At 72.9% G+C, this 57,360-nt stretch carries 46 protein-coding genes (2 of these 46 only partly in view); 13 read left to right on the plus strand and 33 right to left on the minus strand.

Features of this window, described 5'->3' with window-relative positions; genetic code table 11:
• The 7 genes in view from WME83_RS25475 to nuoE are tightly spaced (at most 4 nt apart) and all read right to left on the minus strand, a layout consistent with a single transcriptional unit that may run on beyond the window.
• Positions 1 to 182, minus strand: partial view of an NADH-quinone oxidoreductase subunit N gene (locus WME83_RS25475; protein WP_437321885.1) — the beginning only. 1,345 nt of this gene lie to the left of the window's left edge; the window shows 182 of its 1,527 coding nt (coding positions 1-182); its start codon is at positions 180 to 182; its stop codon lies off the left edge, out of view.
• Entirely contained in the window at positions 179 to 2,200 is a 2,022-nt protein-coding gene (locus tag WME83_RS25480) for a complex I subunit 4 family protein (protein ID WP_437321886.1), read from the minus strand. The genes WME83_RS25475 and WME83_RS25480 overlap by 4 nt, the downstream gene beginning before the upstream one ends.
• Positions 2,197 to 4,761 (minus strand): NADH-quinone oxidoreductase subunit L, encoded by a 2,565-nt coding sequence (nuoL, locus tag WME83_RS25485; RefSeq protein ID WP_437321887.1) that lies wholly within the window; start codon positions 4,759 to 4,761, stop codon positions 2,197 to 2,199. Before nuoL ends, WME83_RS25480 begins: the two co-directional genes overlap by 4 nt.
• A 1-nt stretch (position 4,762) precedes the next feature.
• Positions 4,763 to 5,074: an NADH-quinone oxidoreductase subunit NuoK gene (gene nuoK / locus WME83_RS25490; protein WP_061622757.1), complete on the minus strand. Its 312-nt coding sequence runs from the start codon at positions 5,072 to 5,074 to the stop codon at positions 4,763 to 4,765.
• Complete coding sequence (locus tag WME83_RS25495; RefSeq protein ID WP_437321888.1) at positions 5,071 to 5,724, minus strand: NADH-quinone oxidoreductase subunit J family protein; 654 nt, start codon at positions 5,722 to 5,724, stop codon at positions 5,071 to 5,073. The genes nuoK and WME83_RS25495 overlap by 4 nt, the downstream gene beginning before the upstream one ends.
• Positions 5,721 to 7,073: an NADH-quinone oxidoreductase subunit NuoF gene (gene nuoF / locus WME83_RS25500; RefSeq protein ID WP_020737043.1), complete on the minus strand. Its 1,353-nt coding sequence runs from the start codon at positions 7,071 to 7,073 to the stop codon at positions 5,721 to 5,723. Before nuoF ends, WME83_RS25495 begins: the two co-directional genes overlap by 4 nt.
• 4 nt (positions 7,074 to 7,077) lie before the next feature.
• Positions 7,078 to 7,560: an NADH-quinone oxidoreductase subunit NuoE gene (gene nuoE, locus WME83_RS25505; protein ID WP_437321889.1), complete on the minus strand. Its 483-nt coding sequence runs from the start codon at positions 7,558 to 7,560 to the stop codon at positions 7,078 to 7,080.
• A 668-nt stretch (positions 7,561 to 8,228) separates the two neighbouring features.
• On the opposite strand from nuoE, the gene WME83_RS25510 reads away from it, so the two are divergent.
• Complete coding sequence (locus tag WME83_RS25510) at positions 8,229 to 9,662, plus strand: zinc ribbon domain-containing protein (RefSeq protein ID WP_437321890.1); 1,434 nt, start codon at positions 8,229 to 8,231, stop codon at positions 9,660 to 9,662.
• Positions 9,663 to 9,681: 19 nt separating this feature from the next.
• Positions 9,682 to 10,137 (plus strand): DUF2752 domain-containing protein, encoded by a 456-nt coding sequence (locus WME83_RS25515; protein ID WP_437321891.1) that lies wholly within the window; start codon positions 9,682 to 9,684, stop codon positions 10,135 to 10,137.
• Between the two features lie 42 nt (positions 10,138 to 10,179).
• Here WME83_RS25515 and WME83_RS25520 read toward each other — a convergent pair whose 3' ends face one another.
• Entirely contained in the window at positions 10,180 to 10,746 is a 567-nt protein-coding gene (locus tag WME83_RS25520) for a hemerythrin domain-containing protein (RefSeq protein WP_437321892.1), read from the minus strand.
• Positions 10,747 to 10,899: 153 nt separating this feature from the next.
• Entirely contained in the window at positions 10,900 to 12,045 is a 1,146-nt protein-coding gene (locus tag WME83_RS25525; protein WP_437321893.1) for a serine/threonine-protein kinase, read from the minus strand.
• Positions 12,046 to 12,300: 255 nt separating this feature from the next.
• Between WME83_RS25525 and WME83_RS25530 the strand changes: the two genes are divergently transcribed.
• Positions 12,301 to 12,855, plus strand: a complete 555-nt coding sequence (locus WME83_RS25530; RefSeq protein WP_437321894.1) for an exonuclease domain-containing protein — start codon at positions 12,301 to 12,303, stop codon at positions 12,853 to 12,855.
• Positions 12,856 to 12,874: 19 nt separating this feature from the next.
• On the opposite strand, the gene WME83_RS25535 is transcribed toward WME83_RS25530, so the two are convergent.
• Complete coding sequence (locus WME83_RS25535; RefSeq protein WP_437321895.1) at positions 12,875 to 15,316, minus strand: hypothetical protein; 2,442 nt, start codon at positions 15,314 to 15,316, stop codon at positions 12,875 to 12,877.
• 33 nt (positions 15,317 to 15,349) lie between these two features.
• On the minus strand, positions 15,350 to 17,359 hold the full coding sequence (locus tag WME83_RS25540) for a hypothetical protein (RefSeq protein ID WP_437321896.1): 2,010 nt from the start codon (positions 17,357 to 17,359) through the stop codon (positions 15,350 to 15,352).
• A 132-nt stretch (positions 17,360 to 17,491) separates the two neighbouring features.
• Here WME83_RS25540 and WME83_RS25545 point away from each other — a divergent pair, with 132 nt between their 5' ends.
• Positions 17,492 to 18,184, plus strand: coding sequence for an HAD family hydrolase (locus tag WME83_RS25545; RefSeq protein ID WP_437321897.1), 693 nt, complete (start codon positions 17,492 to 17,494; stop codon positions 18,182 to 18,184).
• 7 nt (positions 18,185 to 18,191) lie between these two features.
• Here the strand turns inward: WME83_RS25545 and WME83_RS25550 are convergent, their stop codons facing one another.
• The 4 genes from WME83_RS25550 to ileS all read right to left on the minus strand — a co-directional run bounded on the left by WME83_RS25550 (position 18,192) and on the right by ileS (position 25,860).
• Complete coding sequence (locus WME83_RS25550; RefSeq protein ID WP_437321898.1) at positions 18,192 to 19,412, minus strand: AAA family ATPase; 1,221 nt, start codon at positions 19,410 to 19,412, stop codon at positions 18,192 to 18,194.
• Positions 19,413 to 20,083: 671 nt separating this feature from the next.
• Complete coding sequence (locus WME83_RS25555) at positions 20,084 to 20,710, minus strand: DUF4276 family protein (protein ID WP_437321899.1); 627 nt, start codon at positions 20,708 to 20,710, stop codon at positions 20,084 to 20,086.
• Positions 20,703 to 21,962, minus strand: coding sequence for an AAA family ATPase (locus tag WME83_RS25560; protein WP_437321900.1), 1,260 nt, complete (start codon positions 21,960 to 21,962; stop codon positions 20,703 to 20,705). The genes WME83_RS25555 and WME83_RS25560 overlap by 8 nt, the downstream gene beginning before the upstream one ends.
• Before the next feature lie 28 nt (positions 21,963 to 21,990).
• Positions 21,991 to 25,860 carry an isoleucine--tRNA ligase gene (gene ileS / locus WME83_RS25565; RefSeq protein WP_437321901.1) on the minus strand — a complete coding sequence of 1,290 codons (3,870 nt, stop codon included), beginning with the start codon at positions 25,858 to 25,860 and terminating at the stop codon, positions 21,991 to 21,993.
• Positions 25,861 to 25,957: 97 nt separating this feature from the next.
• On the opposite strand from ileS, the gene WME83_RS25570 reads away from it, so the two are divergent.
• Together WME83_RS25570 and WME83_RS25575 are read left to right on the plus strand one after the other, a co-directional pair.
• Positions 25,958 to 26,551 (plus strand): Uma2 family endonuclease, encoded by a 594-nt coding sequence (locus WME83_RS25570; RefSeq protein ID WP_437321902.1) that lies wholly within the window; start codon positions 25,958 to 25,960, stop codon positions 26,549 to 26,551.
• Positions 26,552 to 26,649: 98 nt separating this feature from the next.
• On the plus strand, positions 26,650 to 27,243 hold the full coding sequence (locus WME83_RS25575; protein ID WP_437321903.1) for a Uma2 family endonuclease: 594 nt from the start codon (positions 26,650 to 26,652) through the stop codon (positions 27,241 to 27,243).
• A 54-nt stretch (positions 27,244 to 27,297) separates the two neighbouring features.
• Here WME83_RS25575 and WME83_RS25580 read toward each other — a convergent pair whose 3' ends face one another.
• From WME83_RS25580 to WME83_RS25600, 5 genes are all read right to left on the minus strand, one after another.
• Positions 27,298 to 27,915, minus strand: a complete 618-nt coding sequence (locus tag WME83_RS25580; protein WP_437321904.1) for a thiamine phosphate synthase — start codon at positions 27,913 to 27,915, stop codon at positions 27,298 to 27,300.
• A 30-nt stretch (positions 27,916 to 27,945) separates the two neighbouring features.
• Positions 27,946 to 28,266 (minus strand): tetratricopeptide repeat protein, encoded by a 321-nt coding sequence (locus WME83_RS25585; protein WP_437321905.1) that lies wholly within the window; start codon positions 28,264 to 28,266, stop codon positions 27,946 to 27,948.
• 122 nt (positions 28,267 to 28,388) lie between these two features.
• On the minus strand, positions 28,389 to 29,663 hold the full coding sequence (locus WME83_RS25590; RefSeq protein WP_437321906.1) for a glycosyltransferase family 4 protein: 1,275 nt from the start codon (positions 29,661 to 29,663) through the stop codon (positions 28,389 to 28,391).
• A gap of 173 nt (positions 29,664 to 29,836) precedes the next feature.
• Positions 29,837 to 31,075: a glycosyltransferase gene (locus WME83_RS25595; protein WP_437321907.1), complete on the minus strand. Its 1,239-nt coding sequence runs from the start codon at positions 31,073 to 31,075 to the stop codon at positions 29,837 to 29,839.
• Between the two features lie 388 nt (positions 31,076 to 31,463).
• Positions 31,464 to 32,246: a thiazole synthase gene (locus WME83_RS25600; protein ID WP_437321908.1), complete on the minus strand. Its 783-nt coding sequence runs from the start codon at positions 32,244 to 32,246 to the stop codon at positions 31,464 to 31,466.
• A 135-nt stretch (positions 32,247 to 32,381) separates the two neighbouring features.
• On the opposite strand from WME83_RS25600, the gene WME83_RS25605 reads away from it, so the two are divergent.
• The 4 genes from WME83_RS25605 to WME83_RS25620 all read left to right on the plus strand — a co-directional run bounded on the left by WME83_RS25605 (position 32,382) and on the right by WME83_RS25620 (position 37,057).
• Positions 32,382 to 33,035, plus strand: a complete 654-nt coding sequence (locus WME83_RS25605) for a hypothetical protein (protein ID WP_437321909.1) — start codon at positions 32,382 to 32,384, stop codon at positions 33,033 to 33,035.
• Complete coding sequence (locus tag WME83_RS25610; protein WP_437321910.1) at positions 33,022 to 33,987, plus strand: matrixin family metalloprotease; 966 nt, start codon at positions 33,022 to 33,024, stop codon at positions 33,985 to 33,987. The genes WME83_RS25605 and WME83_RS25610 overlap by 14 nt, the downstream gene beginning before the upstream one ends.
• A complete protein-coding gene (locus WME83_RS25615) occupies positions 33,984 to 35,195 on the plus strand; it encodes an HRDC domain-containing protein (RefSeq protein ID WP_437322042.1) in 1,212 nt (403 codons plus the stop codon). The genes WME83_RS25610 and WME83_RS25615 overlap by 4 nt, the downstream gene beginning before the upstream one ends.
• Before the next feature lie 101 nt (positions 35,196 to 35,296).
• The gene (locus WME83_RS25620) at positions 35,297 to 37,057 is read left to right on the plus strand and encodes a mechanosensitive ion channel family protein (protein WP_437321911.1); all 1,761 of its coding nucleotides are present in this window, start codon (positions 35,297 to 35,299) and stop codon (positions 37,055 to 37,057) included.
• On the opposite strand, the gene bioB is transcribed toward WME83_RS25620, so the two are convergent.
• The 8 genes from bioB to WME83_RS25660 form a co-directional block, all read right to left on the minus strand.
• Positions 36,999 to 38,048 carry a biotin synthase BioB gene (gene bioB / locus WME83_RS25625; protein WP_437321912.1) on the minus strand — a complete coding sequence of 350 codons (1,050 nt, stop codon included), beginning with the start codon at positions 38,046 to 38,048 and terminating at the stop codon, positions 36,999 to 37,001. The two genes, WME83_RS25620 and bioB, sit on opposite strands and share 59 nt — an antisense overlap.
• A gap of 937 nt (positions 38,049 to 38,985) precedes the next feature.
• Entirely contained in the window at positions 38,986 to 40,038 is a 1,053-nt protein-coding gene (locus WME83_RS25630; RefSeq protein ID WP_437321913.1) for a type IV pilus twitching motility protein PilT, read from the minus strand.
• A gap of 240 nt (positions 40,039 to 40,278) precedes the next feature.
• Positions 40,279 to 40,974 (minus strand): thiamine biosynthesis protein, encoded by a 696-nt coding sequence (locus WME83_RS25635; RefSeq protein ID WP_437321914.1) that lies wholly within the window; start codon positions 40,972 to 40,974, stop codon positions 40,279 to 40,281.
• Positions 40,971 to 42,368 carry a phosphomethylpyrimidine synthase ThiC gene (thiC, locus tag WME83_RS25640; protein WP_437321915.1) on the minus strand — a complete coding sequence of 466 codons (1,398 nt, stop codon included), beginning with the start codon at positions 42,366 to 42,368 and terminating at the stop codon, positions 40,971 to 40,973. Before thiC ends, WME83_RS25635 begins: the two co-directional genes overlap by 4 nt.
• Before the next feature lie 111 nt (positions 42,369 to 42,479).
• Positions 42,480 to 42,938: an ExbD/TolR family protein gene (locus tag WME83_RS25645; RefSeq protein WP_437321916.1), complete on the minus strand. Its 459-nt coding sequence runs from the start codon at positions 42,936 to 42,938 to the stop codon at positions 42,480 to 42,482.
• Positions 42,939 to 42,943: 5 nt separating this feature from the next.
• On the minus strand, positions 42,944 to 43,360 hold the full coding sequence (locus WME83_RS25650; RefSeq protein ID WP_020737071.1) for an ExbD/TolR family protein: 417 nt from the start codon (positions 43,358 to 43,360) through the stop codon (positions 42,944 to 42,946).
• Positions 43,361 to 43,471: 111 nt separating this feature from the next.
• Positions 43,472 to 44,188, minus strand: a complete 717-nt coding sequence (locus tag WME83_RS25655) for a MotA/TolQ/ExbB proton channel family protein (RefSeq protein ID WP_437321917.1) — start codon at positions 44,186 to 44,188, stop codon at positions 43,472 to 43,474.
• A 168-nt stretch (positions 44,189 to 44,356) separates the two neighbouring features.
• Positions 44,357 to 45,139, minus strand: a complete 783-nt coding sequence (locus tag WME83_RS25660; RefSeq protein ID WP_437321918.1) for an energy transducer TonB — start codon at positions 45,137 to 45,139, stop codon at positions 44,357 to 44,359.
• 242 nt (positions 45,140 to 45,381) lie between these two features.
• On the opposite strand from WME83_RS25660, the gene WME83_RS25665 reads away from it, so the two are divergent.
• Together WME83_RS25665 and WME83_RS25670 are read left to right on the plus strand one after the other, a co-directional pair.
• Positions 45,382 to 48,591: a TonB-dependent receptor gene (locus tag WME83_RS25665; protein ID WP_437321919.1), complete on the plus strand. Its 3,210-nt coding sequence runs from the start codon at positions 45,382 to 45,384 to the stop codon at positions 48,589 to 48,591.
• A gap of 30 nt (positions 48,592 to 48,621) precedes the next feature.
• Complete coding sequence (locus WME83_RS25670; protein ID WP_437321920.1) at positions 48,622 to 49,659, plus strand: hypothetical protein; 1,038 nt, start codon at positions 48,622 to 48,624, stop codon at positions 49,657 to 49,659.
• 176 nt (positions 49,660 to 49,835) lie between these two features.
• Here WME83_RS25670 and WME83_RS25675 read toward each other — a convergent pair whose 3' ends face one another.
• The 3 genes from WME83_RS25675 to WME83_RS25685 all read right to left on the minus strand — a co-directional run bounded on the left by WME83_RS25675 (position 49,836) and on the right by WME83_RS25685 (position 52,854).
• Entirely contained in the window at positions 49,836 to 51,137 is a 1,302-nt protein-coding gene (locus tag WME83_RS25675; protein WP_437321921.1) for a hypothetical protein, read from the minus strand.
• A 75-nt stretch (positions 51,138 to 51,212) separates the two neighbouring features.
• Entirely contained in the window at positions 51,213 to 51,878 is a 666-nt protein-coding gene (locus WME83_RS25680; RefSeq protein ID WP_437321922.1) for a class I SAM-dependent methyltransferase, read from the minus strand.
• Between the two features lie 10 nt (positions 51,879 to 51,888).
• The gene (locus WME83_RS25685) at positions 51,889 to 52,854 is read right to left on the minus strand and encodes an NAD-dependent epimerase/dehydratase family protein (RefSeq protein WP_437321923.1); all 966 of its coding nucleotides are present in this window, start codon (positions 52,852 to 52,854) and stop codon (positions 51,889 to 51,891) included.
• Positions 52,855 to 52,953: 99 nt separating this feature from the next.
• Between WME83_RS25685 and WME83_RS25690 the strand changes: the two genes are divergently transcribed.
• Positions 52,954 to 53,880 carry a lysophospholipid acyltransferase family protein gene (locus tag WME83_RS25690; RefSeq protein ID WP_437321924.1) on the plus strand — a complete coding sequence of 309 codons (927 nt, stop codon included), beginning with the start codon at positions 52,954 to 52,956 and terminating at the stop codon, positions 53,878 to 53,880.
• A 37-nt stretch (positions 53,881 to 53,917) separates the two neighbouring features.
• On the opposite strand, the gene WME83_RS25695 is transcribed toward WME83_RS25690, so the two are convergent.
• Positions 53,918 to 54,892, minus strand: a complete 975-nt coding sequence (locus WME83_RS25695; RefSeq protein WP_437321925.1) for a S66 peptidase family protein — start codon at positions 54,890 to 54,892, stop codon at positions 53,918 to 53,920.
• A gap of 44 nt (positions 54,893 to 54,936) precedes the next feature.
• Positions 54,937 to 57,360, minus strand: the end of a protein-coding gene (locus WME83_RS25700) for a hypothetical protein (RefSeq protein WP_437321926.1). Its footprint extends 3,030 nt past the window's final position; only the last 2,424 of its 5,454 coding nucleotides appear in the window; its start codon lies beyond the right edge, outside the window; its stop codon occupies positions 54,937 to 54,939.

Genomic DNA, 57,360 nt, shown 5'->3' on the forward strand with positions numbered 1-57,360 from the left:
GAGAACACCGCCCCGGCGAGGAGCGTGATCGCGGTCCCGAGCGCGATGTCGGACGACGGGCCGGAGCGGCGGTCGTGCGACTCCTCGCGGCGGTGCGAGAACGCCTCCGCGACCATCAGCAGCGCGCCGCCGAGCGAGACGACGAGCAGCGGCGACACCGCGATGAAGGGTCCGAGGTTCATCGCGCCGCCTCCCCCGCGCGCGCCGCGAGCTTGCCGCCCGCCGAGGGCTCGCGCCGCGCCTCCTCGTCACCCCCCGCCGCGCCCGCGCCGGAGCCCAGCACGGGCGCCCCCTTCAGGAAGGCGGGGGAGAACGTGTCCTCGGGCAGGAGCTTCGCGTTGCGTTCGTCCGCGAAGAGGATCGCCTGTCCGGAGACGACCTTGAACTGGTTGTACGTAGACAGGACCGACTCCTTCATCCGATCGAGGAAGATGTCAGGGAACAGGCCGATCACGAAGATCATCAGGATGAGCGGCGCGAGCGCCAGGCCCTCGCGGGGCGTGATGTCGGGCAGGTGCTTGTTCTTCGGGTTCGTGAGCGGCCCGAAGAACATCTTCTGCACGACGCTCAGCATGTAGACGGCCGCGAGGATGACGCCCGCGGCGGCGCCCACGGTGTGGATCCCGCTGAAGACCCCGAGGCGCTCGGACACGTAGGTCGCGGTGATGATCATGAACTCGCCGATGAACCCGTTCGTGCCGGGCACGCCCACGGAGGCGAACGTCACGATGAGGAACAGCGTCGCGTAGACCGGCATCACCTTGGCGAGGCCGCCGAACTCGGAGACCTGGCGGGTGTGGCGGCGGTCGTAAATCACGCCGACGAGGAGGAAGAGCGCGCCGGTGGAGACGCCGTGGTTCACCATCTGGAGCACCGCGCCCTGGATCCCGCTCGGCGTGACGCCGAACAGCCCGAGCATCACGTAGCCGAGGTGGGCGACCGACGAGTACGCCACGAGGCGCTTCACGTCCGCCTGCTTCCAGGCGACGAGCGCGCCGTAGATCACGCCGCCGAGGATCGCGATGCCGGCCAGGTTGGCCGCGAGGCTGGAGGCCGGGCCGGGGAAGAGGCCCATCGAGAAGCGCAGGTACGCGTACGTCCCGATCTTCAGCATGACCGCGGCCAGGATGACCGAGCCGCCGGTCGGCGCCTGCACGTGGGCGTCCGGCAGCCACGTGTGCACCGGCCACATCGGCACCTTGATGAAGAACGCGATCGAGAACGCCCAGAAGCAGAGCATCTGGGTGCCGCGCGGCAGCACCACGCGCGAGAGCGCGAGGTAGTCGAAGGTGTACGCGCCCGTGAGCTTCTGGTTCGCCCACACGAGGTACACGATGCCCGCGAGCATCAGCATCGAGCCCGCCATCGTGTAGACGAACAGCTTGATCGCCGCCTTGATCTTCTCGACGCCGCCCCAGATGCCGATCATCACGAACATCGGCACCAGCATCAGCTCCCAGAAGAGGAAGAACAGGAACAGGTCGAGCGCGACGAACGCGCCGAGCATCGCGCCCTGCAGGAGCAGGAGGCAGAAGCAGAGCTCCTTGATCCGGCTCTTGATCGACCCGAACGACGCGTACGCCGCGATGGGCGCGATGAACGTCGTGAGCAGGACGAGCCAGAGGCTGATGCCGTCGATCGCGACGTGCCACCGGATGCCGAGCGACGGGATCCACTCCTTGATCGACTGGAAGTGCCAGCCCACCGTCATCGGCACGCTGAGCAGCCAGAGCGACGCGAGGAAGCCCGCGCCGAGCACGGCCAGCGTGAAGCCGCGGAGCAGCGAGAGCATCTGCCGCGGCATGAACAGCACCGCCGCGGCCCCGACGAACGGCAGGCCGATGAGCACGTTGAGGAGCGACGACCACTCCCCGGACGCCTCCGCCGCGGCCGCCGCCCCGTCGGACGGCCAGAGCCACTGCACGCCGAGCACGGTGAGCGCCGCGATCAGCCCGAGGCCGAACCGCTGCCACGGCGTGTACCCGGCGCTCGCGTGGGCCTCGCCGTGCCCGTGCTCGTCGCCGTGCCCGTGGTCGTGCTCGTCGCCGTGCCCGTGGTCGTGCTCGTCGCCGTGCCCGTGATCGTGGTCGTCGCCGTGGGCGCCGTCCGCGCCCTGCCCGGCGCCCCGCGGGAGGAGCGCTCCGACGACGCCGGCGGCGAGCGCCGGCCAGTAATGGGTTACGAGGTCGAGCGCGCTCATTGCAGGCCCTTCGGCTGGATCAGGTCATGGATCTGCTCCGCCGGGGTCGTCCCCGGGGGGAGCGTGGGCACGTCCGGGCCCCGCATGGAGGTGGGGCTCGCCGGGTTCCCGCGGCTCGGCGGCCGCGAGAACGTGAACGTCTCCGTCGCCTCGCGGTTGAAGGCGTTGCGCACGCGGAGCACGATGTCCTTCTTCTCGCCCGGCTCGAGCTTCACCGTGACGTCGGTCGACTCCGAGAAGTCGCGGGACGGCACGCCGGGCCCCTCCCAGCGGTACTGGTAGCCGAGCCCCGGCGCCGCCGAGAGCTTCACCTCGCCGGACCGGCGCAGCTCCGCGTCGTCGACGTTCGCGTCGGCGTGCGGGTTGACCAGGAACCAGCCGACGCCGGCGAGCCCGACGACCATCGACGCGGCGTAGACCTGCACGCGGCCCGTCTGGAGCGCGCGCAGCACCGTGCCGAAGAACCCGACGAGCGCGGCGGAGAGCTTCGCGATGACGCCGTCGATGATCCACTTGTCGGCCATCGTGAAGATGTCCGCGAGCGCGTCGACCATGCCCACCACCGTGGCGTTGTAGAGCTCGTCGATCCGCCACTTGTCGTAGACGAGCTGGTGGAGACCCGGGAAGGTCTGGGCGAAGCGCCGCTCGGGCTCGCCGCGCTTGTTCCAGTACACGAGCATCGCGAGGCCGATGCCGGTGAAGCACGCCGCGACGCCGGGCAGCATCATCGGGAAGAGCAGCCCCTCCACCCCCTCGCGCGCCTGGACCGCCCTCGACGTCATCGAGAAGACCGGCTCGAGCAGGTGCGCGAGCGGCGCGAACGCGTGGTTGTGGGTGAGGTGCACGAGCGGCTCGGCCATGAGGAAGCCCGCGAGGACCGACAGCGCCCCGAGCACGATCAGCGGGATCGTCATCGGCAGCGGCGACTCGTGCGGCTCCGGGCCCTCGAGCTTCTCGCCCGGCGCGTGCGCGTGGTGGTCGTCGTGGTGGCCGTGCGGGTGCGGGTCCTTCCAGCCGCGCACGATCGTCCAGCCGCGGAACTCGCCGTGGAACGTCAGGAAGTAGGCGCGGAACATGTAGAAGGCGGTCATCGTCGCGGCCAGGATGCCGACCCAGTAGATCGCCGGGCCGAGCCAGTCGGGCCACTGCCACACCGGCTGCCCGCGCGTCGAGACCGACGCGATCCGGCCGGAGAACGCGCGCCAGAGGATCTCGTCCTTGGACCAGAACCCGGCGAACCCGGGGAAGCCCGCGATCGAGAGGCACGCGAGGAGGAAGGTCCAGCGCGTGAGCGGCATGTAGCTCTTGAGGCCGCCCATGTTCCGCATGTCCTGGGACTGGTCGGTGTCGTGGATGCGGGCGTGCATCGCGTGGATCACCGAGCCGGCGCCGAGGAAGAGGCAGGCCTTGAAGAAGGCGTGCGTGAGGACGTGGAAGAAGCCGGCCGCGAAGGCGCCGACGCCCACGCCGATGAACATGAACCCGAGCTGGCTCACCGTGGAGTAGGCGAGGACCTTCTTCAGGTCGTTCTGGAAGAGCCCGATCGAGGCCGCGAACAGCGCCGTGGCCACGCCGGTCACCGCGACGACCGCCATCGCGAACGGCGACAGCACGAACACCGCCGAGAGCCGGGCCACGAGGTAGACGCCGGCGGTCACCATCGTCGCGGCGTGGATGAGGGCGGACACCGGCGTCGGGCCGGCCATCGCGTCCGGCAGCCAGATGTAGAGCGGGATCTGCGCGCTCTTGCCGGCGCAGCCGAGGAAGAGCGCGAGCCCGACCAGGGTCGCCGCGTACACGAGCACCGGCTGCGACGGGATGATGAAGCTCAGGAAGCCGGGCACCGTGTCGGCCGACATGTTGCCGATCGGCCAGACCTTCACGGCGGCGAGCAGGTTGCCCGCGTTCGCCGCGATGCCGTCGAAGTTCAGCGTGCCCGTGTAGTAGGCGAGCATCGCCATCGCCACGAGGAGGCCGAAGTCGCCGATGCGGTTCACGACGAACGCCTTCTTGCCGGCGCTCGCGTTCTTGTCGTCCTTGAACCAGAAGCCGATGAGCAGGTAGCTGCACATGCCGACGCCCTCCCACCCCACGAAGAGGACGGCGAGGTTGTCGCCCATGATCAGCACGAGCATCGAGAAGCAGAACAGGTTCAGGTACGCGAAGAACCGGTAGTACCCCGGGTCCTCGCGCATGTACGCCGACGAGTAGAGGTGGATGAGGAAGCCGACGCCGGTGACGACGAGGATCATCGTCCCGCTCAGGCCGTCGACGCTGAAGGCGACGTCGATCGGGATCGACTGGCCCATCCGGCCGCTGATCGAGAACCAGCGCCAGGCCGTCCAGGTGAGCTTGCCGCCCTCGTGCGGCAGCATCAGGAACGTCGTCACGGCCGCCAGGAAGGCGCCGCCGAGCGCGGCGAGCGCCATCAGCCGGACCGCGTCCTTGCCGAGCCGCTTGCCGAACAGGCCGTTCACGAACGCGCCGAGCGCCGGCAGGCCGAGCACCACCGCGAGCAGCGCGAACTCGGACGCGGGGAATAAGACTCTCAGGGCTTCCACGCTAACTCCTCAGGAGATCGGCGTCGTCCGCGCGCATCGTCTTCCGGATGCGGTAGAACGCGAGCACGATCGCGAGACCCACGGCGGCTTCCGCCGCCGCGATGGCGATGACGAAGAAAGTGAAGATCTGCCCGGCGTGATCCTGCGGGTGCACCCGGTTGTACGCGACGAGCGTGAGGTTCACGGCGTTGAGCATCAGCTCGATGCTCATCAGGAGGACCAGCAGGTTCCTGCGCAGCAGGAAGCCCACCGACCCGATCACGAACAGCACCGCCGCGACAACGAGGTAGTACTCGATGGGGACGGAGATCATGACTTCGGCTCCTTCGTCGACAGGGTGAAGTGGCCCGTGAGGGCGCCCGGCTGCGGGTCCGGCTTCGCCGCGTCGCGCACGGGGACCTGGTCGTTTCCGTCCGGCGAGGCGGCCCCGGCCGGCAGCAGCGTCGGGTCGACCTGCTTGCCGCGGGCGACGGCGACGGCGCCGATCACGGCGACGAGGAGCAGCGCGCCCGAGAGCTCGAACGGCACGATCCCCTTCGTGAAGAGCTCGTGCCCGAGCGCCTCGATCGTCCCGAGCCCCTCGGGGGCCTCCGGGACGACCCGCGCGCCGGGCTTCGCGGCGCTCGCGACCAGGGCGAGGGCGCCGATGCTGCTCGCCGCGAGGACGCCGGCGCCCACGTAGCGCGGCACCGCGGTGCGCGCGTCGCGCGGCGACGTCGCCGACGGGCCGAGGAGCATGATCACGAAGAGGAAGAGGATGACGACCGCGCCCGCGTACACGAGGATCTGGATCGCCGCGAGGAACTCCGCGGCGAGCATCAGGTAGAGCCCCGCGATGCCGACGATCGACGTGAGCAGCCCCATCGCGCCGCGGATCGGGTTCCGGGCCGCGACCGTGGCCAGGCCGCCGAGGAGGACGAGCAGCGACGCCAGCCCGAAGTAGGCGAATTCGAAGATTTTCACGGCGAGAGCACCCCTGTCGACGACCGGCCCTTGGTCTGAATGTACGCCTCGAACTCCTTGCGGAACTTGCGCAGGAACCCGAGCGCGGGCATCGCCGTGCCCTCGCCGAAGGCGCAGATCGTGTTGCCCATGATGTTGTCGGCGATCTCGTGCAGCCGATCGAGCTCCTCGATCGTCCCCTCGCCGTGCACGATGCGATCGAGGATGCGGTGGATCCACGCGCTGCCCTCGCGGCACGGCGTGCACTGGCCGCACGACTCGTGGCGGTAGAAGCGCATCAGGTTGTGCATCGCGAGGACCGGGCACGCCTTGTCGCTGAGGACGATGGCGCAGCAGGTCCCGAGCATCGTCCCGAGCGTGCGGAACGTGTCCACGCCGAGCGGCACGTCGAGCACGCTCTGGCCGTGCCACGGGTGGAGCGGCGACTTCTCGTTCGGCGCGTTCACGACCTCGTCGGCGCGCAGGATGGGGCACGACGAGCCGCCCGGGATCACCCCGAGCAGCTTGCCGTGCTTCACGCCGCCGCCGAGGTCGTAGATGAGCTCGCGGAGCGTGAGGCCGACGCACGCCTCGAAGATGCCGGGGTTGTTCACGTGGCCGCTCACGCCGAAGAGCCGGCAGCCGCCGTCCTTCAGGTTGTGCAGCGCGGAGAGCTTCGAGAAGTTGTCGCCCCCGAGCTCGAGCGCCGTGGGGACCGCGGCGATCGTCTCCAGGTTGTTCACGGTCGTCGGCATCCCGAACGCGCCGAACTGGGCGGGGAACGGCGGCTTGAGCCGCGGCTCGCCGCGCTTGCCCTCGAGCGAGTTGAGGAGCGACGTCTCCTCGCCGCAGATGTACGCGCCGGCGCCCGTGTGGACGTAGACCTCGACGGGGTAGTCGATCCCGAACGGCCGCTTGCCGAGGTAGCCCTTCGCGCGCGCCTCCTCGATGGCGCCCCAGAGCCGCGCCTTCGACAGGTGGAGCTCGTCGCGCACGTAGATGTACGCGGCGTGGGCGCCGATGCCGAAGCAGCCGATGATGCACCCCTCGACGACGGAGTGCGGGTTCTTCTCCATCAGCGTGCGGTCCTTGAAGGTGCCGGGCTCGCCCTCGTCGGCGTTGATGACGAGGTAGTGCGGCCGCTCGGGCTTCGGGGGCCACGGCATGAAGCTCCACTTCACGCCCATGGCGAAGCCGGCGCCGCCGCGGCCGCGGATGTTGGCCGCCTTCATCTCCTCGACGAGCGCCTCGCGCGTCATCCCGAGGGCGCGCTTCGCCTGCTGGTAGCCGCCGCCCTTCTCGTACACCGAGAGCTTGTGGCCGTCGGGCGTGTCGTAGTTCTTCGTCAGATAGCGCGTCAGCCGGAGCATCTCGTCACCTCGTCAACCGATCGAGGATCGCGTCCACCTTCTCGAGCGTGAGGCCCTCGTAGTAGTCGCGATCGACCTGCATCATCGGGGCCGTGCCGCACGAGGCGAGGCACTCTGCGGTGCGCAGCGTGACCTTCCCGTCCTGCGTGGTCTCGCCCGCGTGGATCCCGAGGCGCTTCTCGCAGCGGTGCAGCACGGCGTCTGCGCCGTTCAGCGCGCAGCTCAGCGTCCGGCAGACCCAGACCTGGTGCTTGCCCACGGGCTGCTTGTTGAAGAGGGTGTAGAAGGTCGCGACCCCCTGGACGTGCGCCGTGGGGAGGCCGAGCTGCTCGGCGACCCAGCGCAGCACCCGTTCGGAGACCCACCCCTCCTGGCTCTGGCAGAGGTGGAGCACCGGGATGCACGCGGCCTGGCGGTTCGGGTAGCGCGCGAGGATCTTCTCGAACTCGGTTTGCCGGTCGGCGCTCAGAGCAAATTTGTCGGTCATGTCGGCTGTTGGCACGGTCCGCTGGCTCCCTGGGCGCGCCGCGCTCGCGGCGTGCCCGCTTCGACATGCAGTCGGGACCCCCGTGGCGGGTCCCTTCCAACGAGGGTCGTCCCGGCAAACCCGGGCGCTACCTCGTGCGCCTCCGGAGTAGAGGCGCCTGCCGGAGGCGGACAGCCCCGCGCACCGGCGGCCGGGCATTCGGTTGTCCGTCGTACGGAGCCGTCCCGAGGCGCCGGCACGCTAGTGAGCGACGGTGGTCACTGTCAAGGCGCGCCGGGGGGAAACCTCCAGCGAACCACGGAAACCCTCTCGCTGCCCAGAAACCTGGGCGACGCCTCGCGCCGGCCCGCCCGCCCGGACCGCGGCCCAGGCGGCGGTCGCGACGCCGTCACATCGGCGGAGAGCGCGCCCCGAGGGTGAGCGGGAGCGCGGTGAGCCAGAAGCGCTCGCCACGCGCCGCTCTCCTCGCGCCTCGCAACGTGCGCGTTCCCTCGCGGAGAGAACGCCCTGGGTTTTCTGGCGGAGAACGCGTAGCCTCGGGAGAAGCCCGCAGCGTTCTTCGTCTTTCACTTGAGAACCGGAACGCGCTTCAACTACCCTCCGCGCCCATTACGACGCGCGCAGGGCGCGGGCATCGGTAGCAGCGAACCCCCCTCCGGAGGTGGTGCGTGTTCTGTCCGAATTGTGGGACGCAAAACTCGGAAACGGCGTCCACGTGCACGAAGTGCGGCTTCAACCTCAAGGGGGCGGCCGCGCCGAAGTTCAAGGGCACCATGCTGATGAGCCAGCCGTCGTCCGGGGCGGGCGCGGCGGGCCCGCGCGCTCCGGGGGCGCCTCCGCCGCCGGCGCCTCCGGCCGGCGCGCCGCCGGGCATGCCCGCCGGCATCCCGAGCACGCCGCAGGGTCTCGCCGGCACGGTGGTCGGCGTCCCGCCGGCCGGGCTCGGCGCGTCAGCCGGACCTCCCCCTGCGCCGCCTCCGCCCGGGATGGGCTACGGATCGCCCCCTGCGGGACAGCAGCCGTCTGGCCCGTCCTTCGGCGGCGCGGCTGCGAGCCCGTCGGGCGGGTATTCGCCGTACGGCCAGCCGCCCAACCAGGGCGTGAACCCGCTCGGCGGAACGATGGCGATCGACCAGCTGCCCGGGTACACCCCGGGCGCGCCGCAGCCGCCTGGTGGGGCGGGCGGCACCCCGGCCGGCGCGTTCCCGCCGCCCGGCGGCAGCTACGGTCAGCCTCCGCAGGCGGGCGGCAGCCCGTTCGGCGCGCCTCCGGGCCAGGACCCGATGGGCGGCCTCGGCGGCGCCCCGCCTGGTTACGGACAGCCTCCCGGTTACGGACAGCCTCCCGGTTACGGCCAGCCGCCCGGCGGTGGTTACGGTCAGCCGCCCGGTTACGGCCAGCCTCCGCAGCACAGCCCCAGCGGGTACGGTCCGCCTCCGGGCCAGGATCCGCTGGCGGGCGGCGGCTACGGCGCCCCTCCCGGCGGCGGCTACGGCGGCTCTCCGGCGGGCGGCTACGGCGCGCCTCCCGGCGGCGGCTACGGCGGCTCTCCGGCGGGCGGCTACGGCAGCCCTCCTGGCGGCGGCTACGGCAGCCCGCCGGGAGCGGGCAGCTACGGCTCTCCGGCGGGCGGGGCCTACGGGAGCCCCCAGGGCGTGAGCGATCCGGGCGGTTACGGCGGATCGTCGCCGGCCGGCGGTCAGCTGTCGGCGCCGGGTCAGTTCGGCCAGCAGCCCAGCAACCTGGGCGTGTATGGCGGCAGCGGGTCGATGACCCCGGGCGCGCGGGGCGAGACGCGCAACCCCGTCACGGTGTGCGTGATCGGGATGGTCTGCTTCGTGTACGCGATCTGGCAGCTCTGGGCGATGCTGAACGAGCTGCAGCAGGCGACCAAGGATCCCGAGTTCAAGCCCTGGTACGTCTTCGTCCCGCTGCTCAACTACTACTTCCTCTGGGTGAAGGTGCCGGAGCAGGTGACCAAGGCCAAGCAGATGGCCGGCTCGCGCAACCCGCAGGCCGAGGGCATCGTGCTCTACATCTTCCTCCCGCTCTACGCCCTCGCGAAGGACCTCAACGAGGTCTGGGATCCGAACGCCGCCTAGCTCGCGCTGTCCTCTGCCGTTGTCGCTGTCCAGCCCGACCGGAGCCCCCTCGCCCGCGCCGTCGGCCTCGTCCGCCTGGAGCGCCGCGCACCCGCGCGGCCGCGCGGCGCGCCTCGGCGCGATCGCCGCGTTGCTCGGGCTCCTGGTCGCGTGCGGCGTCCCGCTGTGTCCGTTCGCGATCGTCACCCGCCACCCGTGCCCTGGCTGCGGGCTCACGCGCGCGACCCTCGCCCTCGCTCACGGCCACGTGGCCGACGCGCTGCGGCTGCACCCGCTCTCCCCGATCATGGCGCCGCTCGTGCTCGCCGCGATCGCGTACAACGCCGCCGTCTACGTGAAGGACGGCCGCATCGCCGCGACCGAGTCGGTGCAAGGGGCGTGGGTCACGCGTCTCGGCGTCGCGCTGGCGATCGTGATGGTCGCCGTCTGGGTAGCCCGCTTCCTCGGCGCCTTCGGCGGCCCCGTCCCGGTCTAGCCCGCGCCCCACCATCACCGCCTATCCGAGGCCGTAGGCAGCTCAGCACCCCCGGGCGCGCGGCCCCTCCCCGCGGCGCCGCGACACCGGCCGGGCCGCGCGCACCGAGTGGGCCCCCCGCCTCGGCCACCCGCGCTGCGACCGCACCAGCGGCGCGCCCGCCGGCACCCCCACGCGCAGCAGCACCTCGTACGCGCGCTCCAGGTCGCTGCCGATCACGTCGAGCTGCTCGTCCGTGAGCCCCCGCTTCGCCTTCTGGAAGAGGATGCCCTCCTCCTCGTCGGCGTGGTGGGCGAAAACGTCCCGCAGCAGCCGGAGCCGCGCCTCGAAGCGCACATCGGTCACCCGCGTGCGCAGCAGGTTGTCCGCCGCGAAGCGCGCGAGGCCGTGCTTCTCGTACGCGTCGTGGAGCGGCTTCCGGTCGCCGGCCATCCGCTCGGCACACACCGGGTAGAGGTACGTCTCCTCGATGCGTACGTGCGCATCGATCATCCGGGAGAGCTGCGCGACCATCGATGTCCTGAGGCCCGGGCTGGGCTCGGCGGCGATGCGCGCCATCAGGGCGCTGAGTTCGAGATGCTGCTGCTCCAAGAGATCGAGTGCGTCCATGGGGTTCCCCTCGCGTGAAGCTCACCGCGCCGCCGCCCTTGAGCAGCGCGTGCACAGCCCGGATCCCGGCGCTGCGTGGCGCGGTGCAGGCGGCCCCGTCGTGGCAAGGAGCGGGCCGGCGCTGGAAGGGACCGCGGGCGCGCCGCGCGCGGGCTACCCCCGGACCGCGGCGAGCGCGTCGCGCATCGCCGACGCGCCGGCGAAGCGGTGGTCGGGGTGCTTGGACAGGGCGCGGGAGAGCACCTCGTCGAGCACGCGCGGGACATCCCGGCGCTCCCGCCGGAGGGGCACGGGCGCGGAGCGCACGATCGCGACGAGCACGTCGAGATCGCCCCGGCCGCGGAAGGGGAGCTTGCCCGAGAGGGCGTAGTAGATGAGCAACGCGGCGGCGAACAGGTCGCTCCGCTCGGTGATGGCGCGGCTGCGCATCGCCTGCTCCGGCGACATGAACAGCAGGGTGCCCACGAGCGACCCGGGGCTGTCGGGCGACACCCCGTCGCCCGTGTCGACCCCGGGCTCGTGCGCGAAGCCGAGGTCGATGAGCTTGACCGTCGGCGCTCCCTCCACCGACGCCCCCGCCCCCGGCGCCCCCGGCGCCCCCGCCCCGGCGCCCGGCGCCGCGGGGACGAGGAGGATGTTGCCCGGCTGGAGGTCGCGGTGGACCACCTTCGCCGCGTGCATGGCCGCGAGGCCGGCGAGGATCTGGTCCGCGACGGCCAGCGCGCGATCGAGCGGCAGGGGGCCGTTCCGGCGCACCTCCTCGCTCAGGGTGATGCCGTCGAAGAGCGGCATCAGGAAGAACGGGCGCCCGTCCTCGAGGCGCCCCTCGCCGAGCACAGGGCAGACGTTCGGGTGGTCGATGCGGCGGGCGAGCTGGACCTCGCGGGCGAACCGGCTCTCGATGCCCGAGTCCCCCGCGTGCACGCGCCGGAGCACCTTGAGCGCGACCCGCTCCCCCGTCGCGACGCGGCGGGCCGCGTAGACCGCGCCCATCCCCCCCTCGGCGATGAGGCGCTCGATGTGCAGTCCGTGCTCTGTACGGCCGACGAGCGGGTCGACCGCCGCGGTCCCACCTGCCGCCAGGAGCCCCGCCGCCGCCCCGCCGCGCACCCCGGAGGGCGCGCTCGCCGCCGCCCCCCGGTCGCGGCCCGCGTGGCGGACGATCCCGGAACGAGGAGGCAGCCGTCGCTCCGCGGCGGGACCGCCGCCCTCGCCGCCGGATTCGGGGAGCGCCTCAGCGAAGGCGGACCCGTCCCGGGCTGGACCGAAGGAACGACGGAGCGGGGAACCAGGAGCCACGTGAAGAACCTCGTCAGAAATTACCTGACGAGTGTCCATGGTCCATGCCCTCCGAGCAAGGGGATTGGGCACCGAAACGACCAACCCCTGGATTTGACCCCGCCGTCTTATGTCCCGTATCTACTAAGTTTTTGCCCGGACACAGCAGACCGCCCGAGGCGGTTTGGGTCTGTCGGGAAAATCCCGAAAGAATTTGTGTCCCGATCGCCGTTACGCTCGGTGCGTACTCATCACGACATGGTGGGGTCACAACGAATGGCGAAGCGTCTTGATCTCATCCTCGTGATCGACGTCGAATCGACCTGCTGGGAGGGCAGCCCGCCGGGGGGCGAGGAGAACGAGATCATCGAGATCGGCGTGTGCACGCTGGAGGTCGCGTCGGGCCGGCGGCGGGACCGGCGCTCCATCCTGGTGCGCCCCGAGCGCTCGCGCGTGAGCCCGTTCTGCACGGCGCTGACGACGCTGACGCAGGCCGACGTCGACGCGGGCGTGTCGTTCAGGGAGGCGTGCGCGACCCTGCGGGGCGAGCTCAAGGCGCAGGATCGCCTCTGGGCGAGCTACGGCGACTACGACCGGCGCATGTTCGAGCGGCAGTGCCAGGCGCGGGGCGTGCCCTACCCGTTCGGCCCGAGCCACCTCAACGTGAAGAGCCTGTTCGCGGTGACGCACGCCCTGTCGCGCGAGGTCGGGATGGACGAGGCCCTGGAGCGCGCGGGCCTGCCGCTCACGGGCACGCACCACCGGGGCGGCGACGACGCGTTCAACATCGCGGGCCTGCTCGCGCACGTCCTCTTGGCCGCGCGGCGCTGAGGCCGGGCGCGCCGCGCGCTCAGCCGACCGGCGCCGCCGCGGGCACGTCGGGCTGCGCCCCCGCGACGCCCCGCGCCGGCGGCGCGGCGGCGGGATCGACGCTCGACGGCGCCGGCGCGCCGTCGCCCTCGGCGATCGCCCCGGCCGCGGCGGGCGGGACGGCCGCCGCGGCGAGGAGGTACGCGAGGCCCGCGCCGAGCAGCAGGGCGCTGTAGCCGAGGCTCATCGCGCACAGGGCGCCGAGGGCCATCGCGATCGCGCCGGCGAGGGCGCAGAGCGACCAGCACCAGGGGAGCAGCGCCGGCGCGATCGAGGCGACGAGCTTGACCCCGAGCGGCGCGAGCGAGCCCGCGAGCAGGCCGAACGGCACGAGGAGCGCGACGGCGAGGAGCGCGCGCGGGAAGGCCGCGAGCCCGAGGCTCCACCGCGCGAGCGGGACGAGCCCCGCCGCGGCGAGCGCCGCGGCCACGACGAGCGCCTCGGCGACCCGCGCGGAGGTCCACGTCGCGGCGTCCGGCGCCACGCGGGCGGTGAGCAGACCGCCCACGCCGGCCGAGACGAGGAGGATCACGAGGACGACCGGGAGCTCGTACGCGGGCAGGTCGAGCAGGAGCAGCCCGTGCCGGAAGACGGCGAGCTCGACGAGCGCGAAGCCCGCGCCGATCGCGGCGAAGAAGGAGAGCGCGCGGGCCGGCCGCGGCGGGAGCACGGCGGCGGTCGCCGCGGCGCCGCGGAGGAGGCGGCCGGCGCGCGTCGTCAGCGCGGGGAGCAGCGCGGGGAGCAGCGCGGCGAGCGCGAAGAGGCCCGCGCCCGCGGCGAGCAGCGCGGCGAGCGCGAAGAGGCCCGCCTGCTCGGCGCGCAGGGCCCCGAGGTCGCCGAGCACGGCGGGGAGGCGGCGCGCCGGGACGGCGTACGAGAAGAACGGCCGGTCGTCGGTGGGCGGCGCCAGGTCGACCGCCGCGTCGGGCGCGCGGTCGCCGCCCGAGGCGCCGCCCGAGGCGACGATCGACGCGCGGATCGGCGTCTGCGGCCGGTCGGGGGCGAACGCCTCGGAGAACTTGTGCCGGCGGCAGTGGCGGCGCAGCGCCTCGACGTCCTCGGGCGCGAGCGGCGTGGGGCGCGCGAGGAGCGCGGTCCGCTGCGCGGCGCTGCACGCGAAGAGGTGGTCCTTGGGCTCGGCCGCGCCCGCGCGGCGCAGCGCCGCGGTCGCGAGCGAGAGCAGGCGATCGAAGTCGACGTCGGCGCGGCTCAGGACCAGCGTGCCCTCGGGCAGGAGGCGCGCGAGGAAGTCCCCGACGCCCTCGACCGTGTGGAGCCGGCTCTCGGACAGCGCGAGCGCGCCGGTCGACGACGCCTCGGCGGTCTCCGGCGACGGGATCACGATGTTCCGGAAGAGCAGCGGCGTGCGCCGGGCGAAGCTCCGCCCGTCGCCCACGACGAGGTGGACCTCGGGCTTGTCGAACAGGTTGCCGCTATACGCGGCGTACCGGCCGCGCATCACCTCGAGGACGCCGCGGTCGCCCTCGACGGCGTAGACGTCCTTCTGCCCGGCCTTGAGCGCGGCGCGCACGTCGCGCCCGCCCCCGGCGCCGACGACGAGCGCGGGCCCCTGGTCCTTGTGGAGCGCGTAGGCCATGTCCTCGGGCTGGGCCGCGGGCGGCGTCTTCGCGTCGACGATCGGGCTCTGCGCGGCGCTGCCGATCCGCATCATCGCCGCGCCGGCCCTCGGCTTGTCGACCGTGATCAGCGAGCGCTCGCTCCAGGCCTCGTGCTCGGTGCGGTCGGCCGCGCCCCGGCGGAGGCCGGCGAGCCGGAGCCACGGGGCGCCGAGATCGCCGGCGAGGAGCACGAAGCTGCCGAGCACGAAGGTGGCGACGAGGCCGCCGTGCGCCCGCCGCTCGCCGCCCTCCGCGCGCGACCCGAGGTAGAAGAAGACGCCCGCCACCGCGAAGAAGATCGCCGCCGCGAGCGCGGCGCGCGGCGCGCCGGCGCGGAGCGCGGCGGCGGCCGCGAGCCCGCCGACGGCGCCGCCGACGAGGTCGAGCAGGTAGATGCGGGGCATCTCGGACGCGACGTGCCGGATCGCGGCGGCGAGCGCGACGCCGGCGAGCGCGAACGGGACGGTGGACGCGGCGTAGAGCAGCGCGAGCCACGGGAGGGCCCCGGGCGCGGGCCCGCGCTGCGAGAGCAGGATGACCGCCGCGAGCGTGGCGCCCGACGCGAGCGACGACAGGGCCGCCATGCGGGCGAAGAGCGCGGGCCGGCGGACGAGCGACGGGGCGAGGGTGAGCGCCGCGCCGCCCGCGCCCGCGCCGAGGAGCGGCAGCGCGAGCGCGACGAACGCGTGGGGCTCGCCGAACAGCGCCGCGCAGATCCGCGTGAGCGCGATCTCGAGCAGGACGGTGGCGCACGCGAGGGCCGCGACGCCGCTGAAGAGGCCGCTCCGCTGGGAGACCCGCATGGGCCCGCTCCTACCACAGGGGGAAGCGGCCTTTCACCTCTCTCGACCGAGCGGGGCGAGCGGCCACGGCGCGAGCAGGGGCACCGGGCCGCTCGGCCGGAACCCGGGCGCGCCGGGGGGGCTCGCCGCCGCGGCCCCCGCCCGATCGACCTTCGCGCCGCGCGGCGGGGGCTCCCCCAGGCGCGGCTCCGCCGCGCCGCCCTGTCGGCCCACGCGCGGCGCCGGCGCGCCGCTCTGCCCCAGGCGCGGGGCCGGCGCGCCGTTCTGGCCGCCCACGCGCGGCTCCGCCGCGCCGCTCTGCCTTATCGCGCGCGCGCACTCGTCCACCGTGAGGCGGCGCGGCCCGTACGCGGACGAGTTGGCCGCGTCGGCGTCCATCAGGCGGGTCGGGGTGTCGACCCCGAAATCGTCGGGGTGCCCGGGCTCGTCGAGCAGCACGTGGCCGAGCTCGTGCGACAGCGCGAACGAGGCGCGATCGGCGCGCAGGCCGGCGCGGTCCTCGATGATCGTGTTCCGGATCGCCCCGCCGTCGGCGAAGATGAACGACTCGCCGATGCGCCCGCCGCCGGCGAAGCTCGGGACCATCACGACGTCGATGGTCGCGGGGTCCCCGTCGTCGAACGCCTTGATCAGCGCGCGCTCCTCGACGGTGCCGGCGATGGCGTCCGTGTCGCTGAAGTGCTGCAGGCCGTCCTCGAGCTCCACGGCGCCGATGCACGCCGTGAGCGTCGGGTCGGTGCTCAGCGCGCCCGACGCCGGCGGCTCGATCGCCGCGGGCGCGCCGCCCGGGCGCCGCACGAGCACGTCGGTGGTCCCGAACGCGCCCGCGCCGATGGCCGGGTTGTCCGACAGGCGCACCGAGAAGCCCGCGGCGCCGATCGCCGCGGCGACGGCGCGGGCCGCGGCGTCGGGGCGCATGCGGGGACGGATGGCCGCGGTCACCTCGTGGCCGTCGACGCGCACCCGGATCGCGCCGCCGCTCGCCGGCAGGCCGTGGTCGCAGCCGATCGCGAGCAGGTGCGGGCGCGGCGGGTCGACGAAGCTGATGTCGAGCTCCTCCGGCGGGCCGAAGCTCACGCCGCACGCCCCCCAGAGGGCGTTCGCGCGCTCGACCTCCGCGCGCGCGATCGCGATCGCGCCCGAGTCGTCCCCGCCCATCGGCGGCGGCCCGCCCGCGCGCGGCCGCACCATGAGGATGCGCAGGCGCGCGCGCGTGCGCCCGAGGGGCCCGAGCGGCGAGGCGCGCGGGCCGGCGATGCGGATCATCTGGAGCTTCGGCCCGTCGGGCAGCGCGACGACGAGCGCGCCGCCGACCTCGCCCTTGACGGAGCGATCGGCGATCATCGGGTGGTTGCGATCGATGTCGTCGGCCACGATCCGGAGGGGGCGCGTCGAGCCGCACACGAGGCCCGCCGGGACGTCCGGGGGGCACGCGACGTGGCCGAGCGGCACGCTGGGCAGGCGATCGATCGACCGGCCGGACGGCGCCGCGGAGTGGACGTCGACGGTGAGCGGCAGGTCCTCGGCCGCGCCGATGACGAGCAGCCGGATCGCGTCGGGATCGTCGAGGTTCCCGAACGGATCGTCGCCGAGCCGGTCCGGGGGCGTGCGCTGGAGCGAGGCGTGGGAGCGCGCCATGTCGATGTGCTTCCCGGCGCCGTCGATGGCGCGGACCTCGAACGCGCTGATCGGCAGCGCCCTGCCGAAGAGGGCGAGCTCGCTCCGCCCCGCCCGGACCGCCTGGAGCTCGACGCGGCGGGCGCCCGCGGGGATCGCGCTCCCCGGCTGGACGGGGCTGCCATCGACGAGCAGCCGCAGGCCGCCCGGGATCGCCGCGGGCGCCTGGCTCGCGCCGCGCGGCGCGCGCAGCGCGAGGAGCTCCGGGGAGGGCGGCACGCGGGCCTGCTCGCCGTCGGGCACGCCGTCGGCGTCGTCGTCGTCCCGATCGACGACGACCAGCGCGGGCCCGTCCTGCGCGGCGGAGCTGGCCGGGCCGAGGAGCGCGCCGAGGAAGACCGAGAGTGCCGGAAGCCGGCCGTTCATGGATCGCATCGCCCTGCCCGCTCGCCCTCCTCGACCAGTCTATCGCGCCGTGGGCCGGGCGCAGCTCGCGCCCGCGCGCCGTCGGGAGCCCTCCGATGGCGGTGCGTCCGGCCCTGCGCCACGTGTCGCGCCATGGCCAGCGTCAGCGCCGTCATTTTCGGTGTCGACGGCACGACCCTCGACGCCGTCGATCTGCATGCGGCCGCCTGGCAGCGGGCCTTCGCGCGGTTCGGCCGCGAGGTCGCGCGGGAGAAGCTCCGGCGCCACGTCGGCGAGGGCGCGGACCGGCTCTTGCCGGTGTTCCTCTCGCCCGAGGAGATCGGCTGGATCGGCGCCGGGATCGCGTCGCTCCACGACGAGATCTACGCGCGCGAGCTCCTCCCCGGGGCGCGCGTCTTCCCCAGGGTGCGCGAGCTCTTCGAGCGCGTCGCGCGCGACGGGCGCCGGATCGTCGCTGCCGCGTCGATGCCGCGCGACGCGCTCGACGCGAGCCTCGATCGCGCCGGGGTGGGCGACCTTGTCTCGTGGGCGGTGTCGGCGGACGACGCGGGGAGGTCGACGCCGCATCCCGACGTCGTCGAGGCGGCGCTCGACCGGCTGGGCAGCGTCGATCCGCGCGAGGTGGTGCTGGTCGGCGACACGCCGGGAGGCGCCGAGGCCGCGGCCAAGCTCGGCATCCTGGCGGTGGGGCTGCGCTGCGGAGGCTTCCCCGAGATGGAGCTCGTCGAGGCGGGGTGCGCGGCGCTCTACCGCGATCCGGAGGACCTCCTCGCGCGGTACGACGCGTCGCCGCTCGCGCCGCAGCGGGAGCGGCTCGCGGGGTAGCCGCGGCTCAGGGGCCACGGGGGGGCCGATCGGAGCGCGCGGACTGTGCGCGCTGGCCCTCGGCGGCGACGAGCTGCTCGCGGAGCGCCCGTCGCTCGGGCTGGTCGATGGTCGACGCGGTGGTCGAGCCGTCGCGGAGCGCCACCGAGTAGACGGACTCGAGCGGCAGGAGGTCGAGGAGCGCGGGGCTCTCGGTCGTGAGCAGGAGGTGGCGCTGGGCGGAGGCGCCGCGCAGGTACGCGATCAGCGCCGGCAGCGCGCCGCGATCGACGCCCGCGTCGGGGTGCTCGAAGCCGGCGAGCACGAGCGGAGGCTCCTGCGAGAGCGCGGTGACCATGGCCGCGAGCCGCAGCGTCACGTCCGGCTCGTCCGTGGCCGCGCGCCAGCGCTCGCGGCCGCCGTCATCGACGCCGTGGCGCAGCTCCGGGACGAGGAACCCGCCGGACGAGAGCGCGCGGGCGCCGTCGACGTCGCCGAGCACCTGGGACAGGCCGGCGAGGAACTGCTCGCTCCAGCGCTCCTTCTCGAGCGCGCGGAGGACGGAGCCCCAGTTCTCGCCGCTCGCGCGGAGGCGGCGGGAGGCGCTGATCTTCTGGGGCGAGCGGAGGGGGCGCGGCGCGAGGGAGTAGAGGACCGCGCGGCGCAGCTCGTCGCGCATCGGGGTGAGCGGTCCGTCGGAGAGCAGCGGCAGGACGAGCCTGGCGCCGCTCACGGCGATGGGGGCGACGCCGCGGTAGGCGAGCGTGCCGCTGCGGCCCTTGTCCTTGCGCGAGAACCCTTTCGGGCTGCCCTTCAGCCGGTCGAAGGAGACCTCGGGCGGGTCGCTGCCGGCGTCGAAGACGTCGCGCAGGCCCGGCTTGACGAGCCGGGTGAGGGCGCTGCGCTGCCACCACGCGGCCGTCTCGCTCTTCACGCGCGGCTCGCCCTCCCGGTCGCCGGGCGCGAGCTGCACGAGCCAGAACCCGTGGCCCTCGGTCCTGGAGACGGCGACGCCGAGCGTGGTGATCGCGCCGCTGTCGCGGGGGCGCTGCAGCGCGCCGCCGCCGCGGCGGCTGGCGGCCGCCTGTTCGAGCGCCCCGTTGGCGCACTCGGCGAGGAACCGCACGGCGTCGAGGAGGCACCCCTTCCCCGCGCCCGGCGGACCGACGAGCGCGGTCAGCGCGCCGAGCGTGAGCTCGATGCCCGGCCCGATGCTGCCGTAGTTGCTGACGTAGACGTGGGTGATCATCGCGGCGCGGAGCCCCTCTTCCAGGGCGTGCCCTCCCCTTCCCGCGCTGCTGGAGCGCGAGCCGGACAGGCTGGGTGGCCCTCCAGGGACGCCGGAGGGAGCGCCAGGGACACCGGAGCGCGCGTCAGGGACGCCGGAGGGAGCGCCAGAGACACTGGAGCGGACCTCAGGGACGCCGGAGCGGACCTCAGGGACGCCGGAGCGACCTCCAGGGACACCGGACCGCGCGTCTGGGACGCAGGCACGACGGCCAGGGACATGGCGTCGTGCTGCTGGAGCGCGTCGCGCTGTGCGGCTGGGACAGGCACGCGCGCGTCTGGGACAGGCACGCGCGCGTCTGGGACAGGCAGCCGCGCGCCTGGGACAGGCAGCCGCGCGCCTGGGACATCCGGCCGACGAGGGAACAGGCCAGCGGGCACTGGCATGTCCATGCCGCGGAGATATCTGGGCGCCGGGGTCAGCCGTCGCCCCTCTCGGGCCGGTGCTAGGCGGCCTTCGGTACCTTCCTGAGACGCTTCGATGCTCCCCACCCGACGAGGATCATCGAACGCCTCGTCCGCGATGGCCGCAACAAGATCCTTCAGGCGGAGCGCCACCCCGCGAGGCCAGGCGGTCGCGCCCCGCGGGATCGTAAGGCCCGGCACGGAACCGCGGCGGCGAGCCGAGGCGCGCTAGGGTCGAGGAGGCGGGTACACCCTGAGAGCGCCGGGCGCGGCGAGGAACCGCAGCGCGTTCTCGAGGGTGCGGAACGACCTCGCCCCGGAGGTGCGGAGCACGCCGAAGTCGATCCACTGGGTGAGCTTGAGCTGGTCGAGCGTGGGCTTGTACGCCTTGCCTTTCGGGAAGTGCTTCGAGAGCCACCCCTTCACGTCGCGGATGCCCTCGGGGTCTTCCGGGCACGCCGTGCCTTCGGCGATGCGCACGCCGGACCGGATCTCTCGGCCCGCCATGAGGTGGATGCACGGCAGAAACCACGCCTCGAACTCGCGATGCGCCAGCACCACGGCCACGGGGAACGGCAGGCGCGCCGCATCAACCCAGGCCGCGGTCTCGGGCCCCGCCGTCGCCGGGCATCCATCGTCCTCATCGCGGAGCAGCAGCGCGAACGCGCAGTCGAACTCGCTGCGCAAAAGCTCGCAGGCTTGCAGCACGCCGGCGCGGGTGTTGAGCGCCTTGCCGCGCTTCGGCGCTCCCCACACCGCATGCGGCAGCCCGAGGTCGGCCCAGAGCCGGATGACCAGGTTCCTCGCCGCCTCGACCTCCCCGTGGCCCTCGACGACCAGGTAGGCCTTACCCATCGCCAGCGGCTCCCTCAGGGCGAAGGCCCTCGGCGTGGAGGAGATCGCTCGTCGACATCAGGCGCTTGCGCACGAGCTCGCGCTGCCGCTCGTCGACGCGCGCCACCGTGGTTGCGCCCTCGCGCCGTTCCACGACGCGGATGTCGTCGATGGGCAGCAGGTCCAGGAGGTCAGGGCTGTGCGTCGTGAGCAGGATCTGGCTGCGCGTCGACGCTTCCTTCAAGAAGTCGTAGAGAAGCGAGATCGCTCCTGGATGCACACCGAGCTCCGGCTCCTCGAAGCCCAGGAGCGCCGGCGCGGGCTCCTGGAACAGCGCGGTGAGGAGCGCCGCGACGCGCAGCGTGCCGTCCGACTCCTGCGCAGCGCCGTGCCAGCGCTCGCGCCCCTGCGCATCGACGCCATGACGGAACTCCGGGATCAGGAACCCTCCCGCCTCCGTGACGCGGTACTCGTCGATGTCCGAGGCGATGCGCTCGAGGGCAGCGATGAGCTCGGCGCCCCAGCTCGATCGCTCGAGCCCCCTCAACGTCGAGGCCCAGTTGCTGCCCTTCGTGCTCATGGGCTTGGATGGATCCGGCTGCTGTGGGGTACGGAGCACGTCCGGGAACAAAGAGTAGATGGCGACGCTGCGCAGCTCCTCCATGAACGGACCAAAGCTGCTGAGCTGCTTCCACTCCGCAGCCGACGCGAAGAGCTCTCGACGGCGGATGAAGGGGAGCACGAGGACGTCACGCCCCGGGTGAGCGGCGAAATAGCTGGGCGTAGCAGGCTCGGTAGCGGCGCGCGCCGCTGGGTCGCGCACGCTGCCCAGGATCGCGTCGCGCTCCTCTTCGGTCCATGTGTCCTCGTGCCTCTCGAGCAGGGCAAAGCAGTGCTCTCGGACCTCGAGAGGTGTCGCCGGATCGGGAAACCATACGGCCCGTTCGCACTTGACCAGCGCACCATCGCCATCACTCCACGAGGTGAACGTGAAGCCCCAGATGCCAGCGCCGCGCTCGCTCTGAACATGGACTTCGATGATCACGTCGGAGGACTCCCGGGTATCGACGTGCCGCAGGGCACGGAACCCGTGTCGAGCCGCGACGGCGCTCGCGAGCGATGTGCTCACGCACTCGGCCAGGAACCGCAGCACATCGGCCACGTTGCTCTTGCCCGAGGCGTTCGGCCCCACGAGGACCGTCATCGCCCCGAGCTCAAGCTCGATCCGCTCCCCGATGCTGCGGAAGTTCCGGGCGCAGATCTTGGTGATCATCGCGGTTCAACCTCCCCCCAGGCGCCCGTCACGCCGTGCGCGCGACCGCGATCGCGAGCGCCTCGCCGTCGACGCTGAGCTCGCGCCGCTCGGCCTGCCCCCACGCCGCGGGCGCCGCCCCGAGCACGAGCTCGGCCGCGAGCGCCTCCTGCATCAGGATCTCCCGCGCCGCCCCGGCCACCTTGCGGGCACGCTCGCTGCCGTCGAGCGCGAGCCGGATCCGCTCGGTGAAGCCGAGGTCGAGCTCCTTGCGCAGCCCCTGCACGCGCGAGAGGATCTCCCGGCCGAGCCCCTCGTCGCGGAGCGCGTCCGTGAGCGCCGTGTGCAGCACGACGACCCCCGCGCGGCCGCCGGCCGCCGCGAACCCCTGGCCCGCCTCCACGGCGACCTCGATCTCCTCGGGGCCGAGCTCGACCTGCTCGCCGTCGAGCGCGATCGCGATCTTGCCCTCGGTCGCGAGCGCCGCGCGCAGCGCCGACGCGTCCGCCTTCGCCAGGACCTGCTTCGCGAGCTGCACCTTCTTGCCGAGCTTCGGCCCGAGCGCGCGGAAATTCGGCTTGAGCACGTAACGGACCGCGCTCCCCTCCTCGCCCGGCTTCAGGAAGCGCACCTCATGGACGTTGAGCTCCTCGGCGATGAGCGGCACGTGCTCGGCGAGCGCCGCCGCGAGCCCCTGCTGCGACAGCACCACGTCCGCGCGCGCGAGCGGCTGCCGCACCTTGAGCTTGTTCGCCGTGCGCACCTGCAGCCCGAGCGAGACGAGCTCGCGCACCGCGCGCATCTCGACCGCGAGCGGCTCGTCCACCGCGGCGGGGTCCGCCTCCGGGAAGGCCACGAGGTGCACGCTCTCCGGCTGCGACGCGGGCCACGGCCGCCGCACCAGGTTCTGGTACATGGCCTCGGCGAGGAACGGCGTGAACGGCGCGCTCAGCTTGGCGATCGCGACGAGCACCTCGTAGAGCGTGAAGTACGCGTCGCGCTTGTCCTGCGCCGCCCGCACGGCGCCCGGCGCGACGTCGAGCGGATCCGCCGCCGTGGGGGCCCAGAAGCGCGCCCGGCTCCGGCGGACGTACCAGTTCGACAGCGCGTCCACGAGATCGACCAGCCGCTGCGCGGCCTCGTACAAGCGGTACTCGTCGAGGTGCGCCGTCACCTCCCGCGTCGAGAGCGCGAGCTCCGAGAGGATCCACCGGTCGAGGAGCGACCGCTCCTTCGCCGGCCGGTAGCCGGCGCTCGCCGCGAGCGCCGCGGGCGACGTGTCCGTCGCGCCGGGGTTCCCCTCCGCGGGCGAGAAGCCGTCGATGTTCGCGTAGATGGTGAAGAACGAGTAGACGTTCCGGAGCTTGACCGCGAACTCCTTCTGGAGGGCGCGCACGTTCGTGAGCGAGTGGCGCGTGTTCGTCCACGGCGGGGAGGACGCGTAGAAGAACCACCGGAACGCGTCGGCCCCGGGCGCGGAGGTCGACGGATCCTCGATGGTGACGCGCTCGGCCTGATCGAGCCGCGGGACGTCGTTCGGCATCACCGAGAGCGCCCCCTGCCCGGGCGTGAGGCCCAGCCGATCGATATCGGCCTCGGAGAGCGCGACGATCCGCCGCGGCATCCCCTTCTGCGGCCGGAGCTCCATCGCGACCGGCTGCGCCTCGCGATCGGCGCGGTACATCCGCACCTTCGCGGCGTCGCCCGTCAGGTCGAGCCCCTCGTAGTCCTCGCGGGCGATGAGCGCGACCCCGTCCTTCGGTTGCGCCCCCTTCACCTCGGCGGCCCGCACCGCGGCGAACTCCATCCGGACGCGCTCGAGGATGACCTCGGGCGGCGTGTAGTTGCCCTTCGACTTGCTCTCCTTCTTGCCCTCGCGGTCGCAGACGTGCCCGAGCACGACGCACGTCTTGTACGGGTGCGGGTAGCTCCGGAGCCGCGACAGCCCGAGCTTCTCCTGCGTCGCCTCGTCGAAGACCAGCGTCGAGACCATCAAGAGCGAGTAGAACCAGCCGCGCGTCTGGTCGATCGCCTCGCTGATGAAGTCCGCCGGGAACGCGCGATCGAACAGCTCCTTCGAGCCCGGGGCGTGCGGGTAGCCCCACTGCGCGAACGGCATGCTCCCGCTGTCGAACCACGCGTCGATGACCTCCGTCACGCGCCGCATCTCGCCGCCGCACGTGGGGCACGGGAACGTCACCCGGTCGATCCACGGCTTGTGGACGATGAGGTGGTCGTTCAGGCTCGGATCGGCCCTCTTCGCCTCGTGGAAGTGGTCGAAGGCGCGCGGGTTCAGCGCCTCGATCTCGGCGACCGACGCCGGGGCGAGCTGGTGATCCTCGCTGTTCGCGCAGATCCAGACGTTGAGCGGCGTCCCCCAGTACCGCTCGCGCGAGAGCGCCCAGTCGACGTTGTTGGCGAGGAAGTCGCCGAAGCGCCCCTCCTGGATGTGGGGCGGCATCCAGTGGATCGCGCGGTTGTTGGCGATCGCCTTGTCGATGTTCTCGCGCGTCCTGACGTACCAGGCGGGCCGCGCGAGCTGGATCAGCGGATCGTCGTCGGCGCGCCAGCAGAACGGGTAGTCGTGGCGGTACTTCTCGTCGTGGACGAGCAGGCCGCGGGCCGCGAGATCCTTGAGGATGAGCGGGTCGGCGTCCTTCACCCACAGGCCCGAGAACGGCGTGAGCCCCGGCTCGAACGTGCCGTCCGGCCGCACCGCGCACAGGATCGGGACCTCGCCCGCGGCGCCCGGCGCGGCGAGCTCGGCGACGCGCCGCTTGTGGGCGTTGAAGTCGTCCTCGCCGAACGCGGGCGCGATGTGGACGACGCCGGTGCCGGAGTCGAGCGTGACGAAGTCGGCGCCGATCACGACCCAGTAGAGCGGCTCCTCCTTGCCGTCCTTCCGCCGCAGGGTGGCGCCCTCGAGCGACCTCGAGTAGCTGTCGAACGGCGGGCGGTACCGCTTCCCGATGAGCTCGCTCCCCTTGAGCTCGCGGAGCACGGGCAGGTCGCGCTTGAACTTCTTCGCGAGCTCCTCGCGCAGCGCCGCGGCGACGATGAGCTTCCGGGCCACCTGCGCCGCCCCGCCGCCAGCGCCCGCCGACGCCCCCGCGTCGACGACGACGTAGTCGAACTCGGGCCGCACGGCGGCGTAGCCGTTCGAGGGCAAGGTCCACGGGGTGGTCGTCCAGGCGCAGAGCGCGGTGTCGGGCTCGTCCACGAGCGGGAACGCGACGAACACGCTCGGGTCGTCCACGGTCTTGTAGTTCCAGCCGACCTCGGCCGCGCTGAGCGCCGTCCCCCCCTGCGGCCACCACCAGCAGACGCGGTGGCCGCGGTAGAGCAGCCCCTTCTTGTGCAGCTGCGAGAGCGCCCACCAGACGCTCTCGACGTAGCTCCGGTGGTAGGTGACGTAGGCGCTGTCGAGGTCGACCCAGAAGCCGATCTTATCGGTCAGGCTCTCCCACGCCTCGGTGTACCGGAAGACCGAGTCGATGCAGCGCGAGATGAACGGCTCGACGCCGTAGCGCTCGATGTCGGCCTTGCCGTGGATGCGCAGCTCCTTCTCGACCTCGACCTCGACCGGCAGCCCGTGGGTGTCCCAGCCGGCCTTCCGCGGGACGTCGTAGCCGCGCATCGTCTTGTAGCGGGGGAAGACGTCCTTCACGGCGCGCGTGAGCACGTGGCCGTTGTGCGGCATGCCGTTGGCGGTCGGCGGGCCCTCGTAGAAGACGAACGTGCCCTTGGACGGGCCGGTGGCGCGGGTCTCGGCGCGGAGCGTCTTCTCGAAGATGCGTTGCTGCTTCCAGAAGGCGAGGATCTTCGCCTCGTCGGCGGGGAAGTTCAGCTCGGTCGCCACCTTGTCGAACAGGGGCTCCTGCGGGCCGTCGGTCGGTTTCTTCGAGGACGCTTCGGACATGGCCCGGCCTAGTAGCAAGGCGGATTGCCAGCGTCGAGGGAGGCGCTGGAGCCGGGGCTGGCGCGCGCCGGATGCGGGGGGGTGCTACGCTCGATGCATGAGCGCGCAGCACCCGCTATTTCCAGGCAACGCGCCCGAGGTCGAGACCGCGTTCCAGGCCGTGCCGGAAGAGATGGTCGCCGAGATCCTCGACGGGGAGCTGCACACATTCCCGCGGCCGGCGCGGCCGCATACCCGCACCGCGTCGCGTTTGAACGTGAGGCTTGGGGGTCCGTTCGATCTGGATCCAGGTGGACCAGGAGGCTGGGTCATCCTCGTAGAGCCCGAGCTCCACCTCGGCCCGAGGCCCGACAAGGTCGTCCCCGATCTCGCCGGCTGGCGCCGCGAGCGCATGCCCGACGCGCTCGGGCCCGAGGACGCGCCCGCGCACTACGACCTCGCGCCCGACTGGGTCTGCGAGGTGATCTCCCCGCGCACCGAGCGCGTCGATCGCGGCAAGAAGATGCGGATCTACCGCCGCGAAGGGGTCCGCCACGCCTGGCTGATCAACCCCGTCGCGCAGACGCTCGAGGTGTACCGGCTCGACGACGGCCGGTGGTCGCTGCTCGATACCTATGAGGGCGACGACGCCGTGCGGGCCGAGCCGTTCGACGCGATCGAGCTGCCGCTCGCCGATCTCTGGGCGAGGTAAAGACGTCCGCCGCGCGGCCCCTCGTCGGCGGGGAAGCTCAGCGCGGTCGCCACCTTGAAGCGCGGGGGCGCGAGCGGGAGGAGTGATAGGCTGGCGGCATGAGCGCACAGCACCCGCTGCTCCCGGGCAACGCGCCCGAGGTGGAGGCCGCGTTCCAGGCCGTGCCGGAGGAGATGGTCGCCGAGATCCTCGACGGAGAGCTGCACACGTTCCCGCGGCCGGGGCGGCCGCACACGCGTACGGCGTCGCTCCTGGGCGGAAGCCTCACGGGCCCCTTCGATCGCGGGAGAGGCGGACCTGGCGGCTGGGTCATCCTCGACGAGCCCGAGCTCCACCTCGGCCCGAGGCCCGACAAGGTCGTCCCCGATCTCGCCGGCTGGCGTCGGGAGCGCATGCCCGACCCGCTCGGCCCGGAGGACGCGCCCGCGCACTACGACCTCGCGCCCGACTGGGTCTGCGAGGTGATCTCGCCACGCACCGAGCGCGTCGATCGCGGCAAGAAGATGCGGATCTACCGGCGCGAAGGGGTCCGCCACGCCTGGCTGATCAACCCCGTCGCGCAGACGCTCGAGGTGTACCGGCTCGACGACGGCCGGTGGTCGCTGCTCGATACCTATGAGGGCGACGACGCCGTGCGGGCCGAGCCGTTCGACGCGATCGAGCTGCCGCTCGCCGATCTCTGGGCGAGGTAAAGACGTCCGCCGCGCGGCCCGGCGGCGCGAGCGCGGCGGCGGAAGCAGGCGAGGTCACCCTCCGAACGGCGCCGGCAGCGCGCCGCCGAAGTCGGCGCGGATCGCGGCCACCCCGTCCGCGCCCGCCGCGAGGCAGGCCGGCGCCGAGCCCGCGTCCACGCCGCCGAGGGCGATGAGCGCGACGCCGCGCGACGCGGCCGCGAGGCGGGCCCGCGCCTCGCCCAGCGCCGCGAGCCCGAGGGGCGGGCCCTTGCCGGGCGTCGCGAAGATCGGCGACAGCACGGCGGCGTCTGCCCCGGCCTCCGCCGCGCGGAGCACCTCGTCCACGCCGTGGCAGGCGACCGAGACGAAGACGCCGGCGCCGAGCAGGGCGCGCGCGTCGGCCACCGCGACCGAGCGGCGGCCGAGGTGCACGCCGTCCGCGCCGAGCAGCAGCGCGAGATCCAGGCGGTCGTTGACGACGAACGAGGCGCCGAGCGCGGCGGTGGCGTCACGCAGGCGCCGGCCGAGCGCGTGGAGCGCCGCGCCGGAGAGCTCGGGGTCGCGGAGCTGCACCGCCACGCGGGCGCGGGCCTCGGGGGGCAGGGCGCCGAAGGCCGAGAGCCGCGCGAGCAGGGCCGGCTCCGGCACGTCCGCCGTCTGGGTGATCAGGGTCAACCGCGGGGTGAGCATGGCCGTCCTCCTGCGCCGACGCGCGGGGCGTCAGCGGTCTCCGTCGCCCGGGGCGCGCTCCCCTCCCGGAGCGCCCGGCTCGCCGAGCGCCTCGAGGTCCTGCCGGGCCATCCGGGCGAACCGGCTGGAAGGATACCGCTCGACGAGGAAGCGCAACGTGTCGGCCTGGGCGCGGCGATCGCCGTTCGCCTTGAAGCGCTCGGCCAGGCCGTACAGGGCCTCGCTCGGATCCTCGTACTGGCGATGATCCGGGTCGACGTCGCTCGCGCACTGATAAGGCGCCCGCGCGACGGCGGCGAAGATCACGAGCGGGCCCAGGGCCGCGCGGATGCCGGTGAGCACGGGCGCCATTCGCCGATGAACGCGGGCGAGCGTCAAGAGGACGCCGCGCCCGCGACCCGCCGCCACCGCCGCGAGGGCGGCGCCGCGAGCCGCCGCCACCGGCGGGCCGCCGTCACCGCCCCGCCGAGCCGTCAGCTCAGGGGAGCGCCCGTCCGCGCGGCGCCGTTCTCGGTCCCGCCCTTCGGGCCCGGGACGCTGAAGGCCGCGTCGCCGACGTCCTGCCCGCCCGCGCCCGGCCGGCGGGCGCTGCGCACCGCGCGAAGGAGCGTGTCGTGGAGGGCGCGCGCGCTGTCGTCCCAGTCGCGCCCGCCGGCGAGCTCCGCGACCCGCGCCGGGTCGTACTCGTGCCGCGCGGCGCGCAGCAGGGCGTCCGCGAGCGCGCCCTTGTCCCCCGGCGGGATGAGCTCGCCGAGCTCCGGGCTGTGGAGGATGTCGGGGATGCCCCCCACGCTCGTCCCCACCACGCGGCGCCCCGAGGCGAGCGCCTCCAGCACGACGTTGGGCGTCCCCTCGTGCAGGCTCGGGAGCACGAGGGCGTCCGAGGCCCCGAGCCACAGCGACACCTGGTCGTGCGGCAGGTAGCCGGTCACCGTCAGCCGGCCGCCCAGCCGGGCGGCGGCGGCCTTGCACGCCTGCTCCTCGGCGCCGCTGCCCACGAGCGTGAGCTCGAGGTCCGGGTGCGCGGGCGCGAGCCGCTCGAACGCCTCGACGAGATCGAGCACCCCCTTGTCCCGGTTCAGGTGGCCGACGAAGACGAACATCTTCGATCCAGGCGACCGGCCGAGCGCCGCGCGCGACTCGGCGCGGCCGCGCGGCTGGAACAGCTTCGCGTCGACGCCGTTCATGACGACGTCGATGCGATCGCGCGGCACGCCGAGCGCCGCGACCCCGTCCGCGAGCTTGCGGCTGACCGCCACCACCCGGGTCGCGCGCGTGAGGCCCCAGCTGAGCGGCCGCCGCAGCCGCGCGTCGCGCGGGATCACGTCGATGTCCGAGCCGTGCACCTTGATCACGACCGGCACCCCGAGCAGCCGGCCGAGGCACACGGCGGCGAAGCCATCCGGGTAGGCGAAGGCCCCGACGATCACGTCGGGCGACGGGCCGCGCCCGACGAGCTCCGGGAGCATCGACGCCGCGTACAGCGGGCCGTTCAGGGCCGGCGCGACCCTGGGCACGTAGAGATAGCGCGGGTGCCGGACCGGAAGCCCGTCGATGACCTCCTCGCGCGGCGCGCTGGCGCCGACAGGCCACTTCGAGAGCCGCTCGATGCCAGGGAACCACGGGATGGTCGCGAGCACCCGGACGTCGCAGTAACGCGACAGCGCGGCGAACTGCCGACGATTGTACGGCGCCTCGTCCGGGTGAACCGCGTTCGGGAAAATCTTCGTGATAAGCAAAACACGCATCCGCCGCAAGAGCTCCTCCTGTCTGATCGATCCGAGGCAGCGAGCGCGCCGGCAACATGGGCTCTGGTGCCGGCGCTGGTTCGAGGTGTCTCGTTGGTCTCGTCGGGTCTCGTCGGGTCTCGTCGGGTCTCGTCGCGCCCGCTTAGGCTTGTTGAGGCTCGCTCAGCCTCGTTTCAAGCTCGGTCGGTCTCGCTCAACCTCGTATTCAGCACCGGTCCCTGGCTCGTTCCCCCGGACCTCTGCGCCCGCGGCGAGGCCTCCCCGCCGCGCCGCCGGGCGACGAGCTCGTCGAAGAGCCGCACGTGCGCGTCGACCATCGCCTCCAGGCTGAACTGCTCGGCGAACTTCGCGGGGCCGCGCGTGCGCGCGCGCTCGCGGAGCTCCGCGTCGCGGGCGACCCGCGAGAGGTGCTCGACCAGCGCGCCCGGGTCCTTCGGCGGGACGAGGAACCCGTCGACCCCGTGCTCGATGATCTCGGGGACGCCGCCGACGCGGCTCGCCACGATCGGCTTGCCGAGCGCGAGCGCCTCGAGCAGCGCGAGCGGCAGCCCCTCCCAGAGCGACGGGAGCACGTAGGCGTCGAACGCGGAGACGAGCTCGGGGACGTCCGAGCGATACCCGGGGAAGAGCATCCGGTCGCCGAGCCCCGCGTCCCTGGCGCGCTGCTGGAGCTCCCCCCGGAGCGGGCCGTCGCCCGCGACGACGAAGCGCGCCTCCGGGGCGCGCCGCAGCACCTCGGGCGCCGCCTCGATGAGGTAGCGGAGCCCCTTTTGCTCGATGTGCACCACCGCGCACCCGAACACGAACTCCTGCTCGCCGATGCCGAGCTCCGCGCGGATGCGCCCCTGCTGGCCGCTCGTCAGCGCCCGGGCGAAGCGCGTCCCGTCGATGCCGTTGTGGATGACCCGGACCGGCGCGCGGACCTTCACGTCGTCGACAAGGATGCGCTTCAGGTCGTGCGAGACCGCGACCATCTCGTCGGCGAGGTAGGCGTAGTAGCCGAATTTACGCCGATCGAACCCCTTCGCCCGGTTGATCTGGTTGTGCTCCGAGTAGACGACCAGCGGCCGATTCCGGAGCAGGCGCGCCGCGAGGCCGGCGAAGATGAGCGGAGCCCGGTTGTGGACGTGGACGATATCGACGGAGCGCTGGTGGAAGAAGCGCCGGATCCAGAGGATCGCCTCGGGATCGCTCTTGAGGCCGGGCAGCACCGGCCGGAGATCCTTCGTGATCACGAGGCACTTGGAGCGGGGGAGCTTCACCTCCGAGAAGAGCCGCCCCTCGCCGTCGAGGCAGATCAGCGAGAGATCGAAGCCCTGATCGCCGAGCCGATCGAGGAGGCTCAGCACCACCTTCTCGAGCCCGCCGACCTCGAGGTTGTTCACGACCATGCAGACGTTGGGCTTGCTCATATTCTCCTGAGCGGACCGTCAGGTCGCCGCGGTCGTCCTCGGAGCGCCCCGTCGCGTCACGACAGAGGTGTCGACCGTGCGATGAGCGTTCCGTGTCATTCTGACTCAGCGCTGTGAGCGTATCATGACCCCGGCGTGCTGTTCGTTTGACTTCGCACATCGGGGCGCCGCGCGCCGCTCGCCGCGGCGCGCTCTCCCGTAGCGCGCCGCTCGCCGCGGCGCGCTCTCCCGTAGCGCGCCGCTCGCCGCGGCGCGCTCTCCCGTAGCGCGCCGCTCGCCGCGGCGCGCTCTCCCGTAGCGCGCCGCTCGCCGCGGCGCGCTCTCCCGTAGCGCGCCGCTCGCCGCGGCGCGCGGGGCCCGCCGCCGCGGCGCGCCCCCCGCCGCGCTCCTACAGCGCGGCGATCTTGCCGTGCTCCGGCGACGACGCCGTCGCGTAGAGCTTCTTCGGCATCCGCCCCGCGAGGTAGGCCATTCGCCCGGCCCTCACCGCGTCCCGCATCGCCTGCGCCATCAGGATCGGGTCCCGCGCGCCCGCGATGGCGGTGTTCATCAACACCCCATCACACCCGAGCTCCATCGCCACCGCGGCGTCGCTCGCCGTCCCGACGCCCGCGTCCACGATCACCGGCACCTTCGCCGTCTCGCGGATGATCATCAGGTTGTACGGGTTCCGGATGCCGAGCCCGCTGCCGATCGGCGCGGCCAGCGGCATCACGGCCGCGCACCCGATGTCCTCCAGCTTCCGGCAGACGATCGGGTCATCCATGCAGTAAGGCAGCACCGTGAAGCCCTCCTTGACCAGGATCTTCGCCGCCTCCAGCGTCGCCTCGTTGTCCGGGAACAGCGTCCGTTCGTCGCCGATGACCTCGAGCTTCACGAGGTCCGACAGCCCGAGCTCGCGCGCGAGCCGGCAGGTGCGGACCGCGTCCTCGACGGTGTAGCAGCCGGCCGTGTTCGGCAGGATCGTGACGCGCCCCTGCTGGAGCAGCGACATCATCGACCCCTCGCCCCGCTCCTTCAGGTTCACGCGGCGGAGGGCCACCGTGACCACCTCCGCGCCGGACGCCTCGAGCGCGCGACGGGTCTCCTCCAGGTCCTTGTACTTGCCCGTCCCCACGAAGAGGCGGGAAGTGAACGTGTGTCTGCCGATCGTCAACGCGTCGCTCGTCATCGCAGGCTCCTCGGTCTCGACCCAGACGATCTAGCTAGTCGGACCGGGACACAGGGTCCAGCACGACCGCGCCGCGGGCTTCCGGCGTGCCCCGCTCGCCAGCATGGTATCGTTGCCCCTATGTCTCCCAGAGCCTTGCTCATAGCCCTCCTCTTCGCGTTGCCACCCGCGGTCACCCTCGCGCCCGGGGGCGACGCCGACCCTGCAGCCGGGGTGAGCCCCGGCGCGCTCCTGTCCGGCCCGCGCGCCGCGCAGGCGGCCGTCGCCATCCAGCTCTCGCTGGACGAGCTCGTCGCCGCCGCGTCGTACGTCGTGGTCGCGACCGCGACCGAGCAGCACAGCAGGTGGGAGGAGCTCGGCGGGTCCAAGAGGATCGTGACGTATACCCGCCTGTCGATCGACCGGACCGTGGCCGGACAGCCCGACGCCGACGTGTGGGTGAGGACGCTCGGGGGCATCGTCGGAGACGTCGGGCAGCACGTGGCCGGCGACGCGCAGCTCAGGATCGGCGCGCAGGCGATGATCTTCGTGTCCCGGGCGAGCTCCGCGCTCGTCGTGTCCGGGCTGGCCCAGGGCCACTACCCCATCGTCGACGCCGAGGAGACGCGGCGGATCGCCGGCGCGCCGCGCATCGCCGTGCGGCGGCTGGCCGCGAGCCCGTCCAGCGGGACCGTCCTGGCCCGGCCCGGCCCGGCGATCTCGGCGCGCGAGCAGCTCGTCGGCGCGACGGTCGACGCGGCGATCGACGCGGTGAGCCGCGCCTGGAAGGCGAAGCATGCGCAGCAGTGATCTCCCGCCCGCCGGGCGCGGCGCGCGCGCCCGCGCCGTCGCCGCGGCCTCGTTCACGCTCGTCGCCGCGGCGCTCGCCCTCCCCCGGGCCGCCCTGGCGTACTGCCGCACCAGCGTCTGTCCCGAGACCCAGTCGACCGCGGCCGTCTGCACCCCGCAGCAGGCGACCGACTGCGGCATCCCCCTCGCCTGGCCCTCGCCGTGCGTCAGCTACTCGCTCCAGGAAGACGCCTCGGACCAGGTCACGCTCGCGGAGGCCGAGGCGATCTTCGAGCAGGCCTTCGCCACGTGGACCGCGGCCGACTGCGGCGGCGGGACGAACCCCCGCATGGAGGTCACCTACCTCGGCCCGATCTCGTGCGACGCGCACGAGTACAACCAGCGCAAGGGGAACGCGAACATCATCACGTTCCGGGACGACGGGTGGCCGTACGGGAGCGGGGGGAACACCCTCGCGCTCACGACCGTCACCTACAACCTCAAGAACGGCGAGATCTACGACGCCGACATGGAGATCAACTCGTTCGACGTGACGCTCTCGATGGGCGACGACGACGTCTCGTTCGACCTCCTGAGCATCGCCACGCACGAGGTCGGCCACTTCCTCGGGCTCTCGCACTCGGCCGAGGTCACCGCGACCATGTACGCCGACTACCGGCCGGAGAGCACGATACTCCGCGACCTCGACGACGACGACCGCGCGGGGATCTGCGCGGTGTACCCGCCCGGGGAGCCGATCGAGGCGTGCGACCCCACGCCGCGCCACGGCTTCTCCGACCTGTGCGCCGAAGATCAGCCCGACCCGGAGGAGAGCGGCGGCTGCGCCGCGGCCCCGTCGTCGCCAGGCGGCGGGGGCGGCGGCCTCGTCGCCGCGGCGGCCGCGTCGCTCGGCGCGCTCGCGCGGGCGCGGCGCCGCAGGGCGGCGCGCCCGGGCCGGGAGAGGGCCCGCTGAGCCAGGCTCCCCCCGTCCTCGTCGAGCGCGAAGGCGATCTCGCCCGGCTGGTCGAGCGCGCCGCGCGCGCCGACGCGCTCGCGGTCGACGTGGAGGCCAACGGGCTGTTCGCGTACCGCCCGCGGCTCTGCACCGTCCAGCTCGCCTTCCGCGAGGGCGACGGCGTCGCGGTCGCCGTCGTCGACGCGCTGCGCGTGCCGGTCGCGCCGCTCGCGCCGCTCCTCGGGGCCGCGGGGCCGCCGAAGGTGCTGCACGACCTCACCTTCGACGCGCGCATGCTCGCCGAGGCGGGCGCGCCGCTCGCCGCCGCGCGCGACACCTCGGTCGCCGCGCGCATGCTGGGGCGCGCGGCGACCGGGCTCGCGGCGCTCGCCGCCGCGGAGCTCGGCGTGAAGCTCGACAAGCAGCTCCAGCAGCACGACTGGGGGCGCAGGCCGCTCGCGGGCGCCGAGCTGCGCTACCTGGCCGACGACGTGCTCCACCTGCTCCCGCTCGACGCGCGGCTCGCGGAGCACGGCCGCGCGCTCGGCATCGAGGACGAGATCGCGGAGGAGTGCGCCTACAAGCTGGCGACCGCCCTCCGCCCGCCGCGCGATCCGCGGCCGGCGTACGCGCGCATCAAGGGGGCCCAGGCGCTCGACCCGGAGGGCCGCGCGATCCTCCGGCGGCTCGTCCTGGCGCGCGAGGCCGCCGCCGAGGAGGCCGACCAGCCCGCCTTCAAGATCGTCGCCGGCGAGGTGCTCCTCGAGCTCGCGCAGCGGAGGCCGACCCGGGCCGACGACGTGCGCGCCGTCCGCGGGGCCGCGGCGGGCCGCGCGGGGGGCTTCGTCGCCGCGTGGCTCCGCGCGATCGAGGAGGGGCGCAGCGACGGCGACGTGCCGGAGGACGAGCGCGCGCTCTTCGCGCAGGCCCGCCCGTCCCGGAGGGAGATCGCCGTCCGGCGCGCGATGGAGACCCGGATCGCCGCGTGGCGCAGGGCCGAGGCGAAGGCGCGGCAGGTCGACGAGCAGGTCGTGCTGCCGGGGCACTGCGCGCAGGATCTCGTGGAGATCGCGCTCGCGGGAGGCCGCGCCGGCGGCGGCACGGTCGCCGACGCGATCGCGCGCATCCCGGGGCTCGGCGCGCGTCGGCTCGCGCGCTACGGCGCCGCGCTCGCGGCGCTCGTGACCGCGGCGCTGGCGAGCGAGCCGCCCGCCGCGGCGGTGTAGCTGCGAGGGCGCGTACGCGCTGCAGCGTACGCGGCGCGCGCGATCGACGCGCGCGCGCCGCCCGGTCGACAGACGCGCCGCGCGGTGGAATAGCAGGGCCCATGCCCTGGAACGATCATCCCAAGGGTTCGAAACGACTCCGCCTTTTGCCGGCGGCGAAGTGGTGGATCCGCGCCGCGCTCGCCTTCGCGCTCGTCTTCGGGTGCGTCCTCTTGGGCGCGAGCGCCGGCGAGCTGTCCCCGCCGCCTCCCCCGTCGGCGCCCCCGGCGGCGCCGGGCGTCGAGGCCGGCGTCGATCCCGAGACGATCCCGGTCGCCCCCGACTCGCCCCGGGCCTCGATGAGCGACTTCCTCGAGCTCTGTCGCGCGGGCAACTACGCCGACGCCGCGCGCTACCTCGATCTGCCGCCGAGGGCGGACGGCGCGGCGCTCGCGCAGAGGCTCAAGGCGGTGCTCGATCGGCACGACTGGCTCGACCTGGAGAGGGTCTCGCCCCATTCGCAGGGGGACACGCAGGACAACCTCGGGGCCGGCGTGGAGCAGATCGCCAAGATCCCGACCCGGACCGGGTACCAGCCGGTGCGCCTGGTGCGGCGCACGACCCCCGACGGCGTGCGCTGGATCTTCTCGCGCGCGACCGTGGAGCGCGTCGACGACTGGTACGCGCGGCTCGAGGACCGCTGGCTGCGCGACCACCTGCCGCCGGCCCTCTTGCGCCCGGGGCCGCGCGAGCTGCTCTGGTGGCAGTGGCTCGCGCTGCCGGTCTTCGCCCTCGCCGGCTGGCTCGTCGGCGCGGTCCTGAGCTTCGCCCTCCGCGCCTTGCTCCGCCGCCTCGTCGTCCGGACGGAGTCCCCGCTCGACGACGCGCTCCTCGAGGGCACGCGCGGCCCGCTCACGTTCGCCGCGGCGCTGCTCGCCATCGAGATCGCGCTCCCGTGGCTCGGGCTCTACGCGCCGGCCGAGGCGTTCCTCGACAAGGTGGTGCGCGCCGGCGTCTTCGTCGCCGTCTTCTGGTTCGCCCTCCGCGCGATCGACGCCGTCGGCGGCCGCCTGCTCGCCGCCCCAGCGACGCGCGACAACCCCGCGGCGCGCTCGCTCGTGCCGCTCATGGGGCGGATCGCGAAGGTCTCGATCGTGATCGTTGGCGCGATCGCCGTGCTGTCGGAGCTCGGCTATCCGGTGGCGAGCCTCATCGCCGGCCTCGGCATCGGCGGCGTCGCGCTCGCCCTCGCCGCGCAGAAGACGGTGGAGAACCTCTTCGGCTCGGTCTCGATCGGCATCGACCGGCCGTTCCAGGTCGGCGATTTCGTGAAGGTGGACGCGCTGCTCGGCACGGTCGAGACCATCGGCCTCCGCTCGACCCGGATCCGCACGCTCGACCGGACGATCGTCACGATCCCGAACGGCAAGCTCGCCGATCTCCAGATCGAGTCGTACACGGCGCGCGACCGGATGCGCCTCGCCTGCGTGCTGGGCCTCGTCCACGAGACCACGCCCGACCAGCTCCGCGCGATCATCGAGGGGTGCGAGCGCGCGCTGCGCGCGCACCCGAAGATCTGGCCGGACGACGTCGTGGTGCGCTTCATCGGCGTCGGCCCCTCGTCGCTCGACGTCGAGGTGATGGCCTGGTTCCAGACGACGGACTTCGGCGAGTTCCGGACGATGCGTCAGGAGATGCTGATCACCTTCCTGGAGCTCATCGCCTCGGCCGGGTCGCGGCTCGCGCACCCGACGCAGACGCTGCACGTCGCGACGCGCGACGGGGAGCGCCCGCGGCCCGGGGCGGCCGACGGCGGCGGCCCGGCTAACGGGCGGCGGGAGCCGCGGCCGGCGCCATCGGCTGGAGCCCCGCCTTCTCGATGAGCGCGCGGTCCTCGTCCGGGCCCGGGTTCGGGGTCGTGAGCAGCTTGTCTCCGTAGAAGATCGAGTTCGCCCCCGCGTACATGCAGAGCAGCTGCGCCTCGCGCGAGAGCTCCGTCCGGCCGGCGGACAGGCGCACCATCGCGCGCGGCATCATGAGCCGCGCGACCGCGATCATGCGGATGAACTCGACCGGGTCCACGGGCGGCAGGCTCTCCAGCGGGGTGCCCGGCGAGCGCACGAGGGCGTTGATCGGCACGCTCTCCGGGTGCGGGTCGAGGCGCGCGAGCTCGACGAGCATCTCGCAGCGGTCGGCGATCGACTCGCCCATGCCGATGATGCCGCCCGAGCAGACGGTGATGCCGGCGCGCCGGACGTTGCGCAGGGTGACGAGCCGCTCGTCGTACGTGCGCGTCGAGATGATCGATTTGTAGGCCTTCCGCGACGTGTCGAGGTTGTGGTTGTACGCGTCGAGGCCGGCCTCTTTCAGGCGGCGCGCCTGGTCGTCGGTGAGCATGCCGAGGGTGCAGCACGCCTCGAGGCCGAGCGCCTTCACGCCGCGCACCATGTCGAGGACGCGCTCGAAGGCGGGGCCGTCCTTCACCTCGCGCCACGCGGCGCCCATGCAGAACCTCGTCGAGCCGCCGGCGCGGGCGCGCTCGGCGGCCGCGAGGACCGCGCCGACGTCGAGCATGCGCTCCGGCCCGACCTCGGTCTCGTAGTGGCTCGACTGCGGGCAGTAGGCGCAGTCCTCGGGGCAGCCGCCCGTCTTGACGCTGAGCAGGGTGCAGAGCTGCACCTCGTGCTCGCCGTGGAACGCGCGGTGGACCGAGCGCGCGCGGTCGATCAGCTCGAAGAGCGGGAGATCGTGCAGGGCGACCGCCTGCTCGACCGTCCAGTCGTGGCGGACCCCGCCCGCCGCCGGGGCGCTCCCGTTCGGTTCCTTGCGCCCACCGTTGTGCCCCGCCGCTTCTCGTTCGATCCCATCGAGCATGGTCTCCGCTCATACCCAGGCTTGGGTCGCCGCTGCAAGTCCGGCGCCGGCGCGAAGGCTTCCGGCGCCGGCGCGAAGGCTTCCGTCGCGGGCCGGAAGCTTCCGGGGCGGAGCGGGAGGCCTGATTTGCCGGCGATTTGGCCCTCCGGCGCGCGACGGAGGCCGTCGAGGGCGGGGCCGGCACCGCTAAGTACGCGAAATGTCGTGCTCGGGAGCGCGACGGAGGGCTTCGTTTCCGTGACGGAAGCTTCCGGAGCGCGACGGAAGCTTCCGGAGCGCGACGGAAGCCTTCGTGCCGGCGCACGAAGGTGTCGGGGGCGCGCTGCGTGCCGCGATTCCTGTGCGGGAGCGCTTCGCCGGGGACGCGGCCGCCTCGCCCGCGGTTGCGGCGGCCTCCGGCAAGCAGCCGTGTGCGACGTCGAGGTCAGGAAGGTGCGTGACCAGCTCGCGAACGCGAAAGGCGCTGAAGGACCTGGAGGGAGACGTGGCCCGGGTCGGGCCCATCTTGGAGCAGGGCGCGAAGGTCGATGAGCCGAACATCACGGTTCGGGACGGCGATCCGTTCAACTGGAAGACGGGCGAGACACTGACCCCGATAGATTCGTCATCATCCCTGTTCCCTCTCCCGTCATCGTCTCCCCTCTCCCGTCCCCCGTCCCCCGTCTCCCGTCTCCCGTCTTCCTTCTTCCCTCTTCGTGCGCGTGCGCGTGCGCGTGCGCGTTCCCGTGCTCGCTCCGGTCCGTGCACGAGCGAGAACGGACACGCGCACGCGCACGCGCACGCGCACGCGCACGAAGAGGAGCACGGGAGACGGGGGACGGGGGACGGGGGACGGGAGACGGGAGACGGGAGACGGGAGACGGGAGCCGGGGGACGGATGACGGATGACGGATGACGGATGACGGATGCCGACGAAGAACCGCGGCCCTCCCGTCGACTACAGCGCCGTCACCGCCTTCGCCGTCTCCTTCGCGATCGTCCCCTGGCCGACGAGCTGCCGCAGGTGAGCCTCGAAGGTCTGCATTCCGTACGGCGTGACCCCCTTCTCCATCAGCTCGCGCAGCGACGGGCTCCCCTCCGGGCGGCGGATCGCCTCGCGCACCGCGGCCGTCGCGACCAGCACCTCGGAGGCCAGGACCTCCCCCGCGCCGTCGCGGCGGGGCAAGAGGCGCTGCGCGACCGCGCCCTGGAAGCAGTCGGCCAGCCGATCGCGCACCTCGCTCGAGCTCTTGCCGAGCGCCACCAGCCGACCGAGCGAGCGCGCGACGTCCGGCGTGTGCACGGCCGCGAGCACGAGGTGCCCGGTCTCGGCGGCGTGCAGCGCGAGATCGAGCGACTCGCCGTCGCGGAGCGCGCTGAGCATCACGACGTCCGGGTCCTGCCGCAGCGCCGAGCGCAGCGCGGTCGGGAAATCCGAGGTGTCGACGCCGATCTCGCGCTGGCTGATGCTGGAGCGGTTGTCCTCGTGCACGTGCTCGATCGGGTCCTCGAGGGTCACGATGTGCCGCGGCAAGGTCGCGTTGATCTGCGCGATGAACGCCGCGAGCGTCGTGCTCTTGCCGCTCCCCGCCGTGCCCGCGACAAGGATGAGGCCGTGGTCGTGCTCGACCATCGCCCGCACGGCCGACGGCACGCCCAGCTCCTCGAAGGTGGGGATCTTGAGGGGGATGCTGCGCAGGACGATCGCGAGCGAGCCGCGCTGGCGGTAGATGTTGACCCGGAACCGGCCGAGCCCCGGGACGACGTACGCGGTGTCGAGCTCCTGGAGCGTGGCGAGCAGCTCGCGCGAAGGCCTGCCCGCGAGCAGCACGCGCGCCGCGGCCTCGCTGTCCTCGGGGCGAATCCGGTCGACCCGGAAGTAGACCATGTCGCCGCGCACCCGCGCGCCCGGCGGCTGACCGACCTTCAGGTGGATGTCGCTGGCGTGGGCGGCAAGCGCCTTGCCGAGGAGCTGATGGATGAAGGCCTCGGAGGTGTACGGCGTCGTCACGGGGGGGAAGGTACCAAAAGGGACCCCAACCGGCCCAAAGCGCGGCGGGATGATCCGGCGGCGAGGGCGCCGCGCTGGACGGCCGCGCGGGCGCCGCGCTGGACGGCCGCACGGGCGCCGCGCTGGACGGCCACGCGGGCGCCGCGCTGGACGGCCGCGCGGGCGCCGCGCTGGACGGCCGCACGGGCGCCGCGCTGGACGGCCGCGCAGGCACCCGAGGGCGCGCAACCGCGCCGGACGTCAGGGCCGCGGCGCCTGGGCCCCCGCGGAGCCCGCGTCGGGCCCCGCCGGATCCAGATCCGCGGGAACGTCGCGAGGGTCGACGAGCCCCCTCTCGGCGAGGGCGCGCGCCGCCGAGATCGCGAGCGCGCGCTGCTCCGCGGGGAGGTCGCGCCTGCCCGACAGCTCGACCAGCGCCGCGGCCGCGGCGCGGGCCCCGTCCGGGTCGAGCGGCTCGCGCGGGCGCGGCGGGCGACCGGCGATCCCGAGCAGCGCCTCGAGCAGGGGCGTCAGCGACGGCCCGGACGCCGCGCGGGCGCGCTCGGCGAGCGGCGCGAGCGCGAGATCGGCGTCGTCGGCGTACGGCAGCGCGCCCAGGGCCGTGCGCGCGATGTCGCCGCCGTCCTCCAGCCCGGCGAGGAGCCCCGTCGCGCCCTCGGCCTCGGCGAGCCGGGCGCTCTCCAGCGGGTCGTCCCCGGCGGCGAGGCGCCAGCGCGGATCCGTGAGACGAGGGCTCGGCGGGCGCGGCGCCGCCGAGCGCGAGGCAGCGGGCGAGGAGGGCGACGAGGTGGAGCTCGTGGAGATCGCGCGCTCGCTGCGGCACGCGGGGGCGGCGAGGACGACGAGCGCGAGGGAGGCGGCGAGGACCGGGCGCGCGAGGCGAGGCGACAGGGGCGCGACGAGCGCCGGGCGCGCGCGTCCCGTCCCCCGCCTCACGGCTGATCGATGAGCGAGAGCGACCGCTTCGTGGGCGCGTTCTCGGGCTCCTGCCGATCCTGCCGCGCGTTGTACTCGTCGACCACGCGGTTGATGTGCATCGAGCAGAACTTCGGACCGCACATCGAGCAGAACTCCGAGGTCTTGAAGTACTCCTGCGGGAGCGTCTCGTCGTGCATCGCCTGCGCCGTCTCCGGGTCGAGCGAGAGCGCGAACTGCTTCTTCCAGTCGAAGGCGTAGCGGGCGCGGCTCAGCGCGTCGTCGCGATCGCGCGCGCCCGGGCGCTTGCGCGCCACGTCCGCGGCGTGCGCGGCGATCTTGTAGGCGATGAGGCCCTGCTTCACGTCCTCCGGGTTCGGCAGGCCGAGGTGCTCCTTCGGCGTCACGTAGCAGAGCATCGCGGCGCCCGCGAAGCCGGCCATCGTGGCGCCGATGCAGCTCGTGATGTGGTCGTAGCCGGGCGCGAAATCGGTGACGAGCGGGCCGAGCACGTAGAACGGCGCCTCGTGGCAGAGCTCCATCTCCTTCTGCACGTTCATCGCGATCTGATCGAACGGCACGTGCCCGGGGCCCTCGATCATGACCTGCACGTCCTTCTCCCAGGCGCGCTTCGTGAGCTCCCCGAGCGTCTTCAGCTCGGCGAACTGCGCCGCGTCGCTCGCGTCGTGGAGGCAGCCGGGGCGGAGGCCGTCGCCGGCCGAGATCGTGACGTCGTACTTGGCGCAGACCTCGAGCACCTTGTCCCAGTGCGTGTAGAACGGGTTCTGCTTGTGGTGCTCGATCATCCACTGCGCCATGATCGAGCCGCCGCGCGAGACGATGCCGGTGATGCGGCCCTTCACGAGCGGCAGGTGCTCGAGCAGCACGCCCGCGTGGATCGTGAAGTAATCGACGCCCTGCTTCGCCTGGTGCTCGAGCATGTCGATGAGGTCGTCGGCCGTCATCTTGGCCGTGCCCTTGCAAGCCTCGAGCGCCTGGTAGATCGGCACCGTGCCGATCGGCACCGGGGAGTCGGCGATGATCGCCCGGCGAATGCCGTCGATGTCGCCGCCGGTCGACAGGTCCATCACGGTGTCGGCGCCGTACTTGATGGCGTAGCGCAGCTTCTCGAGCTCGCCGTTCACGTCGCTCGTGGTCTGGCTGTTCCCGATGTTCGCGTTCACCTTGCAGAGCGACGCGATGCCGATGCACATCGGCTCGAGGTTCAGGTGGTTCTTGTTGGCGGGGATGATCATCCGGCCGCGCGCGACCTCGCTGCGGATGAGCTCGGGCGCGAGGTTCTCACGGCGGGCGACGTACTCCATCTCCTCCGTGACGATGCCCTTCCGCGCGAAGTGCATCTGGCTCTGGTTGGGGCTCCCGGCGCGCTTGCTCACCCATTCGGTCCGCAACATCAACGACCTCGCTTTCGAGGTGGGCGGTGTAGGTCGCGACCGCGCGCGACGCAAGCCTCGCGTCGCGCCGGGCCGCCCGCCCCGAGCCGCAGACCAGAGCCCGCGGCGCGCTCAGGGCGACGGCGGCGGCGGTTCGGGGAGCTCGGTCATCATGCCGAGCGTCTGCGCGCCGGCCGCCTTCGCGCCGTCGAGCACCTCGACGACGGTGCCGTAGACGGCGGCGTCGTCCGCGACCACGAAGACGATCCGGTCCTGCGGCCGGCTCTGGCGCTCGAGGAGCGGCCTGAGCTTGCCGACGAGATCGGCGCGCTCCACCCGCTCGTCGTTCACCATGAGCTCGCCCTGCGCGTTCACCCGGACGACCAGCTGGTCGGGCGGCGGAGGGGTGTCCTCCTTGACCTGCTCGGTGTCCGGCACGCGCACGCCGATGTCCTTCTCGAGCAGCGGCGTCACGACCATGAAAATGATCAGCAGCACCAGCACGACGTCGACGAGCGGCGTCACGTTGATGTCGGAGTTCAGCGGCACCGCCGGCTTCACGACGAACTTCCTCTTCGCGTGCGCGCTCATCGCCGCTACCTCCCCTTCAGCTCCTCGACCGCCAGCGACACGCTCTTGGCGCCCGACTTGCGCGCCGTCTCCATCACCCGGCGGACGTCGCCGAACGAGAGGCGCTGGTCCCCCTTGACGAGCACCTTGCGCCCCGGCTGCGCGGCGAACTCGCGCGTGAGCCGCTCGGCGAGCCCGGCCTCGTCGTACTGGTCGTTCTCGACCCACACCGTCTTCTCCAGCGTCACGGAGAGGATCAGCGGGTCTACCTCCTTCTTCTCCTCGTCCACCTTCGCGGCCTGCGGCAGCTTCACGTCCTTGCCGCGCTGGAGCATCGGCGTGACGACCATGAAGATGATGAGCAGGACGAGGACGACGTCGACGAGCGGCGTGACGTTGATCTCGCTCTTGGGGCCCTTCTGCGGGCCGACAGCCATCCCCATTGGAACGCTCGCTTCCCGGCTGGGCGCGTCAGCGCGCGCCTCGCCGCGGGCGCGCGGCGCCGCGCGCCGCCCCCCGCGACCAGGCAGGCGCCGTGTCGCGCAGGCTCTGTGTCAAGCGGCCTCGTCGGCGGCCGGCGCGAGGCGGCCGTCGAGCCGCTTCGCCACGATGTCGAGGAACTCGTTCGACGACTCCGAGATGTCGATCGCCCGGGCGTCGACCCAGCCCTGGAGGTAGTTGTAGCCCATGACGGCCGGGATCGCGACGAGCAGGCCGAAGGCGGTCGTGATGAGCGCCTCCGCGATGCCCGCCGAGACGGTGCCGAGGCCGCCGGAGCCGGAGGCCGCCATCTGCTGGAACGCGGTCACGATGCCCATGACCGTCCCGAGCAGGCCGACGAACGGCGCCGTGGAGCCGACCGTGGCGAGCAGGCCGTAGCCGCGCTTCAGGCTGAGCACCTCGCGCTGCGCCTGCCGCTCGAGCGCCCGCGACACCGACTCGAACACGCCGTCGCGCTCGTGCCCCTGCGCCGGCAGCCGCGAGGGCGCGCTCGACGCGTAGGCGGCGAGCCCGGCGCCGATGACGCGGCCGAGGTAGCCGATCTCGCCCGAGGGCTTGGCGGCCGCCCGGGCGCCGTCGAGCTCGCCCCGGGCGAGCATCGGCCCCACGCGCTCCGCGAACGCGCGCGAGGCGGCGCGCGACTTGAACGACACGACGAGGCGCTCGCCGAAGACGATCAGGGACGACACGGACATGAGGGCCAGCGCGAAGACGATCAGCTTCGCGAAGAGCCCCATGTGGCCCCACAGCTCAATCAACGTGAATTGCATCGTCTCGCTCGCGCCTCCTGGCGCCCCCTGGTGTCGTGATGGTTTCAGCTATGCTGTATCAGCGCCTCTGGACGCCGCAGCGAACTCGACAGTACTGCAGAGCGTACCTACCCCGTGACCTTCTCTACTACGTGCCCCGTCTGTTCAACAACACCCGGCCGCCGGCGGTCAAGGGAGCTTGAGCCGGACGTTGAACACGTAGTCGACCGAGACCGGACGCCCCTGGTACATCACGGGGGTGTAGCGACGGCCCGAGAGCGCATCGAGGATCGCCCGATCCATGTGCGGGAGTGACTTGACCATCCGGCAATTGGTCAGCGTGCCGTCGGTCCTGATGACGCACTTGACAATCGCGAGCCCCTCCACCCGAGCGGCGAGCGCCTCGCGCGTGTACTGCGGATCTCGCCCCGAGATCATCGTCGGCCGGTTCATCCCGGCGCCGAACGGCAGCACCACGTTTTGCGGCGGCGCCGTGCTGCCGAGCTGGCCGCCGAGCTGGCCGCCCAGCTGACCGCCGATCTGCCCGCCGACCTGGCCGCCGACGGTCCCCCCTTGAACGCCGCCCTCGACGCCGCCCTCGACACCGCCGGGCTGCTCCGGGGCCTCTTGCTTGGGCGGCTCCGGCTCAGGCGCCTTGGCCTTGGGCTTCTCCGGCATGTCGTAGATGGTGTCAGGGGTCTTGACAGGCTTCGGCTGCTCGATGCGCTGCTCCACCTTCGGCGGCCGCTTCGCGCCTCCGCCCGGCGGCGGCGGCGGAGGTGGCGGCGGCGGGGGCGGCGGCGCCGGAGCGAAGAACGTGACCTCGACGTCCTTCTGCTTCTCGACCCGAGGGCGCGTGGCCTGCCAGAGGAGAGCCCCCGCGATCGCCGCGTGGGCGACGATGGAGAGCATTGCGCCCGTCCCGAGACGCCCCTGGGTGGCGGTGGTGCGACCGAGTACCGAGTCGAACATGGGGGGTCGTAACTCCTAGAACTCGAGCTGATCTGCGTCGACGGGCCGCAACGTGTGGGGGCGTGCGGCGCCTACCCGGAGTGCACAAGCGAGCAAGTACTACAAAAAAGTCTATTGTCTCGCGCGATTCCTGTCTAGGGTAAGGAAGGACTCGAGGGGCCTACACTTCTGGAGGGAATTCCGTGAAGTTTCTCGAAAAGAGGCTGAAACACGGAGCGCGCTCACCACGTGCGCCGTGGGGGATGTGGGCGGCGTTGCTGCTGCTCGCCATGACTTTGTTGACCGCGGCCCCGGCGCTCGCGCAGACGGGCAACAGCGTTCTGATCGGACGGGTAATTGACGCCTCGAGCAAAGCGCCCGCCGCCGATGTGGTCGTGACGGCGACGTCGCCCGCGCTGCAAGGGGAGCAGCTCGTGGTCACGGACGGCACAGGCCAGTACCGTATCCCGAACCTGCCGCCGGGCGACTACACACTCCGCCTGGAGAGGGAGTCGTACAAGCCGTACGTGCGCAGCGGAATCGTGGTCCGCACCGGGACGACGATCCGCGTCAACGTGGAGCTGCTCCCGGAGGCGCTGAAGGCGGAGGAGATCGTCGTGGTCGGCCGCGCGCCGACGGTCGACGTCGGCTCGAGCACGGTGGGCCAGAGCATCACGGGGGACTTCACGCGGCGCATCGCCGTGGCGCCCCCGACGGGGAAGGGCGCGGCGTCGCGCTCGTTCGAGTCGGTCGCGGCGATCACGCCCGGCGCGCAGGCGGACGAGTACGGCACGTCGATCGCCGGCACGTCGTCGCCCGAGAACCAGTACGTGATCGACGGCCTCTCGGTGAATGACCCCGCGTACGGGATCGTCGGCACGCCGCTCACCATGGAGTTCATCAAGGAGGTCAACGTGGTGGCCGGCGGGTACATGCCCGAGTTCGGCCGCGCGACCGGCGGCGTCCTCGACGTCGTGACCAAGAGCGGCGGCAACGAGTTCCAGGGCTCGGTCTTCTTCAACATCACGCCCGGCGCGTTCGAGGGGAAGAGCAAGGAGGTCCGCCGCCAGGGCGACACCATTCAGACCGACACGCGCCTGTCGTCCATCCGCGACTACGGCTTCGAGGTCGGCGGCCCCATCCTGAAGGACAAGCTCTGGTTCTACGCGGGCGCCGCGATCGCGTTCAAGAGCTACGAGATGGAGCGCAACCTGTTCGCCACGCGCTACGACCCGAACACCTTCGAGCCGATCAAGGATCCCGACACGAATTTCAACATCGTCGACCGGCTGCCGGGCACGCAGCGGTTCTACCGCGCCGAGGAGCAGACGCTGCAGTACCTCGGCAAGCTGACCTACCAGATCAACCCGGATCACAGCATCGCGCTCTCGGTCTACGGATCGCCGTCGTCCTCCGGCGGCGACGGCAACTTCGGGTTCGACCCGGCGCGGGGCGTCGTCGAGGCGGCCAACATCACCGGCCGGTACAGCGCGATCGCGCACGAGTACGTGGCGTCGTCCACCGACGTCGCGCTGAAGTGGGCGTCGGCGTTCAACAACAAGACCCTGCTGTTCGACGCGACGCTCGGCTGGCACAGCCAGCGCAGCGCGCGGCTGGCCCCGGACGGCTCGGAGATCGCGTCGGGCAAAGGCCTGTCGGGCAGGCCCTTCGTGCTCTGGGCGAAGTACGCCCCCCACCGGCGCTCGATCTACGAGTTCGAGAAGCTCTCGCCCGATGCCCGGGCGATGTGCGAGCCGCTGACCAGGCCGGTCGTCGACGAGGAAGGGAACGTGGTCCGCGACGAGCAAGGGAACGTGGTCGAGGAGGTCGCCGCGGTGCCGTGCGCGGTGCGCACGTACTGGGACGGCGGCCCCGACTTCCTCGACGACGCGTCGCTCAACCGCTTCCAGCTCAAGGCGATGGTGACGAGCATCTTCGAGGGGCTCGGTCACCACGTGGTCAAGGCCGGCATCGACGGCGAGATCACGACGTACGAGCACATCAAGGCGTACGCGGGCGGCACCAGCTACCAGGAAGAGGGAGACGGGACCGCGTTCCACGACGAGCGACAGCTCGGCTTCCTGACCGGGCCCGAGGGGTACGTGATCCAGGACAAGGTCACGGTGAACACGCTCGGGGCGACGATCGGCGCGTTCGTGCAGGACAGCTGGAGCATCCTCGACCAGGTGACGCTGAACATCGGGCTGCGCTACGACGCGCAGTACCTGTACGCCGGCGACGGCAAGCTCGGGCTGGCGCTCGCGAACCAGTGGTCGCCGCGCGTGGGCGTCGTCTACGACATCACGCAGCAGGGCCGCTCGAAGGTGTTCGCGAACTTCGCGCGGTATTACGAGAGCGTCCCCCTCGACATGATGGATCGCGCCTTCGGCGACGAGCGGAACATCCGCTCCTATCACGCCGGCGGCCCCGGGGGCTGCAACCCTGCGGATCCCGTGGACGGGAAGGGCGACGGCGAAGGGCAGTGCCGGAACGACGCGAACCGGCCCACGATCACGGACGACTATGACCCGAACCGGGCGTGGTACACGCTCGGCGGCGGCAAGTCCCCGGTGGATCCGGACCTGTCGCCGCAGTCGTCCGACGAGCTCGTGATCGGCGGCGAGTACGAGATCATCGAGAACGCGCGCCTCGGCGCGACGTACACGAAGCGCTGGATGAACAACGTCATCGAGGACATGAGCCGCGATGAGGCGAACACCTACTTCATCGGCAACCCCGGCAAGGGGATCGCGAAGGACTTCCCCGAGGCGACGCGCGACTACGACGCGCTGACCCTCTATTTCCAGAAGGCCTTCGCCGACCTGTGGCTCGCCCAGGCGAGCTACACGCTGTCCTACCTGCGCGGCAACTACCCGGGCCTCTTCAAGCCCGAGACCGATCAGCTCGATCCGAACATCAACACCGAGTTCGATCTGGCCTCGCTCCTCGTCAACCGCGACGGGGCCCTGCCCGGCGACAACACGCACGAGATCAAGATCTACGGCGCGAAGACGTTCGTGCTCCCGAACAACATGCTCATCGACCTCGGCCTCACCTACCGGTCGCGCTCCGGCGCCCCGATCGACTACTGGGGCTCGCACTACCTCTACAGCTACGACGAGTCGTTCATCCTGCCCCGCGGCGCGGGCGGCCGGCTGCCCTGGCAGCACAACTTCGACGGCCACCTCGGCTATTCGGTCAAGCTCGCGAAGGACAGCGAGCTCACGATCAGCATGGATGTCTTCAACATCTTCAACTTCCAGGAGATCGTCGCGGTGGACCAGCGCTACACCACGGCGGACGTGAACCCCTGCGTCGACGGAACGCTCGAGCAGCTCGAGGCGACCCCGACGTGCGTCACCACCACGGACGGCCAGCCGCTCGCGGAGTCGGCCAAGAACCCGAACTTCGGCAAGCCGACGCAGTACCAGACGCCCCGGCAGTTCCGGTTCGGCGCGCGGGTCACGTTCTAGGCGCGGCGCGCCCGTGAAAGGAAGCAAGCGATGAAGAGGCGATGGCTTGTTTGGATGGCGGGGCTCGCGGCGCTCTCACCGCTCGCCGCGATGTCGCCGGGCTGCTCGCAGCCCAAGCCCGAATGCACGGTCGGAAGCACGTACCCGTTCGCGGCGACGTTCACCCTGATCGAGGGAGACCCGGAGAGCCCCTGTGCTCGGAAGGACGGGACGGTCGAGCTCATCGGGATGCAGACCTACAACCAGGACGCGAATGGCGATCAGGTCCCCGACCGGGATACGAAGCTCGTCGCGATCCAGACCGAGGATTTCGGTCGCTGGTACCGCGGCGCCACGATCGACCCCGATCCGAACCTGAACGCGTTCGCGCTCGGGGCCTTCGGGGCGCTCGAGCCGGATGACAGCAACATCTGCACGATACCGACGCTCGCTCCTGCCGAGGTGGTGGTGCTGCCCGGCGGCGACGGAGGTGCCGGCGGCGAAGGCGGCGAGGGCGGCACCGGCGACGGAGGTGCCGGCGGAGAGGGCGGCGCTGGCGGCGGCGGCGGTGACGGCGGCGCCGGTGACGGCGGCAGCGGCGGTGACGGCGGCGCCGGTGACGGCGGCGCTGGCGGCGGTGAGGGCGGCGCCGGCGGTGACGGCGGCGCGAGTGACGGCGGCGCCGGTGGCGCGGGTGACGGCGGCGCCGGTGGCCAGAGCGGCGAAGTCGACGAATGCGGCCTTCCGGTACCGCCGCCGCCAGCGCCAGGGTCGTACAAGCTCGAGTGGAGCAACGTGCGCGTGTACGTGACGTCGGGCAACCTCGGAAATCAGTTCGAGGGTGAGGTCAGGTACTCGGAAGAGAGCTGCTCGGCGCGGTACAAGGTCGTCGGGCTGTGGCCGATGATCTCCTGCGAGATCCACGACCCGAACCCCATCCCCGGCTGCCCTGGGATCCCCACCGGCAAATACGAGCCGGCCATCTGCCAGGATCCTCTCTCCGGCATCTCTCCGGATCTCAAGGCGCGGTGCGACACCAACGTGGGCATGTGCGTGCTCGACTCGCCCACGATCCCCGCCTTCAAATAGGCAACCTCGCCGGCGGGACGCCCGTCGTCCCGCCCGCGCTCCCCCGGCTCACCTCCCCTCGCCTCCCCTAACACCCCATCACCCAGGCGCGCCCCTGGCCGTTCGAAGACGGCAGGCCCGCGCCGAGCACCCTCGCCGCGGGCCGGGCAGCTCGGCACGCCGCCCGCGCGCTCTGCTCAAGGCGCCGGCTTGACGGCGAGCCTCTCCAGCGCCGCGCACCCGGCGCCGCTCGCGATCTCGAGCTTGGCCGTGAGCGCGCACAGGCGCGACGCCCTCCCGAGCGCGGCCGGATCGCCCGACACGATGGCCCGCTTGGACTCGTGCACGGTGCGGGACGACAGCATCGTCCGCGCGCGCGGGGGCAGCTCCGCGCTGCGCGCCGCGAGCACCTCGCCGAGCTTCGGCCCGGGATCGGCGGACGGCACCCACGTCCAGACCGACGCGAGCAACGCCTCCGCGAACGCCGCGCGCAGCTCGTCGCCGCCGCGCGCGCCCTCGCACGGCAGCGCCGGGCCGGTCGGCCCGACGTCCGTGGCGAGGAGCCTCCGCTGCGCGATCCGCCGGAGCAGGTCGTTGCTCACGCCGGCGATCTTGCCGTCCTCCTCCGAGAACGCCCCCGCCTTGAACCGCACGGCGAGCGCGGCGCACTTCTCGTCGCGCTCCGCGCGGCGCCGCTGCTCCTCGCGCGCCTTCTCCTCGGCGCGCGCCCGCTCCTCGCGCTCGCGCGCCTCGCGAGCCTCCACCTCGGCGCACTGCTCGATCCGCTCGGCCGCGCGCCGCTGCTGGTCGCTCGCCGCGCGGCCGAGGTCGTCGGCCGAGATCTCGCGGACGGCGCACACGTCCGGGCGCGCGAGGAGCGCGTCGACCCGCTTGCGGGCGGTCTGGACCCGCACGATGACCGAGAGCGCCGCCACGATGACGAGCGCCGAGACCGCGATCGAGGCGAGCTTGCGGATCTGCCGGCGGCGATACGCCTTGGCGAGCGCGCCGCCGCCGCTCTCGTCGAGCAGCTTGCGGCAGCGGCCGATCATCACCTGCCATTGCGACACGTCCTCCGCGAGCGCCTGGAGCGGCTCCGCGAACGGGCGATCGCGCCGGACCTTGTTCGCCAGCCGCTCCAGGCACAGGCTCACGTCCGGCGCCTGCCCGTGGTCGGTCACCTCGGCGACCCCCTGGAGCAGCCCGCCGATGCGCCCCGCGTAGACGTCCCACGCGACCACGGCCTCGGTCTGGCTGTCGCCGAGCCGCTCGATCGCCGCGCGCACGTCGCCCATGGGGAGGAGGCGCTCGACGTCCTCCTTGCGGACGCCGGCGAGCTTCGCCGCCTGCTCGATCCCGCGCTGGAAGCCGCCGAGGAGCCCCTCCGGGGCGAGCTCCCGGAGCCCCTCCGGCACCCGGCTGGCCTGGATGCACGCGCCGGCGTGGTGCAGAGGCCCCATCGCGCAGGTCAGGAAGGTGCCCCCGAGCTTCACTCCCATCGCACCGTCGCTCTCTCTACCGCGGACGGCGCGGCGCGGAAAGGCTCGCCGCGATGTCCGCGGCGCATCGGCGCATCACCGACCGCCGCGCAGGGCCTCGAGATCCCAGAGGGCGTAGAGCACGTCGACGTCGTACTCGGTGTGTCGCCAGCCCGGGTGCAGCCGGTAGCTGCGCGGGAGCAGGCCCGCGCGCTGGATGGCGTCCGTCTGCTCGGCGAAGGTGTAAAGATACATGCTCACGCCGGACAGCTCGACGTCGGAGAGCGGGCGCGCGGCGCGCTCGTGCATCCTGACGTGCGGCCTGCGCTCGACGATGCTCACCAGCATCCGGCCGCCGGAGCGCATCGCGCCGGCGAGGTTCTTGAGGACGAGCGCGAGGTCGTCGCAGAACTCCAGCGTTCCGAGGGCGAGCGCGACGTCGAACCGCCCCCACGAGCGCGGGATCGGGGCGTGGTAGTCGTGCCGGTGGTAGGCGCCATGGGGGCGCTTCTTGCGGGCGATCTCGAGCATCCGCTCGGCGATGTCGAAGCCCACGACGTCGATGGACGGCGGGAGATCGCGCGTGAGGTGGCCCGGGCCGCAGCCCGCGTCGAGCACGCGGCCCCCCTCGGGGACGGCCTCGCGCAGGAACGCGCGCACGGGCTTCTCGTAATGCTGGATGTCCTTCCAGGTGGAGACGTAGTCGGGCGCGAAGTCCTCGTAGTAGTCGACGAGGCGCTCGATCCGGGTCGCTCGCTTCATGGCGCGCTCTTCAGGTGATGTCGTCGACCGCCTGGACGGTCTCCTGGATGTCGTGCTGGTGCGTGTAGCCGAGGATCTCGCGCGCCCGCGTGTCGTCGACCATGCACACGTAGCGGATGTGATCGAGCTCGGGAGCCGGGAACGAGGTCGCCCGGAACCGCCAGAGCCGCGGGATGATCGTCTGCATCACGAAGTGAGGGATCGCGGCGCGCGCGCGCCCGGTCATGTCGATGACGCGCGAGAGCGGCAGCGGCGCCGGCCCCGCGAGGTTGAAGATCCCGCGCACGCCGGGGCGGAGCGCCGCGGCGATCGCGGAGACCACGTCGTCCTGGTGGATGACCTGCACCATCGGATCGAAGCCGAGGAGCGTCGGGATGACGTTGAGCCGGAGGTAGTTCGACGGCGCGTTGCGCACGGAGCCGAGGATGTGGACCGGCCGGAGGATGACCGTCTCGGTCTGCGGGTGCTTCCAGAAGAACGACTGCGCCAGCATGTCGACCTCGATGAGGTCGCGGATCTCGCTGAACGAGGCGCCGCCGAGCAGCGGCGCGTCCTCGGTGATGAACTGCGGGTTGTCCGGGCGCGGCCCGTAGGCGTTCGCGCTCGACAGCACGATGAGCTTGGGCACGTCGTACTGCGCGACGAACTCGAGCAGCCGCTGGAAGCCGGCGAGGTTCCAGCTGTGGTGCTCCATCTGGCTGGCCCGCGGGTCGTGCATGACCCCGAGGTGGACCACGGCGGCGAGCTGCTCCTGGCGGAAGATGTCCTGGGTCTTCTTGCGGCGGATATCGATCTGGTGATGCTCGATGTCCTTGGGTCGGCCGTCGAAGCTGCGCCGATCGACGCCGATCACGCGCCGCTCGCGGTGCAGGCGCCGCGCCAGCCGCCGTCCGAGACGGCCGCAGATGCCGGTGATGAGGATGGGCCGGAGGGACGGATCCGTGTCGGCGGCGGGGCGGCGGGCTCGGCCGAGCATGCGTTCGCTCATCGGAGCGACGGTCGCTTCGAGGAGGCCGATGGTCAAGCCCTTCCTGGCGGTGCAGGCCCACGCGAGGTTTGCTATCGTCCCGCGCCCATGGCCAGCAGAACGACGCTCGCCAGGCTGAGTCACTTCGTCTCCCACAGCGCGCTGCCGCTCGCGCGCCTCGGGGTCGACAGCCTGCGCGGCACGATCGACGACGCGACCATCCGGCTGCTCGGTCAAGACTTCGAGGACCGGCTGCGCCGGGTCGCGCTGCCGCACGCCGCGGACGGCGTGGATCCGTTCGGGCTCGACCGCGAGTGGGCGAAGTACGCGGTCGGGGTCGCGGCGTTCTTTCACCGCTTCTATTTCCGGACCGAGGTGTTCGGCATCGACCGCATCCCGACCGGCCGGGTCCTCTTGATCGCCAACCACTCCGGCCAGCTCCCGTTCGACGGCATGCTCATCGCGGCCTCGCTGTTCCTCGACGCGGAGCCGCCGCGGGTGATGCGGAGCATGGTCGAGAAGTGGACGCAGACCCTGCCGTTCGTGGCGACCTTCTTCTCGCGCGTGGGCCAGGTGGTCGGCGTGCCCGAGAACGCGCGGCGGCTGCTCGACATGGGCGCGGCGATCCTGGTGTTCCCGGAGGGGACGCGCGGGATCTCGAAGGGGTTCTCGAGCCGGTATCAGCTGCTCGATTTCGGGCTCGGGTTCATGCGGCTCGCGCTCGAGACCGACACGCCGATCGTGCCCATCGCCGTCATCGGGGGCGAGGAGCAGTACATCTCGCTCGGCAACCTGGAGTCGGTGTCGAAGGCGCTCGGGATGCCGACATTCCCCGTCATCCCTCAGCTGCTGATCCCCGGCGGCCAGATGCCGCTGCCGACGCGATACCGGATCTACTTCGGCGAGCCGATGACGTTCCACGGCGACCCCGACGACGACGACGCGGTGATCCAGGAGAAGGTCGCCCTCGTGAAGGGCCGGATCCAGTCGATGCTGAACCGCGGGCTGAAGGAGCGGAAGAGCGTCTTCTGGTGACCGCGCGGCCCGGGGCGCGCGCCGGCGCGGCGGGCGCTCAGGCGCCCGCCAGCGTGACCACGGCCTCGGGGCCGAGCGAGAGGACGCGCGCGCGGCCGCCGAGGATGGCGGGCTCGTTGCGGAGGCCGTGGCCGATCGGCAGCCCGGCGACGACGGGGACGCCCAGCGGAAGCAGCCTGTCGCGGAGGACCTCGTCCACGGTGACGCCGTCCGGGCCCGGGTGGCACTGCTCGAAGTCGCCCAGGACCACCGCCGCGGCCGGCGCGAGGTGGCCGCCGACCTCCAGCGTCGCGAGCATGCGATCGATGCGGTAGGGCCGCTCGGTGACGTCCTCGAGCAGGAGGACGCACCCCTCCGGCACGCGCAGGCGGCCGGCCGCGGCGCAGGCGTGGAGCAGGGCGAGGTTGCCGCCGAAGAGCGGCCCCTCGGCGGCGCCGGCGCGCAGCGTGGTCAGGCCGTCGAAGCGGCGCTCGCCCAGCGGATCTTCGAGGGCGCGGAGGAGCGCGGCGCGGGCGCGGGCGTCGCCGCGGCCGAGCGCGGTGACGTGGGCGCCGTGGAGCGACGCGACGCCGGCGCGCGCGGCCTCGACGTGGAGGGCGGTGACGTCGGAGAAGCCGACGATCCAGCGAGGGTGCTCGGCGAGGACGCCCCAGTCGATCCGGTGGACGAAGCGGTTCGCGCCGTAGCCGCCGCGGGCCGCGAAGATGGCGCGCACGTCGGGGTGGGACAGCGCGCGGACGAGCTCGTCCCTCCGCCGCGCGTCGCTGCCGGCGAGGTAGCCGGTCCGCGCGAACAGCCCGTGGCTGGAGGGCGCCGAGAGCGACGGCTCCCCGCCCCTGCGGCTGTCGCCGGCGAGCGGAGGGCCCCCGCCGGTGTCGAAGAGCACGCGGTAGCGCTGGGCCAGCCAGCCGAGGCCGACCCGCGCGAGGACGTGCTCGAACGGGCTGGAGGGGGCGATCACGGCGACGGTGTCGCCCGGTCGGAGCGCCGGGGGGAGGATCAGAGAGGGCACGTCGCGCCTGTGCCTCGGTGGGTCAATCGCTCTCCGTTGCGCGGCTACGGAGCGCCGGCGTCGTCGTCGAGGAACTCCACGTCTTCCGCGTCCTCGTCGATATCGATGTCGTGGGACGCAGGCAGGGGCGGCGGCGCGGGCGGGTTGACCGACGGCCGGAGCGCGGCCCCGGCCGCCGCTGCCGGCAGCGGCGGGGCTGCGGACACCGGCGGCGGCGCAGGGGCCGCGGACGCGGGAGCAGCGGACCCGGGGTCTGCGGACGCGGGCGCCTGCGCGGGATCTCCGTAGTAGGCCTCTCCGCCGTCGCCGATGCCGCCGTACGGCGGCGGCGCAGCGTCGTCGCCGCCGTAGGCCGGCGGCGGCGCAGCGTCGTCGCCGCCGTAGCCGGGCGCCGCCGCGTACTCGCCGCCGTACGCCGGCGGCGGCGCCGCGTACTCACCGCCGTACGCCGGCGGCGGCGCCGCGTACTCGCTGCCGTACGCCGGCGGCGGCGCCGCGTACTCGCTGCCGTACGCCGGCGGCGGCGCCGCGTACTCACCGCCGTACGCCGGCGGCGGCGCCGCGTACTCGCCGCCGTACGCCGGCGGCGCCGCGTACTCGCCACCGTACGCCGGCGGCGCCGCGTCGTCGCCGCCGTAGCCCGGCGCCGCCGCGTAGCCGTCGAGATCCGACCCCGGCGCAGCGAACGCGGGCGCGTCAGCGGGCGCGGGCGGCGCAACGTAGCCGGCGCCCTCCGGCGGAAGCTCCTGCCCCTCCGGCGGCGCCGCGTCGGCGGCGCCGCGGCTCGCGTCGCCCTCGGCCGCCGCGAGCGACGCGGCGCCGTACGCCTCGGCCTGCGGCGCCGGCGCGCCCTCCAGCGCCTCGGCGCCGGCGTGCACCTCGCCGCCCGCGTAGCCGTTGCTGATCGCCGCGGCAGCGACGATCTCCGCGCCGGGAACGTCGAGGGCCGGCACCCGGGGCGCGAGCGGCGGCTCGGTCAGGGGCAGGCCCGGCGGCCGGGTCGGCAGCACGGGCGGCGGGGGGGTGCGCTTGAGCTTGCCGGTCTTCGCCCGCTCGAGGCCCGCCGTCGCCTCCGGATCGCCCGCCTTCATGCGGAGGACCCGGCGCCAGGCGTCCGCCGCCTCCCGCCCCTCGCCGAGCTCCTCCTCCCAGAGGCGCGCCACCTTCCGCGCGAGCTCCGCCCGCTGCGCGGGATCGCGGCCGCGGAGGATCTGGTCCTCGTACAGCTGGATCATGCCGCGGTGATCGCCGAGCTCCTGCAGCAGGCCGGACAGCTCGTTCATCACGTCCTGGTCCGAGGGCGACAGGTCGTGGAGCTTCTTCAGATCCACCGCGGCGCCCGGCCGGTCGCCGAGCACGTCGCGGCGCAGCCTGGCCCGCCGCTGGAGCAGCTTGCGCACGAGCGGGCCGTCGAACACCTCGTCCAGCGCGCGGTTCAGCGTCGCGCCCACGCGGGGCAGATCGCCCACCGCGCGGCCGAGCGCCTCGAGCGCGTCGAGCGACGCGTCGTCGACGTGCGCGAGCACGGCGTCGCCGAGCCAGCCGAACGCGCGGTCGACGTCGCCGAGGTCCTGGTAGGCGATCGTGGCCGCGCGGCGCAGCAGCGCCGCCCGGGTGCGGCCGCCGTCGCGCGAGCCCTGACCGCCGGCGGCGAGCGCGTCGGCGAGGATCGTGCGCAGCGCGGTCGACTGCGACCGCGCGTCGTCGTCCCGCGCCACCTGCTCGAGCGTGGCGATCATCTCCTCCTGGACGCCGCCGCCGAGGGCCAGCTCGAAGAAGCTCCTCGCCCGATCGATGGCGCCGCGCTCGCAGGCGATCTGGGCGGCGCGGACGAGCGCCGCGAGGCGATCGGCCGGCGTGCGGCACCGGCCCACCTGGCGCTCGAAGAGATCGATGATGAGGCTCGGGGCCTCGGCCAGGGCCGCGAGCCGCTGGAGCAGCGGCTCGACCTCGGCGGTGGGCACGCTCGCCAGCGCGCCCTCGCCGTGGTGGATCGACTCCAGCGGATCGGCGCCCACGGCGACCCGGACCTCCGCCTGCCGCACGAGCTCGGCCGCGCGGGCGGTCCCCGAGAGATCCCTGGCGCGGAGCTCGTGCGCGACGGCGAGGGCCTCGCGATCCCGGAGCCCCACCGCGATCGCCTCGAGCCGCTCCGCGAGGACGGCGTCGGCGGTGCGCGACCGCGCGAGCTCCACCCCCACGCGCGCGGCGTCGCGGTGGTACCCCACCTCCACGAACCTGTCGAAGGCGCCGCGCAGGGCGAGATCGCGCCCCGCGCGCGCGATCGACTCGTTCCAGGCGACCAGCTTCGTCGCCACGAGCCCCTTCCACCCGAGCCGGTCGCCGAGCGCGACGTACGCCTCCCGGCTCGGCTCGTCGCCCTGATCGGCGAGGCGCTCCAGGAGGGAGATCGCCTCGTCGCTCCTGCCGAGCGTCTGGTCCAGGATCTCGGCGAGGCGGCGGGTCAT

Origin of the sequence: Sorangium sp. So ce385 (assembly GCF_051474135.1) — a bacterium.
GTDB classification, from domain to species: domain Bacteria; phylum Myxococcota_A; class Polyangia; order Polyangiales; family Polyangiaceae; genus Sorangium; species Sorangium cellulosum_D.

Excerpts from the sequence above, each read along its gene's own strand:
- WME83_RS25685 (WP_437321923.1), bottom strand. The coding sequence starts at position 52,854 with ATGCTCGGCCGAGCCCGCCGCCCCGCCGCCGACACGGATCCGTCCCTC.
- WME83_RS25560 (WP_437321900.1), bottom strand. The coding sequence starts at position 21,962 with ATGATCACCAAGATCTGCGCCCGGAACTTCCGCAGCATCGGGGAGCGG.
- thiC (WP_437321915.1), bottom strand. The coding sequence starts at position 42,368 with ATGTTGCGGACCGAATGGGTGAGCAAGCGCGCCGGGAGCCCCAACCAG.
- WME83_RS25680 (WP_437321922.1), bottom strand. The coding sequence starts at position 51,878 with ATGAAGCGAGCGACCCGGATCGAGCGCCTCGTCGACTACTACGAGGAC.
- WME83_RS25555 (WP_437321899.1), bottom strand. The coding sequence starts at position 20,710 with ATGGGTAAGGCCTACCTGGTCGTCGAGGGCCACGGGGAGGTCGAGGCG.
- WME83_RS25520 (WP_437321892.1), bottom strand. The coding sequence starts at position 10,746 with ATGGACGCACTCGATCTCTTGGAGCAGCAGCATCTCGAACTCAGCGCC.
- nuoE (WP_437321889.1), bottom strand. The coding sequence starts at position 7,560 with ATGACCGACAAATTTGCTCTGAGCGCCGACCGGCAAACCGAGTTCGAG.
- nuoF (WP_020737043.1), bottom strand. The coding sequence starts at position 7,073 with ATGCTCCGGCTGACGCGCTATCTGACGAAGAACTACGACACGCCCGAC.
- WME83_RS25480 (WP_437321886.1), bottom strand. The coding sequence starts at position 2,200 with ATGAGCGCGCTCGACCTCGTAACCCATTACTGGCCGGCGCTCGCCGCC.
- WME83_RS25620 (WP_437321911.1), top strand. The coding sequence starts at position 35,297 with ATGCCCTGGAACGATCATCCCAAGGGTTCGAAACGACTCCGCCTTTTG.
- WME83_RS25535 (WP_437321895.1), bottom strand. The coding sequence starts at position 15,316 with ATGCGGGTCTCCCAGCGGAGCGGCCTCTTCAGCGGCGTCGCGGCCCTC.
- WME83_RS25610 (WP_437321910.1), top strand. The coding sequence starts at position 33,022 with ATGCGCAGCAGTGATCTCCCGCCCGCCGGGCGCGGCGCGCGCGCCCGC.
- WME83_RS25580 (WP_437321904.1), bottom strand. The coding sequence starts at position 27,915 with ATGCTCACCCCGCGGTTGACCCTGATCACCCAGACGGCGGACGTGCCG.
- WME83_RS25585 (WP_437321905.1), bottom strand. The coding sequence starts at position 28,266 with ATGGCGCCCGTGCTCACCGGCATCCGCGCGGCCCTGGGCCCGCTCGTG.
- WME83_RS25530 (WP_437321894.1), top strand. The coding sequence starts at position 12,301 with ATGGCGAAGCGTCTTGATCTCATCCTCGTGATCGACGTCGAATCGACC.
- WME83_RS25570 (WP_437321902.1), top strand. The coding sequence starts at position 25,958 with ATGAGCGCGCAGCACCCGCTATTTCCAGGCAACGCGCCCGAGGTCGAG.
- nuoK (WP_061622757.1), bottom strand. The coding sequence starts at position 5,074 with ATGATCTCCGTCCCCATCGAGTACTACCTCGTTGTCGCGGCGGTGCTG.
- WME83_RS25595 (WP_437321907.1), bottom strand. The coding sequence starts at position 31,075 with ATGAGCAAGCCCAACGTCTGCATGGTCGTGAACAACCTCGAGGTCGGC.
- WME83_RS25665 (WP_437321919.1), top strand. The coding sequence starts at position 45,382 with ATGTGGGCGGCGTTGCTGCTGCTCGCCATGACTTTGTTGACCGCGGCC.
- WME83_RS25655 (WP_437321917.1), bottom strand. The coding sequence starts at position 44,188 with ATGCAATTCACGTTGATTGAGCTGTGGGGCCACATGGGGCTCTTCGCG.
- WME83_RS25690 (WP_437321924.1), top strand. The coding sequence starts at position 52,954 with ATGGCCAGCAGAACGACGCTCGCCAGGCTGAGTCACTTCGTCTCCCAC.
- WME83_RS25660 (WP_437321918.1), bottom strand. The coding sequence starts at position 45,139 with ATGTTCGACTCGGTACTCGGTCGCACCACCGCCACCCAGGGGCGTCTC.
- WME83_RS25590 (WP_437321906.1), bottom strand. The coding sequence starts at position 29,663 with ATGCGTGTTTTGCTTATCACGAAGATTTTCCCGAACGCGGTTCACCCG.
- bioB (WP_437321912.1), bottom strand. The coding sequence starts at position 38,048 with ATGCTCGATGGGATCGAACGAGAAGCGGCGGGGCACAACGGTGGGCGC.
- WME83_RS25545 (WP_437321897.1), top strand. The coding sequence starts at position 17,492 with ATGGCCAGCGTCAGCGCCGTCATTTTCGGTGTCGACGGCACGACCCTC.
- WME83_RS25670 (WP_437321920.1), top strand. The coding sequence starts at position 48,622 with ATGAAGAGGCGATGGCTTGTTTGGATGGCGGGGCTCGCGGCGCTCTCA.
- WME83_RS25550 (WP_437321898.1), bottom strand. The coding sequence starts at position 19,412 with ATGATCACCCACGTCTACGTCAGCAACTACGGCAGCATCGGGCCGGGC.
- WME83_RS25650 (WP_020737071.1), bottom strand. The coding sequence starts at position 43,360 with ATGGGGATGGCTGTCGGCCCGCAGAAGGGCCCCAAGAGCGAGATCAAC.
- WME83_RS25575 (WP_437321903.1), top strand. The coding sequence starts at position 26,650 with ATGAGCGCACAGCACCCGCTGCTCCCGGGCAACGCGCCCGAGGTGGAG.
- ileS (WP_437321901.1), bottom strand. The coding sequence starts at position 25,860 with ATGTCCGAAGCGTCCTCGAAGAAACCGACCGACGGCCCGCAGGAGCCC.
- WME83_RS25675 (WP_437321921.1), bottom strand. The coding sequence starts at position 51,137 with ATGGGAGTGAAGCTCGGGGGCACCTTCCTGACCTGCGCGATGGGGCCT.
- WME83_RS25600 (WP_437321908.1), bottom strand. The coding sequence starts at position 32,246 with ATGACGAGCGACGCGTTGACGATCGGCAGACACACGTTCACTTCCCGC.
- WME83_RS25540 (WP_437321896.1), bottom strand. The coding sequence starts at position 17,359 with ATGAACGGCCGGCTTCCGGCACTCTCGGTCTTCCTCGGCGCGCTCCTC.
- WME83_RS25645 (WP_437321916.1), bottom strand. The coding sequence starts at position 42,938 with ATGAGCGCGCACGCGAAGAGGAAGTTCGTCGTGAAGCCGGCGGTGCCG.